Source organism: Amorphus sp. 3PC139-8 (assembly GCF_040750475.1).
Taxonomy (GTDB): Bacteria; Pseudomonadota; Alphaproteobacteria; order Rhizobiales; family Amorphaceae; genus Amorphus.
In genome coordinates this window covers 1-57076 of the sequence record NZ_JABJVY010000013.1, presented here as the reverse complement: position 1 = coordinate 57076, position 57076 = coordinate 1, and the positions used below count along the sequence as shown (strand labels likewise).

Sequence of the window (57076 nt, the reverse complement as noted above, 5' to 3'; positions counted from 1 at the left end):
CTGGTCGAGGCCCATCATGGCGCCGAATGCCAGCGTTTCAGCCGTCGCCGCGATATTGGCGGCAACCAGCATGTTCGCGCAGAGCTTCGCCTTGAAGGCCGCTCCGAACGGCCCCATGAAGAAAAGCTTCTCCGTAAGCGCTTCCAGAACGGGCTTCGTCTTCGCGTAGGCGGCTTCGTCGCCACTCAGCATGAAAACGGCGGTGCGCGCCGCCACCATCGGCGGCAATCCGCTGATCGCCCCGTCCAGCATGATCCCGCCCTTGGCAGCGAGCGCCGCAGCTTGCTCGGATTTAACCTCGGACGACAATGTCGAGAGCTCGGCCAGGACCGTACCTGTACAGTCTCCCGTCGCAATGCCCTGCGGACCGCTGACGACATCCTGCAGCGCGTCGTCTCCAGGGATGCAGCACAGGACGATTTCCGCCTCCTCGGCAACCGCGCGAGGCGAAGCCGCAAGTTTGCCGCCGATTTCCTCGAAATCCGAAGCATCGCTGCGCCGGAACCCCAGCACGCCATATCCGGCATCGATCAAGTTCTTGGCCATGGGTATTCCCATATTGCCAAGGCCGATCAGTCCAACTGTCGTCATGTGTTTCCGTCTCCCCGAAACTTTTATCTATTCAGAAGCGCGGTTTGTTTTGGCGCCGACCGGTTCAAGCGATGATCCGCTTCGACCGCTTCGGTCTTTGTTCCGCACAGCTCTCGTTCGATGGTCGAACCGATGCGTTTGACGCCGCCATTCTCGGTTCCAAGCGCAGCTCGTTCGGCAAGCAGCAGCAACCGGCGTCGCCTCGTCTCGGAGCGGTCGGTCTCCGCCCACCGATCCGTTGTGTCAGAGCCTCTTGAGCCAGGCCGGCCAGAGCCTTCCAATCGATCTGTTGACGGATGCCGCTGGCATGCTCCGATCTCTCTGAGCCCTCCCCTATCCGCCCGCAGTATCCGACCGCGAGCAGGAAATTTTCCAAACAATCTCTTTAATTCCAAAATCATGGATCAGTTCGAAATCGTCAAGTACATTCAGGCCCGGCGTGCCCACTGTGACGAGCGGGCAAAAACCGATCACGGTCCGCCCCGACGATCCCGTTGACCAGCAAGAGGATTGAACGAGATGACGAACCCAGCCGCACCCGCCGCTCTTCGCCCAGTCCGGACGATCGTCTTTCCCGGGGGGTTCAATTGGCCGATCTTCGTCGCGCAGAAGCACGGACTGTTCGCCGCGCAGGGTTTGGAGGTCACCGTCACCCCCACGACCAATTCCAAGCAGCAGATGGCGGGGCTGATCGACGGCGAGTACGACATCGCCATGACTGCGATCGACAACGTTTTTGCCTACAATGCCGGACAGGGCGAGGCGCCCACCAAGGCCACGTCCGACCTGATTGCCGTCATGGGCGCTGATTCCGGATTTCTGCATCTCGTCGGCATTCCCGGCACCGGGTCTATCGGCGCGCTCAGAGGCCGGCCAGTTGGGGTGGATGCGCTGACGACCGGCTACGCCTTCGTGCTGCTGCGCATGCTGGAGTTGGCGGGCCTGTCGCGGGATGATGTCGAATTCGTCGAGTCCGGCGGCGTGTTGGCGCGCTTCGAAGCCCTGCTGCAACAGACGTTCGACGCGACGTTGCTGGTGTCCCCCTTCGATGCAGCGGCCGAAAAGAAGGGCTTCGTGCGCCTCGGCAGCGGGCTCGACATGCTGGGCACCTATCAAGGTGTGGTCGCCGCCGTCCGCAGGGACTGGGCTTCGGAAAACCGCGCGGTTGTCACCGGCTACATCGCCGCGTGGCGCAAGGCGCTCGACTGGCTGTTCGACCCGGCCAACAAACAAGCGGCGATCGCGCTGCTTCTGGAGCAGCTTCCGAACATGGAGCCCACGCTCGCGCAAGCCTCCTACGATATCCTGCTCGACCCGCAAACCGGCTTCTACCGCGATGCGGCGCTCAATATCGAGGGTGCGAAAACGGTCTTGGACCTGCGCCGCGATTACGGAGCTCCAGGCGCTAACCTCGGGGCAATCGAAGACCACATCGACACCAGCTACCATCAAGAGGCCGAGTGAGCTCGCCGAGAAACGCTCGATTTTTACAGGGATGGCAGAACGACCTGACTCATCGTTCTGCCGCTGCGCCCTATGGGACGTTGTCGTCTTCGATGCTCGTCGCGGCTCAGAGCAGAAGCCGTGAAACGGACGGGACGGCGGCAACCAGGGCCAAAACGACCACCATGGCGATAAAGAAAGGAAACGAGCCGACGAAGATGTCGCGGATCGTCACGTCGTCGCGGTTGAGCGTGGCCTTCACCACGAAACAGGACAGCCCCAACGGCGGCGTCAGAAGACCGATTTCGACGGCGATGATGGAGATCACGCCGAACCAGATGAGGTCCATATTGAAGCCCGTGGCGAAATGCAGCGCGAAGGGAACGACGATCAGCAGGATCGACATGGAGTCCAGAAAGGTCCCCAGAAGGATCAGGAGCGCCAGGTAGAGGACAAGGAACCCGACCAGTCCGAGCCCACTCGCCTCCATCCAATCGTTCAAAACCATCGGGAGCCCGGAGAGCGTGAGCATCTGCGAATAGATCTGCGCGGCCATCAACAGAAAGACGATCGAGGCCGTCACCCGCCCCGTCTCCAGTACGACGTTCCAGATTTTCTTAAGCGTCAGCTCGCGCCGGACCAGGCCGATTACGATGGCAGCAAGCGCGCCCACGCCACCGGCTTCCGTCGGTGTGAAGAACCCGCCGTAGATTCCGCCCAGGACGACGAAGACCAAAATGCCGACGGGAACCAGCGGTTTGACCACCTGCCACAGCCGTACGACAGCGGATGGGTGATCGCCGTCACTGTCGTCGATAACTGGAGCGCCGCCGTGTCCGCCCACATGGGAGAAGACAAAGTCGGGCCGGAATGCCGCCAACAGAGAAATCGTCGCGCAAAACGCCACGGCCATCAGCGCGCCGGGAACGATGGCCGCGATGAACAAGGCACCGATCGAAATATTGGCGATAACGCCAAATACGATGAACAAGAGGCTCGGCGGAATGAGCATACCGAGGATCGAGCTGCCGGCCACGACCCCCACGGAGAAGCGCGTCGTGTGCCCCTGCCGCTCCATCTCCGGAACGGCGATCCGCGTGAACACGGACGCGGACGCGATCGAGGTGCCCGTGCAGGCGGCGAAGACGGCGTTGGCGATGACGGTCGCCATGCCGAGCCCGCCGCGCACGCGCTTGAGTATTCGGCCCGCCGCGTCGAACAGATCGTGCCCGAGACTGGTGACCGACACCACCAACCCCATCAGCACGAACAGCGGTATGACGCCGAAAAGATAGCTCGAGATCGAGGAAATCGACGATGACGCGAGCATGCGTCCGGCCGGCTCGATGCCGATGACCATGGTGACGCCAAACAAGGACAGCAGCATCAGCGCGACGGCGATGTGCATGCCCGCCTGCACCAGCACGAGGCACCCGACGATGCAGCCGAGCCCAATCCAAGCTTCCATACCCATGCCTAACGAGCATCCTCCGTGTCCGGCCAGTAGCCGAAGGCCCGACAGGCCGAGCTCGCCGCCAGGACCAGAAACTGCAGCATGGTCATCGCCGCACCCAGGACGACCACGGACAGCACCGGCCACGTGGGCAGAGTGAACACCCCGGGCGTGCCGACATAGTAGGAGCTCTGATAGGCGGTGGTCGCGATCGGGATAGCGAACCAGACGATGAACGCCATCAGTACGCCGCCGGTGAGGTGGTAGACCGCCTCGAGCGCCTGACCGATGCGCGGTCGCGTCATCTTCATTCTGTTGAGAAACATATCGCTGCGGATATGACGTCCCGATCGCAGCGTTTCGGCGAGCTGCAGAAACACGATGCCGGCGATCGACACGCCAACCGCTTCCTTTACCCCCACGATGGGACGCCCAACCACGTTCAAGCTGAACACGTCGAGATTGATCATGATCAGCAGGACGACGATCCACGCCGTCGCCACGAGATTGAGCGCCATCGTGATGAAGTGGAGCCAGCCGACCGGACGGCGCCAAAAATCAGCCAGCGCCACGGTTTTATTCCTTATCCCACGCGCGCTCACAGGTAACGCCAGCGGCCCGCAGGGCATCCATGTAGCCGTTCAGGACCTCGGTTCCGGGTAGCCCCGCCTTGTCCTGGGCTGCGGCCCACTCCTTGGCGAGATTGTCCATGTCCTGCGCCCATTGCCGGCGATCTTCGTCCGGATAGGCGATGCGCTCGGTACCATCCATTTTGGCGAGGACGTCGAACGCCTTCTCACCGGCCGTCTCATAGGCTTTGTCGGCGACCTTGCCGTAGTCCTGCCCCACCTCGAGGATGATTTTCTGAACCTCTTCCGGCAGACGCGCCAACGCGTTCTTGTTGATGGTCAGGACGGCCGCGTACATCGCGCCGAATTTGACCTCGGTCACGTAGGGGGCGACCTCGGCATAGCGCATGCCGGGCATCGTCGACGGCATAATAATGAAGGCGTCGTACACGCCGCTCTGAGTGGAGTTGTAATACTCCATCATGTTGCTCTGGACCGGGACCACATCGATGCCCTTCATCCAGGCCGTCGCGGCGCCCGCGGTCCCGATCTTGGTTCCGCGCAGGTCTTCGAACGAGCGGATCGGCTCGCTGCTGAGCAGCTCGTAGGAATCGACGCCCGTGCCGGCCAACCGGATCTGATTGAACTTGTCGTACTGCCCGGCCATGGCCGGGATGTCCTCGTAGAGCTTGCCCATCGCGCCCGTGACCGCGGCCACATCTGTGGTACAGAAGGGCGTCACGAAGCTCACCTGCTCAAGCGGCAGCTTGTCGGGATGGAAGATGGAGGGGACGTAGCCGATATCGGCGATACCGTCGGCAACACCCTGAAGCACCGTGCCCGCCTTCAACAGCGACCCGGCATAGGCCTCCTGAAAGACGACCTTGTGCTCGCTGCCGGACTCCTCCAGGCGGCGCTTCACCTCGGGCACGAAAAAGTCCTGGACGGCAGCCAGCGAGGGCAGAGCCTGCGGGGTCTGGCCAGCGGCCACCGTCAGCCGGAACGTGTCCGCCACCGCCGGGTTCGCGCCGACTCCGGCGAGCAACGCACTCGCCAGCAAGATCTTGCTGATGCGCATGGATTTCCTCCCTTTTCCGGGCGCGCGCACCATCAAATGCGCGTCCGAATTCTTGAACTTGATTGGTTCGGCTCTTTCAGCGGCCGGTGACGCACACTCTATGGACCGGCTTGACGGCGAGCAAGTGATTTTGGAAAAAAATGATAATATTCCAATATCCATGGACGAACGTTTCCGCCGACGGGCTGACCGGAAAATCGTAAATATCTGTTTTATAAAATGAATTTACCAAAACACCCCTTCGTCAACCGACACGAGAGGAACTCCCGCAGCAGAGAATGCGTACACGCCCAAGGTGCATAGATTCCTCGAATGCACCTTCCCCCGGACGCAATCGCCAATTGACAAGCGGCGCGCGGAGCTATCTTTTGGAAAAATAATTGTATTTTCCAAAATAACAGGATGCATGCTAGTCTTCGCCAACATGACGGCAAACACTGACCCGAACGGGAAGCGGCCGCTTGCCTCATCCGCGTCGCTTGCCGACAGCATCCGCAATCGCAATGAGTGAAAGCGAAGATGACCGAAGTTGACCTGCACCTCCGAATAAACGGAAATCCGGTCAACGTGCGGGCCCCCGAGGATGCGATGCTTCTCGAAGTCCTGCGCGAGCGTCTTCATCTGCCGGGAACGCGGTTCGGGTGCGGTCAGGAAAAATGCGGCGCCTGCATGGTGCTGATCGACGGCAAGCCAGAGTTTTCGTGCGCGCGGGCCGCGTCCACCGCAACGGATCGGGACATCGAGACCGTGGACGGTCTGCCGAAGGACGATCCCCTGCTCGTTTCGCTTTTGAAGCATCAGGCGGCGCAATGCGCGTTCTGCCTGCCCGGCATCATCATGTCGGCGAAGGCGCTTCTGAAGCGGAGCTCGCGGCCCGACCGCAGCGAGGTTCTGAGCGCCCTGGAGCCGCACCTTTGCCGCTGCGGCGCGCATCAGCGCATCGTCAAAGCCATCATGTCGGTGGAAGCGTCATGAAGTCCCCCTCCCTCGCCGCGGCGCCGCTGGTCGCGGACTGGCTCGATCTCTCCGAAGCCGGCACGGTCTCGATCCGAACCGGCAAGGTCGAGCTGGGTCAGGGTGTCTTGACCGCCCTTGTCCAGGTGGCCTCGCGCAGCCTGGGCATCGACCCAAGCCGCATCAAAGTCGTGTCCGGCATCACCGGTGCCACTCCCAACGAAGGCTACACCGCCGGCAGCTTGAGCATTCCGCACTCCGCCACGGCGTTGGAGGCCGCCTGCGACACCTGCATTTCCGTCTTTCGCGCGGACGTGGCCAAGCGGTTCGGTCTCGATCCGGATGCGGTCGGCCTTATTAACGGGACTTTCAACGGTCCGGACCTGCCGGACGGTCTCTCGATCTGGTCGATCGCTGCCGACATCGGGCTTGGGTTCGAGGTCGGGGACGCCTTCGACAGGCCGCTGGAGAACCGGCCGGGCGCCTCGCTGCCGCGCATCGATCTGCCGCTCAAGATCGCCGGCGGCGGCATGATCCAGGATATCGCCGTCGACGATGTGCTGCATGCGCGCGTCCTGCGCCCACCTCGGCTCGGCGCCCGAGTGAACACCGACGGTCTCTCGGAAAGCGACCGCGCCGATTGTGTCATCGAGGGAAGCTTCGTGGCGGTGGTCGATGACGATTTCCTGGCGCTCGCCCGCAAGGCCGAGCGCCTGGCGAACCGCCTCACCTGGAGCGGCGGTATCGAACTGACGTCCGACATGCTGCGTCCGGAAACGCTCCGCAACTTTCCCCACAAGCTGGTGGAGGTCGGAGAAGAGGCAGCAGACGCCCCCGCAGGCGAGGAGGTGACCGCCGTCTATCGCCGGCCCTATCTCATGCACGCCTCGATCGGCTGCGTCACAGCACTCGCGCGATGGACGGACGAAGGCAACCTCGCCGTCATCAGCCAGACCCAAGGTCCCTATCAATTGCGCAGTGCGCTCGCCGCCCTTTTCGAGATCGAGGAAAGCGCCGTCGACGTCACCCATGCGCCGGGCGCGGGCTGCTACGGCCACAATGGCGCCGATGACGTGGCCGGAGACGCCGCCCTGATCGCGCGGCATTTTCCCGGACGCACCGTGCGCGTGAGCTGGTCGCGCGCGGAGGAATTGGCGAGCGCGCCTCTCTCCTCGGCCGGAGAGGTGGAGATCAGCGCGAAACTGGACCCAAACGGGCGCCCCATGGCGATGAGCCTGGACATTGTCAGCGCCACCCACGCTCGCAGGCCGGGAACCGCCCCCTCCGGCACGCTGCTCGCCGAATTGCAGAAGGACGCCGTTTCACAGCTTTCCGAACCGATCGAACTGCCCGCGCTGCATGGATTCGGCGGTCTGCGCAACGCGATGTCGCCCTACGCCATCCCTGCGCAATACGCCAAATTGCGCCTCGTCGACCCGCCGGGATTGCGGACATCGGCCATGCGCGGCCTGGGCACGCATCTCAACGTGTTCGCAATCGAATCCTTCATCGACGAGCTGGCGGCGCGGGCCGGCACCGATCCTCTCTCGTACCGGCTGGAGCTGTTGGAAGATCCGCGCGCGCGCCACGTACTTTCGCGCGTCGCAGAGACGGCAGCATGGGCCAATCGGCCCGAGGGTGGCACTGGCGAAGGCTGGGGCATCGCCTACAGCCGTTACAAGGGCCGTGCCGCCTATGTGGCGACGGTTGCACAGGTCACGGTCGACGAGGCGGTGCGCGTGGACAGGATCTGGAGCTGCGCGGACGCCGGCCGCGTCATCAACATGGACGGCCTGCGCAACCAGATCGAGGGCGGCATCGTCCAGTCGGCGAGTTGGGCCCTTTTCGAGGAAGTCCGCCTGACCGATGAGAGAACCCTGCCACAAGCGTGGGACGACTACCCGATCCTGCGATTTTCCGACCTCCCGGAGATTTCGCTGGAGATTCTCGAGGCAACCGATCCGCTACCGCTCGGAGCCGGCGAAGTCGCCGTGGGGCCGACGACTGCTGCAATCTCGAATGCCGTGGCCCATGCTTTGGGCGTGCGGTTGCGAAGCTTGCCTTTCTCCCGGGATAAGATCATGACCGCCCTGCTTCAGGTATGATCGCGATATCCGGCGCCCCTCTGGAGAAAGCAGTCGATCACCAGCGCGCTATCGCCTTCAGCCCCCATTCTGGATCCAATCGATCGATGATTTCTGTTTCGACGCCAAAAGACCAAGGACCTCTCCCAAATCGGAAATGCCCGCCGAAGGTCTCATATGACGCTACCCTCGTGAGGACATGAAATGACGCGCGTGGCGGCCACGTCCGAATTCGGAGCAGAAGACGCCCCGAAAACAATAGCAGAATCGGTCTATCGCAGGCTCCGATCCGATATCATCTGGGGTGTTCTTCCCCCAGGGGCGCCTCTTCGGTCGGACGACTTGCGAAAGCGGTATGACGCCGGCATCAGCCCGTTGCGGGAGGCCTTGTCGCGCCTGGCGAGCGAACGCCTCGTGACGTCGTCCGGCCAGCGCGGCTTTCGCGTCGCCACGATCGGGGCCGACAGCGTCGTGGACATTATGGAGACCCGGCTGGTCATCGAATGCGCCGCGCTCAAGCGGTCCATCGAGATCGGGGATGTCGCGTGGGAGACCCGAATCGTCGCCGCGCACCATGCGCTGTCGCGCATTCCGTTTCCGACGAGCCAGGGCGTGGAGGCGGAGGTCTGGACCGCTCACCACAAGACCTTTCACATGGCGTTGCTTTCAGCCTGCCAGTCCGAATGGCAAATTTATCTGGCGAGCCTGTTGTTCGACCAAGCCGAGCGATTTCGTGTTCTGCGCGCGGTCAAGACCGCGACCTCGGGCAGTTCACGCGATCCGGCAAAAGAACATCAACAGATCGTGGATGCTGTTTTGAATCGAGACGTGGAGAATTCGATCGCCGCCCTCCAGATGCACTATCGCGCCACCATGGATATGGCGCTGGAGGCTTTGCAACCCGAAGGCGAGGACACGTGATGAACCGCGATGACTCCTTGAGCGCCCAGGAGCTTTTGGGACGGATGATGGCGAAGGAATTCTACGTCATCGAAAACCGGCTAAAAACCAAGCCGGAAGATCTCCAGGAGAAGCTCAAGGAGCATCTGCTCTACATGATCGACCTGGAGAAATCCGGGACGCTGTTCCTGTCGGGCCCTCTTTTCGACGAGGCGGGAAGCATGACCGGCGAAGGCATTACCATCGTCCGTGCCACCTCCTTCGAGGAAGCCAGGAAGATCGCGGCAAAAGATCCGTTCGTCGTGGCGGGCTACCGCGAGCCGAAGATCCGCCGATGGGTCGTCAACGAAGGCCGCATCGGCCTTCACCTCGACCTCTCCGATAAGACAGTCGATCTCTCCTAGATCGCCTGCAGGCCAAGTGGACACCGGTTGGCCGTTCGGAAGCACGTCGAAACGATAGCTTAGACCCGCTCCGTGAGTCCGAGAAAAGCGGAACGGGCTTAACCGACATGCTCCAGCGCGTTCCAACCATCCCGCCCGCCTACCTTCGGGTGACGAACAGCCAGATCGTCAGCGGGCAGCCGATCAGCGTCGCGACCAGCCCCGCAGGTATCTGATAGGGGAAGGCGAGTGTTCTTCCCAACCAATCGGCAACGACCATCATCAAAGCGCCGAAGATCGCGGCGCCCGCCAGTTGTTCGCCCGCGCGGCGACATCCGGCCAGGCGCGCCGCATGTGGCCCAACCAAGCCCACGAAGCTCAGAGGGCCGACGACCAGCGTCGCGGCCGCGACCATGGCAGATGCGACCAAGATCATCGTAAGTCGGCTGCGCTTGACGACGACGCCGAGCGATTGCGCGACCGCATCGCCGAGCGGATGGATCTCCAGCCATCGCGCAAGAAGAAAGGCGAGCGGAAGCGTCGCGCTCGCCACCGCCAGGACTGCGATCGCATCCTGAAAGCCGACACGATAGGTCGAGCCCGTCAGGAAGGTCAGAAGCGTCATCAAACGCGGCGGACCCGCCGCCATTACGATGGCGACGAGGGTGGTGAAAATCGTCCCGACGGCAACGCCGCACAGAAGCAAGGCGTCGGGCGCAAAACCGAGCCGCGCGCTGGTGCGCAACATGATCACCAGCACCGTCGCCGCCCCGCCGCCTGCGGCGAACATGAGGGTCCATTTGTCCGCCACGGGGAAAGCGACGACCAGGACGATCGCACCGAGGGCCGCACCCGACGATATGCCCAATATCTCCGGCGAGGCGAGCGGATTCCCGGACATCCGCTGCAGGATCACGCCCGCACCCGCCATCATGGCGCCCGCAGCCAGAGCCGCAACCGTTCTCGGAAGCCGCCATGGGAGCTGGGAGGAGAGCTCCGCCCATGGCGTCAGACCGATCCCGCTTTCGCCGGCACCAACGACAAGGGCCCCGACCGTGGCAAGGACGAGGAGCAACATGGCGCTGCCGATCATGAGCCCGCTGCGCTGGACACGCACGGCACCCCGCGGGGAAGCCTCTCCCGAAAGGGCGACCATGCGGACGCGGGGCAAGAGATAGAGCAGGATCGGAGCGCCAAAGAGCGCCGTTGCCGCACCGGCTGGAATCGCCAGCCCATATCCGGCGAGCGGCTGCAGCGCGAGATCGGTCGCAAGCAGAAGCGACGCCCCGATCAGAGGCGCGCAGACAAGCTGCTCCCTAATCCGGCTGCCCCCGAAAAGACGCGCGATGGCAGGAGCGGCAAGCCCAACGAACCCGATCACTCCGACCGCGCTGACGATCACCGCCGCGAGAGCAACGGCCAAAGTAAGCACTCCGAGCCGGAGTGGGACGGCCGGCACGCCAAGCCCACGCGCCGTTTCGTCGCCGAGCGCCAGGAGTTGCAACGGCCGCGACAGAAGCAACGCGGCCGCCCACGCCAATGCGACCGCGGGAAAGACGATGGACGCCTCGCCCCAGCCATTTTGAACCAACGAGCCAGCACCCCAGAGATAGAGCCCCTGGGCGACCTTCTCGTGGAACAAAACGATTGCGGTGGAGAAGGCGGCACATAGCAGCGTCACCAGAAGTCCAGCCGTCACGACGCGGAGCGGCGCCAGCCCTCCTCGCCACGAAAGCGCGAGCACGACCGCCGTCGCCGCGAATGCACCGGCAAAGGCCGGACCAACTCGGGCCGCCGGCAGCAGCGCCGGCGCAACCACGGCAGCAATCGTGAGGGCGAGCTGGGCTCCGGACGCAGCACCAAGTGTCGCCGGCTCCGCGAGCGCATTGCGCAATGCCGCCTGCATCAGGGTTCCGGCAAGCGCCAGTCCTCCCCCCGCCAGAACCGCCACAACGACCCGCGGCAGGACCGTGTAGCGAAAAAGCACCAGATCGACGGCCCCGCCGCCAGAGAAGAAGACTGCGTCAGACCACGCGCCGGGTGGCAGGTCTCTACCGAGCATCGCAAAGGCGAACGCCAGCGCTGCCACCGCCACAACAATCGTCGGCCCTACGGGTCCGCGCCAGTGCCGTCCGTTTTCCGACGGGGGACCCGCCACCCCCCTATCCATCGACATGTCGGGGAAGGCCGCGCAACTCGCCGGCCGGACAATCAACACAGAAGCCGCATTCGGCCAACTCGAAGCAGAGGCAACAAACCCGGCGGCGCCGTCGAAGCCCGTCATCGGTTCGAACGTTGTCCACAAAGTCCGCGATCGACCGCGGTCCGCGCCACTCCGCGTGCCCGAGCTGCGCAACCTGCGCACAGACATCCCGTCGCGTTCCGCCTCGATCGGGCTGTCGGCGAGCCACACCAAGACAGTGGTCGACGAGATTGGCCGCGTTGCTCCAGACGACCTGCCGCGGCGTACCGGCAGCGGTTTGGATCACGGCGGCGAGCGGGGCCACGTGCAGCTCCAGAAGGTCTCGGACGATCTTCTCGGCGGCATCCGGGCACACATTCCTCCCTTCGAACGGAAGAATGAGACGCATCGGCGCGCCGGAGGGGTCGATCTTCACCCGCATCGTGGTCGGATCGAGCGGATACGACCAATTCACCAGCAGCGGCCCCAGCAGCGCTGGCGGGATCAAAAGCGCCAGAAAGCGGCAACTCCACAACGACCCAATCGCTCTGAGTTCAGCGTTCCCTTGGCCCTCGGCGAAGAGACGCAGCACGACGGCAAACGCGCTGGAGCCTGATCGATAGAGATCGCTGACAAGAATGCCGTCATCCGGCCCGCCGCCGACGTCGAACCGCCGTCGCAGAAGAGGCCGCACGGCCCCCGATCGCCACACGGTGTCGAGCGGATCGTGGCCACGTCTCGGCTCGTGAGGATCGAGCCTTATAAATCTATCGGCCATGGAGCTCGAAACGGCAAAGAGATATCAAGAGAGCCGCGACGGGTGGAGCCATTCTCCTGGCCGAGAGGGCCGTCGAAAAATTGCAGCAGCAGGTCCGCAAATCGGTGCGCCGAAGGAGCACCTCCGAACGGCAACACTGGAGGGATCTCGACCACGCGCCCCGGATCGGAAAACCCGAGCGCGGCCCACACGGGATCTTGCGCCAGGGCCCGCTTCAGCGGACCTCCGAAACGCCCGATATGGAGAAGCCACGCATCCGGCACGTCGGCGAGATCCTGGATCCCGACGATAGCGAAGCCCCAGGAGTTGGTCGGACGGGTCCAGGCATTCGCGAAGCCGCAGCCGGTCCAGACCTCTCCGAACAGGCTGCGATCGCCGTAGACGTAGAGATGAAGCCCGTCGATAAACGTCACGAGGAAGGTCGGACGCCGATCGACGTCCGCCTTCGCCAGCGCGTGCATTGCTCTCGAGCGGGCGGCGACCACCGCGCGGGCCGTTGCCCCTCGCCCGAGCCTGGTGCCAAGCTCGATCAATCCCTGATCCGCAGCGGCAAGCGCCGACTTCTCATTTGAGAAGATCCGCACCGTCAACGTGGGCGCGATGCGCGCGAGGACATCCTGGTTCCAGAGATCGCCGTCGGCAACCAAGATCAAATCCGGCGCCAGGGCCTGAAGGAGCTCCAGATTCGGCTCGGTCCGTAGACCGACGTCCGTCACCGTTGCCGACAGCACCGGATAGCCGCCCCATTCGGCATAGCCTTCGGGATTGGTCGCGGCCACCGGTGTCAGCCCCAAGGTCATCAGCGACTGGGCGGCCTCATAGCCGATGGCGGCAATCCTTCGGCTCGTTTCGGCGGAGGGACGACCGAGAGCCGGCTGCGCCAGAGCACAGGCGACGCCAGCCAGAAATGTCCGCCGAGCAACGAGCCCCATGGCGCCGCCTTTCGCCTACCAGCGATAGCTGAGCCGGGCGCTCAGAAGGCGGCGTTGCCCGTAGTAGCAGGTGTTGATGTTCTGACAGCCGCTGACATAGACCTCGTCGAGCAGGTTCTTTCCGTTGAGGGAGAGCTCCAGGCCGTCGAGCGCCGCAACCTTCGCGCCAACGTCGTAGCGCAGCGACGCGTCGAGCAGCGTGTAAGCCGGCACCACCAACGTGTTGGCCGCGTCGCCATAGCTCTCGCCCACATAGCGAACGCCCACTCCAACGCCGAGGCCATCGAGCGGGCCGGATGCGAATTGATAGTCGAGCCAGGCCGAGGCCATGTTCTTCGGCTGATAGACCGGGGCGAACCCTTCCAGACCGTCGTTCGATTTGGTGATTTCGGCATCGAGATAGGCGTAGGTCGCGATCAGATGCAGCCCGTCGGTCAGCTCGACATTGGCTTCCAACTCGACGCCGCGCGACACCACCTCGCCGCTTTGGACCTGGGCAAATGGGTCAATCGCCAGGTGCGCGGGATCGGGATCTGCTGTCGGAACGTTCTGCTGATGGATCTCGTAGAGCGAGGCCCCGAAGAAGCTGTTCGTACCGGGGCGCTGATATTTGAGACCTGCCTCGTACTGTTGACCCGTGGTCGGGTCGAACGGCGTCCCGTCGAAGGTCGTCCCAACCTCGGGTTCGAAGGATTCCGAGTAGCTGACATAGGGCGCGATGCCGCTGTCGAAAGTGTAGATCAGCCCTGCCCGGCCGGTAAAGGCTGCGTCGTCCTGCTTCGTCTCGCTGCCGTAGAGATAATCGAGCGTATCGGACCATGCCCAATCGTGACGACCGCCGACGACCAAGGACAAATTGCCGAAATCGATCTGATCCTGCAGATAGATACCGATCTGCTCGTTCTTCTGATTGTTGTCCAGAAACGCGACTGTCGCCGGTATCGTCTGATTGTAGATCGGGTTGAGATAGTCGATCGGCGGCGCGCTGCCGAAACCATCGACGCGGTCGCTGTTCAAGAGCTGGTAGTCGACACCGCCAAGGATCGTGTGCTCGAACGGGCCGGTCGATAGTTTGCCCTGAAGGTTGGTATCGACGGAAAATGTGTTGGTCGATTCAACCGCGGTATAGGCGGAGCGGTCGATCGTGTGCTGGTCGGCCTGCAGATTGCCGACCACGAGAATGGCGTAGTCGCCTTCGACCCGCGTAAACCGTCCGTTCTGGCGGAATTTGAGGGCATCGGAGAAACGATGCTCGAAATTGTAGCCGGCCGAATACTGGGTTCGCTCCTGCCGGTCGAAACTTGGATCGCCCGAGCGGAAGCTGGTGGGGATCCGGCCATTGGGATTGGGCAGGAGCGTGCCAACGGCGGGGAGCTTGTAGTAGAGCCCGACGTCCGGATCGCGCATATACTGGGTCAGAATGTCGAGGGTGGTGTCTTCGGTCGGGCGCCAGGTCAACGCCGGAGCGACGAAGTAGCGCTGTTCTTCCACGCCATCGACTTGGGTGTCCGCATCGCGGACGAGACCCGTGAGCCGGTAGAGGAGGCGTCCGTCGGCGTCGAGCGGACCGGAGAGATCGATGGTGCCCCGGAAGCTTTCATAGTTGCCCGCCTCGACCGACACCTCACGATAAGGCTCCGCCGTCGGGCGCTTGGAAATGAGGCTCGCAACGCCGCCCGGCGAGCCCTGGCCGTACAGAACAGATGCCGGCCCCTTCATCACGTCGATGCGCTCAAGGCCGAAGGCTTCGACCTTCGGCGTCGTCCACACGCCCGGCACGATCCTGGTTCCGTCGAGATATTCGTCGATCTCGAACCCGCGCGAATAGATGAAGTCGGTCCGCTCGTCCGCGCCATTGCGTTCGGTCAGAATACCAGGCGTGTAGCGCAATGCCTGGGGAACGGTCTCCGCATCCTGGACGTCCATCTGCTCGCGGCCGACCACATAGACCGACTGCGGCGTCTCTAGGATCGGCGTATCGGTCTTGGTCGCCGCGAGGCTCTCTTCAGCGACGAACCCCTCAACCGGCTCCCAGCCACTGCGAACGCGTCCGGTGACGTCGATCCTGGAAAGCTGAATCGAGCCGTCCGCCTGTGTCACGGTGTCGACGGCACGCGTACCGGGATCGACCAGCGCCGCCGATCCGGCACCGCCGACCCTCATCTCCAAGCCGGTGCCGACAATGAGTGCGCGCAGCGCTGCCTCGGGAGAGAGCCTTCCCTCAACCGAATTCGACCGCTTTCCGCGCACAAGCTCGGACGAATAGCTGATCTGCCAGCCGGTCGCGCGGATGAAGGCATCGATCGCGCCGGAGAGCGGCTGGGAGGGAATGGCGAAGGTGACCGCCTCGGACACCGCAACCGGTCTTGTCGCTTGGGCGAACGCCCCTCCCGCCAGCGGCCCTGCCATGGCGCCGAGAACCACAGTCGTCGCCATCAGCCCGCCCCATCGCTTGCCGACGAAACGTCCCTGTCGTCGCGGCCCTCTCTGCGCGCCGTACCCCGCCGCTCGTCCCATATGCCAATGCCCCTTTTTTTGACGCCTCTTTCACCCGACGCGCGCAGGACGCGACGGGCTCCATCTCCCCTGACGGACGGGGAAGCGAGATCCGGCAAAAAAAGTGGACCAATCAAAGAAGGATTATGATTCCGCCCGGAAGACGGTTGATGCTCAGCCCCGCAGCATCGGCCAGGCTGCGGACGGCGCCGTCGATATCGTCGAGCCGATAGTTGCCGGTGATCGTGAGCTGATCAGCGCGTTGGTCGGCGACGATGATCCGACCGTCGAGATAGCGGTCGAGCTCCCGAACCACGTCGGCGAAACGACGATTTTCGAACACGACGCGGCCGTCTCGCCAGGCGAGAAGCCGTGTCGGGTCGGCCTCGACGGGATCGGAGAGCGCTCCGGCCCGGGCGAGGATCATCTCGCCGGGATCGAGATCGACCCGGTCGGCCCGATCATCGAGACGGGCGACCTCGACGTGTCCGCTTTCCAAGACGATGCGATCGTCGTCGGCCTCGAGCCGCACCGAAAACGCGGTCCCGGTCACCGTCACTTCTGAGAATTTGCCGGCGACGCGGAAGGGATGCTCGGTGTCGTGGCGGACATCGAAAAAGGCCTCTCCGGAGAGAAGGCGCACGCTACGGCGACCTTCGGCGAAATCGATTGCCGCCGCGGACGCGGTATCCAGCACCATTGTCGAGCCATCGGGAAGCGAAACGGCCTGCCGGTCGCCAACGTCGGTCACGAAATCGGCACGCCAATAAAGCAGCATACCCGGAAGGCTCCACGCGCCGACGAGGCACACGAGGATCGCCGCAGCCATGGCGGCGATCGGCAATGCCCGGCGCGACCGCCATGACCGCGCAGGCGGTGCCGGCGCCGTCGCGTCTTCCCGCCTTTCGCGCGCAACCGGCAGTGTTCGAACCGCCGCCTCGAACTCCGGTGCCCCCCAAATCCGCTGAAGCTGTCGATATTCCTCTTCGTGGCGCGGATCTTGAGAAAGCCAGGCCCGGAACGCCTCCTGGACGGCGATATCGCTCGGGTTGTCCTTCACACGAACGAACCAGCCGAACGCCTCCTCGGCGATCGGATCCTCCTCCGCCGGCACACCGTTCCCGTCGTGATCGTCAGTCCCGCCGTTCACCTTGGCCGTCCCACAGAATGGATCCTATTCATTAGACGTTCTTTGGACTGGTTTCGGCAAACGGCGTTTGGCGGGCTGTGACACCGAATGGTCAATCTCGGTCGCGTCGCTGCATCGCCTCGCGACAATGGGTCATGGCGAGCTTCAGGTCGTTGAACACGGTGCGTTGCGACACGCCGAGCACCTCCGCAATGTGGGCGTTGGTCCATCCTTCCAGGCGGCTGAGCACAAGCACGTTCTGAGCACGCTCGGGAAGCCGCGCCAGCTCGTCCTGAAACAGGCGCAACCTCTCGCGATCGATCGCGACAGCCTCCGGATCGGGCGTATCGGCAGCCACCGAAGAGGTCAGCCGATCGTCGGCGTCCACCACTTCGAAGCGGGCCCGGCTCCGGGTGCGGCGCAGATAGTCGAGCGCGAGATTGCGAGCCGTCTGGTGCAAAAAAGCTTCGAGATGCTCGATCGGACCCGCTTCGAGCGCGTGACAAGCCCGCAGATAGGCTTCCTGTGCAAGGTCCTCCGCCGTCTGGCGATCGCGAACGATCCTCATGACGCGTCCCGTCAGTTGATTGCGCTGACTGAGATAGACGTCGGTGAGAAGACGCGACATTTGAGGTCCATCTGGCGGTGCATCGACACGAGCCGACCGCCGAGTTTTCCGAGGAGCGCTGAACATGACCGGCCCGCGGCGGACGATCCGACCGCCACTCCGGTTTCGAACGCGACCGCACTTTTGTCGCTGGCGTTTGTAGCGAAGCGACGTTTCTCCATCAACATCAATAAGTTAGAGGAGATACAGACTACGCTTTCGCGCCGGTTGGCTTACGCCAGCGGCGTTGTCGCCGTAAAGGATGATGTATCTGAAGATCATGCTTGCTTCTCCAGCGAAGTAGGTTCGGAGTGCCTTCTGAGCCCGAGAGCATCTTGTGTCTTGAAGGATCGCGACATGCATCACCTTCCGCTCGAAAGAGCATTCACCCTGATCGAGCCCGGACCTGTTGTGCTGGTGACCACAAACGATGGCACCAAAAACAATGTCATGACCATCACATGGACAATGGTCCTAGGGTTTTCGGCGGAATTCGCCATCACGACAGGCCCCTGGAACCACTCCTACGCCGCTCTCGAATCCTCGAGAGAATGCGTCATTTCAGTGCCGACCATCGACATGCTCGACATCGTCGTCGGAATTGGAACATGCTCCGGGCAAGACACCGACAAGTTCCAGAAATTCGCGCTCACTGCCGAACCTGGAAAGCACGTACGCGCGCCACTGATCAAAGAATGTCTCGCGAATATAGAATGCCGTGTCACAGATATTGTCGACCGGCACAGCATCATCGTGCTTGAGGGCGTAGCGGCCTATTGCGACGACAAGCGCAAAGAGAAGCGCATGCTGCATGCCATTGGTGATGGTACTTTTGTGGCCGACGGTGACACGTTCGACCGCAAGGAGATGATGCGCTCCAAACTTCCCATAGGTGTCTAGTCCCATTCAACTTGAACCAACTTAAATGGGAAGGATTTCCTCAACCTATTGAATCTGGTGCCATTTCTGGGCGCACAGATGGTTCCATCTGAGCGGAAATGACTCAAGGAGGCCGTCGACTATCGAACCGCGCCGGGCTCGTCCTCCTCGACCGAGTAAGAGATCTGGAACTGCTCGCGGAATGTGGCGGTGCCGCAAACCAGGGCCTGGCCCGCGGCGTCTCGCAGGACATACTCCCGGACGAGAATCGGCGTCCCGGCGGGAATGGCCAGATGGCGCGCGCTCGCTTCCACAGCGCCTGCAGCCCGGATGACGCCATCGATCCGCGCGACTGGACGGCCGACCTCGGTGGCAAGAATTGCGTACATCGACTGGCTGGAGATCGCGTCGACGCTCATGCGAGCGCCGACGTCGAGCGGCATATACCGATTTTCGAGCACCGCCGGCACGTCCTGCACCAGACGAAGGCGCACGAGATTGTAAATCTCCGTGCCTTCGTCGAGTCCAAGCTGCGCCGCAATGTCTTTTGGTGCCGGAATCCGAGTGAAACTGACAAGCCGATGTTCGACGGAAGCACCGAGCTCCTCGACCTGCTCTTCGAAGGAGCGGATGCGGGAGGGCTCCTGACGCACCTTCAAGACCCGCGGAGCCACGAAGCTGCCGCGTCCCGCCTCCTTTACGATGGTGCCATCGAACGTCAGTTGTTGGAGCGCCTTGACGACGGTCGAGCGGGTCGTGTCGAACCGGCGGGCGAGCTCCATCTCGGACGGGAGCTTGTCGCCCGGCTCGTAAGTGCCGGCTTTGATGCCTTCGCGGATTGAGGCCTGGATACGCGCATAAAGGGGCTCCGGTGCCCGGCCCATGCCCTCGCGGCCCGCGTTTTTCACCATGCCCCCAACTCCGGTCTGCTTCCCACGATCAAAAGATCGCACCCCGCGCGTCGACGGGCCACACGGTTTCGACCCGCCCCTCACGGATGCCAACATACCAGTCGTGGAGATTGATCGTCGGGTCGCAATGACCTGGAATGAGAGTCAGGCAATCGCCGAGCGCAACCTCCATTCCGGGCGGTATCGCAACGCGGCCGTGCTCATCGGAGGCGCCGAGATAAGAAGCACCCGCCGGCTCAACGAGCTCAGGCGGACCGGAATCGGGGCTGAGCGCCTTCAGGCCCGCATCGATGATGGCAAGACCCGGTTCTGGCGTGCTCATGACCGTGGAGCGAACAAAGAGCGACGGATCGAAGACGGTGGTCGGCCGGCCACCCTCGTCGCGAATACGGCGATAGCTCGCGTCCATGAAGATGTACGAGCCGACCTGCAGCTCCGTGTAGACGTGGCTGGCTGCCTCGAAGGGGAACGACCCCGTTCCTGCGCCGGTGACCACGTCGGCCTTCAGCCCGGCTGCGGTCAGCGCCCGCAGCGTCTCCTCCACCAACCGGACCGCGCCCGTTATCGCCGTCTGGCGGGCGCTCCAATCTTCGATGTGCTGGGCTGATCCGAAATAGGCGTGCAAACCCATTAAACGCAGGTGCCCGGCGGCATCGACGATACCTGCGAGATCGGCCGCGGCTTGCGCCGATCGGACGCCACAGCGGTGGGCCCCAACGTCGAGCTCGACCAGCACATCGATTTGCGCGCCCGCTCGAGCTGCCGCCTCAGACAACGCCTGCACGTTGGCCGGATGGTCGACCGCCACGGAGATCGTGGCCTGCGTCGCAAGTGACGCGAGACGCGCCAGCTTGGCAGGGCCTACGATCTCGTTCGAGACGAAGACGTCGGCAATGCCCCCCCTGACCATCGCTTCGGCTTCGGAGACCTTCTGGCAACACACGCCCACCGCCCCCGCCTCGACCTGCCGATGGGCAATCGCGGCACTCTTGTGCGTCTTGGCATGCGGGCGCAAGGCAACGCCCGCCTTCGCGGCGAACGCTGCCATACGGACGAGATTGGCCTCAAAGCGAGGCAGATCGATCAACAGCGCCGGCGTGTCGATCGTCTCAATCGCGTCTCCAACCTTGGCCGGCGGTTGCTGCATCAAACGCTCTCCCGAAAACGTCTCGGCCTATCGATAGAAGGAGTTCACCAAAAACATCGGAACGGCTGGGACATAGGTGCAAAGCAGCAGGATCGCCGCGAGCACGCCGACGAACCAGACGTTCACCCGCGAAACCTCCCAAACGTTCGCCTTCGCGATCGCGCACGTCGCCATCAACACGCTCGCGACCGGCGGTGTCTGCTGGCCGATGCCGATATTGATCGCAAGCACGATGCCGAGATGAACGGGATCGATTCCGACAGAGTGAACAAGCGGCATGACGATCGGCACGATCATGATGACCGCGGCCGCGGAGTGAAGAAATAGGCCGAGAACCAGGAAAACCAGGTTCAGAAGCGCAAGCACGGCCCATTTGTTGCTCGTCAGCGACATGATGCCCTCGGCGAAAGCCTGGGGGGCGCGCATTTCCGTCAGCCAGATCCCGATCAGCGAGGATGCCGCCACGAGCAGCATGACCACCGCGGTCTGGATGCCGCCCTCGATCAACGCTTCGCGCAGATTGGCGAGATTGAACTCGCGATAGACGACGACGCCGATGAAGAGGGCGGCGACGACGGCGATCGCCGCGCCTTCGGTCGCCGTGACGATTCCACCGAAAATCGTCCCGAGGATGATGATCGGCAGGCAGAGCGCCCACGCGGCTTCTTTCAGTGTGCGGAGGACCTCGCCGAATTCGAAGCGACTTTCGACCGGCAGGTCATAGCGGCGGGCGAAGACGTAGGAGAGAAGCGCGAAGCCGAGAGCGCCGAGCAGACCCGGTATGATACCCGCAACGAAGATCTGCACCACCGAGGAACCGGACATCACGGCGTAGAGGATCATGGGTATGGACGGCGGGATGATGATCGCGAGCGTTGCCGACGAGGAGATCACGGCGGCCGCGAATGCCTTCGGATAGCCGCGCCGTCGCATAGCCGGAATGAGGATCGACCCCAGGGCGGCCACATCGGCGACAGCCGAGCCCGAGATTTCGGCAAAAAATAGCGAGGTGCCCACCGAGACCATCGCCAATGCTCCCCGGACGAAGCCGACGAGCGCGACGGCGAGCGCCACCAGGCGTTGGGAAATCCCAGAGGCGTTCATGATCGCCCCGGCAAGGATGAACAACGGAATCGCGATCAACGGAAAGTTCGTCGCGCCGCTATAAAGGCTGATCGGTACGCTCACGAGAGCGTTTGTTCCCTGGGTGAGGAAGATCGCGCCGCAGGCGACGATGCCGAGGCTTACGCCGATCGGCACGTTGATGAGAACGATGGCGACGAGCGCCACGAAGGCGAGCAGAGTGGCCATGGGTCAAACGCTGTCCGGTGCGAGTTCGTCGATATGGGGGGCGGCAGGCTTTGCAAGGGCGCGCCAGCCCTCCGGAATGCTCAGCAGCTCCGCAAGGATGAAGAGAGCCGCGCCGATCGGCACCACCGACTGGACGAAGCGCTCGGGCATCCACGGCAGGCTGACGAGCATCACGCCCTCGAGCGCGCCGTAGAGGCGCATGCTCATCCAGATGACGACGACGAAGAAGCCGATGATCAGACACTCGCCGATCGCATAGAGGAAGGCGCGCGGGATCGTTGGGATCTTATGCATAATCTCGCCGACCCCGATGTGCGCGCGCTTGAGCGCCGCCAATGCCGCCCCATAGTAGGTGAGCCAGGCGAGCAGGATCGAGGCGACTTCGTCGTACCAGTGTAGCGCCGCGCCGGCCGCCCGGAAGGCGATACCCGCCGTTACGGTGATCGCGAGGATCACCATCAGCGCGATGACAATCCATTCTAGGAGCAATTCGAGCCCCCGCTTGATTGAGGTCATGGAAGCCTCGTCGGGCGGCTGCTCGGGTTCGACCATCGGAATCGGAAGGGGCCCGAAGGGTCACCGTGCAGCATGCGGCGTGTGACGGTTAGGTCGGCGGTCGAACCGGCCGGCAGCCCGGAATAGGCGGCCGGTCGGCGGGTTTGCTATCGCGCGTCCCGAGTCGGTCCGCGCGAGGGCGGCCTACTCCTGGCCGAGTTCAAGCGCCTTCTGGACCAGAGGAGCCGCATCCGGCACTTCGGTCTCGAATTCCTCGTAGATCGTGCCGCTGGCGGCAATGAAGGCGTCCTTGTCGACCTCGTTCACCTCCATTCCCTCGTCGGCGAGCTTTTTGACCAAAGCCGCGTCGTCGGTTGCGGCCGTCTCGTAGACAAAGGCCTGGGTTTCGCGCGCCGCCTCGGTCAGGATCTTCTGCGTCTCTTCCGGGAGCTGGTTGTAGCGGTTGAGGCCCATCGTGACATAGGCCGGCGCGTAGACGTGGCCGCTCAGCGAAAGGTAATCCTGCACTTCCTGAAACTTCGAGCTGTCGATGTAGGTGAGCGGGTTTTCCTGCCCGTCCATGACGCCCGTCTGCAACGCGACGAAGAGCTCGGAGAATTTCATCGGGCTTGGGTTCGCGCCGTAGGCCTCGAACATCTTGAGCCGCCACTTGCCCGGCGGCACCCTCAATTTGATGCCATCGAGATCCTCCGGCTTCACGATCGGGCGCACGCTGTTGGTGAGATTGCGGAAGCCATTCTCCCAGACCGCCAGGATCTTGTAGCCACGCTCCTCGGCCGCCGGAGCCAGCACCGGCCAAACGATCTCTTCTTCGATGCGCTTCATATGCTCCCGGTCGCGCACGAGATAGGGCATCTCGAACATGCCGAAGAGGTCGATCTCGCTCGACATGATGGAAGACGGTAGAGAGAAATCGAGCACGCCCAGCTTCAGCTTCGAGAGCATATCGCGGTCGCTTCCGAGCTGCGCGGATCCGAAGCTCTGGATTTCGATCTCACCGTTCGACTTCTCGCTCACCAGCTCGGCGAAGTGATTGATCGCCTTGTCGGACAGCGATCCCGGCGCACCGAGACTGCCGAATTTCAAGGTGGTCGTCGCAGAGGCCGTCCCGGCTCCGAGCAAGAGCCCGGCGATCGCCAGACTTCCGAAGAGGGTACGCATCCGCGTCCTCGTTTGCTGCTTCATTGTGTTCCTCTCTGTGTTCCCGTTGCGCCAATTCATCGGCACGCGAACCTCGGCTCGAAGAGCGGTGCCCCTTCGCATTTGTCACCGTGACGCCCTGCTCGGATCAGCAAGACCGGGCAATCCTCAGATTGAGTACTCAGGTTGTCAAGCCAGAAAAATGGTCATTTTTGACCTTTCTTGCGAAATCATTACGCAGGCTCTGCACACATTGACCAATCCTGACTAGTCCGATATCGAAAGCTCAGTTTTGTGTTTGGAGAGGATGGTCGTATGCGCATCGGGATCGATGTTGGCGGGACCTTCACCGACGTGGTCGCCTCGGTGCCGCGGCGCGGGGTGGTCTTCGTAAAGACCAGTTCAACCCCTGACGACCCGTCCCGCGGGGTGGCCAACGGATTGAAGCTGCTCGCCGCAGAACTCGACATGTCGTTCGAGGCGCTGCTCGGCGAATTAGAGATGCTGGTGCACGGCACCACGGTCGCCACGAACATTCTCGTCGAGCGCAAGGGCGCCAAGGTCGGCCTGATCACGACGAAAGGCTTTGGCGACCTTCTCGTCATGCGCGAGGGTACCAAGGCCAAGCGCTACTCGCTGCGCGACCCTTTTCCCGCTCCGCTGGTACCAAAGTCTCTGCGCAAGGAGATCACCGAACGGCTGCGCGCCGACGGCAGCATCGAAACAGCGCCCGATCCGACGGAAATCGACCAGGTCATCGCCGAGCTTCGCGAAGCGGGCGTCGAAGCGGTGGCCGTGTGTCTGCTTCACGCCCATCGCAATCCGGTACATGAGCGGCTGGTCGCCGAGCGCATCGCGGCGTCCGGCTGGCCGGTCTACACGTCCCTCGCCAGCGACATCCTGGCCAAGGAAGGCGAATACGACCGACTTTCGACCACCGTGGTCAATGCCTATGTCGGGCCGGGTCTAAGCCGCTACCTCGAGCGGCTTTCAAACAACCTCAAGGCAAGCGGCGCGAAGGCGCCCATCCTCGTCATGCAATCGAGCGGCGGGGTTCTTCCCATCGCAGAGGCCGGGCAACGGGCCGTCGGCGCCGTAACCAGCGGACCGGCCGGCGGTGCGCGCGCCGCCGCATTGTTCGCCCAATCAATGCAGCTCGACAACGTGGTGAGCTACGACACCGGTGGCACCAGCAGCGACGTCTGCATCGTGGAGAACCACGTGCCCATCGAGCAGCCAACCAAGGTGCTCGCCGATGCCAAGATCGCCGTGAGCGCTATCGAGATCAATCCGATCGCGCTCGGCGGCGGCTCGATCGCGGCGCTCGATGCCGCCGGGATTCTCACCGTCGGCCCGCAGAGCGCCGGCGCATCGCCCGGCCCTGTCGCCTTCCAGCGAGGTGGCACAAAGACGACGCTTGCAGACGCGAACCTGGTGCTCGGTTGCATCTCCCCCGCCACTTTCCTGGGCGGCCGGTTGGAGATGGCGCCCGAGCTTGCCCGAGCCGCGCTCGCTCGCGATATCGCCGATCCTCTCGGCATCGGCGTCGAGGAGGCGGCCTATGCCATTCAGCAGCTCGCCGTCTCCAAGATCACCGAAGGCATTCGCCTGGCGACAGTACGTCGGGGCGCCGATCCACGCGAGTTCGCACTCATGTCCTTCGGCGGTGCCGGCGGACTTCATGCCGACCAGGTGGCGCGCGAACTGGAGATCCCCCGCGCGATCGTACCGCGCCAAGCCTCGGTCCTGTCGGCGCTCGGCTTTCTCGCGACCGAGGTCCGCCACGATTTCAGTCAGAGTGTCGGAGTTTCCGTGGAGGAGCTCTCGCCCGCCGACCTGCGCGCGATCTTCGAGAAGCTCATCCAAGAAGGCCGGACCGCTCTCCTTGAGGACGGCTTCGAGGACGCGCGCCAAGCGATGCGCCTAACCGTCGAATGTCGTTATCGCCGACAGATCGAGAGCATCGATGTCGGCCTTGTCGAAGCCGATCTTGCCGGTGACGGCCCCGCACGGGTTCAGGAAAAATTTTCCGAGACCTATCGAGGCCTCTTCCACCACGTCCACGACGAGCCCGCCTTCATTGACACCTGCCGCGTCTCAGCCCTCGGCCAAATTCCGCTGCTGACGCTTCCGGCGATCGCACCTGCGGCGGAGAAGGTCGCGACGCCGGTCGGATCGCGCCCGGCCTATCTCGGCGAATGGACCGAGTGTCCGACCTATTGGTTCGACGACCTCGGCGCGGGCGCGACCTTCGAAGGTCCGGGCCTCGTCGATTCCGCCTCGACGACGGTCCTCGTCCTGCCCGGCAGCCGCGCGAGCGTCGACGCGAACGGCAGCCTCGAAATCGTTCCCGGAGTCCGCTGACCATGACCGACACCGTCCCGGCGTCGAAGCCGTCTATCGACCCGCTGACCCTCGCCGTCGTCCAGCACAAGCTGCGCGCCATCGCCGAAGAGATGGTCGAGGCGATGACGCGCACCTGCTTCTCGCCGATCCTCAACCAAAGCCGCGATTTCTCCAGCGTGGTGCTCGACGGTCGGGCCCGAACCCTTGCCCAGGCCGAGCGCGTGCCGATCCACATGGGCGCTATTCCCTTCGCTATCGAGGCGATGGCCGAGGTTTTTGAGGGGGATCTCCAACAAGGCGACGTGCTGATCGCCAACGATCCCTATCTCGGGGGCAGTCACCTCCCTGACGTCACCATGGCGATGCCGGTCTTCGGCGAGGGCGAAATCCGTTTCTGGGTGGCGCTGCGCGCTCACCAAGGCGACATAGGCGGCCTTTCGCCGGGCAGCTACAGTCCCGGCGCCACGGAGATCTGGCACGAAGGCCTGCGCATTCCGCCGATGAAACTGGTCGAGCGGGGACGGCTGCGCACCGACGTTCTGGAGCTCATGGCACTCAATTCGCGCAAAGGCGATGACCTGAAAGGCGACATCCACGCCCAGATCGCCGCCCTCTATACCGGCCGCGATCGGATGGAGCAGCTCATCGCGCGCTACGGATCGCAGATCGCCACGACCTGCGCCGAGGCGGTACTCGCGTCCGGCGACGCGCACATGCGCCAGTTTCTAAAGCGCTATACCCCCGGCCACTACGAAAGCACCAGTCATCTGGAAGGCGCTCCCGACGAGCCTTTGATTCCGATCACGGCGAAAATCGACATCTTGTCCGACAGGATCGTTGTCGATCTCAGCGACTGTCCGGACCAGCTACCGACCTTCCTCAACAGTCCCATTGCCAACACCCGGGCGGCCGTCATCGTTGCCCTACTCTATCTGAGCGACAACGAGGGGACGCTCAACGACGGCGCCAGTCGCTGCGTCGACATCGTCACGCGACCGGGTTCGATCGTCGATCCGCGCGAGCCGGCCCCGGTGGCCGCCTGCACCTCGCTGACGGCCAGCGCGATCATCGAGGCGGTGCTGAAAGCGATGGCGGATGCGCTCCCCGAAGCCGCGATCGCCGGATTTGCCCGCCGCTTCCGCTTTGCCATTGCCGGCCGAGGCACGTCCGGCGAGGCCTTCATCTGGCACTCGTTTTTCAATCGCGGCGGCGCTGGGGCCAACGCCCACCACGACGGCTGGCCCAACCTCGGCGGCATCCACAATCCCGGCGGCACCCCTTCGCCGAGCATCGAACGCACCGAGGCCTCCTATCCGCTGGTCGTCGAGGAATATTCCTTGCGCGAAGGCTCCGGCGGCGCCGGCCTGAAGCGCGGCGGTCCCGGCGGCGTCTTTCGAATGCGCTATGAAGGAGAAGGTGTCGCGACCATCGCTACAAGCGGCGATGGGCTGCGCGTACCGCCCTACGGCCTGGCCGGCGGCGCTGACGGCGAAGGCCACGCCTACCACATCGAGCGCGCGACCGGCGATGTCGTCCCGCTCGGCCCCCGCGAGAGCCGCACCGAGCTCAGAAAAGGCGATCGCATCGTTTGCCTGTCGGCCGGCGGCGGCGGATACGGAAAAATCGATGGATCAGATCTCAGTCGAGAGGTCTGAAAAAGCAGACTGTAGTCGCCGTCCAGATCAGCGACCAAGCGGCCCGACAAGCACGCGCGGCACGTCGCGAACCGAACGACGAAGGCGAACCCATGACCCACAAGAAAAGCCCCAGGGCCGTAGTGGCCACTAAACGCCGGCGAGTGCGATGATCGCCTTCGCCAACGCGCCGTCGGGCTCAGCGATCGCGTCGAGAACTGTGAAATGGGTCCGTCCGTCCGGTTCCATGAGGTGCGCTTCGGCGCCGCGCGCACGCCAGCCCTCCACGAGTTCCGCCGACCAGGCGCGAAAGCCGCGCGTCTCTTCGCTGCCGACGGCAGCCAAAAGCGGCACCAAAGGAGCGGTCGACGGCAGAGTGCCGAGCCGGACGAGCGGGCTTTGTCTTGCCGCTTCCTCTTCCGTCAAACGGAGGTCCACGTTGATCGACGTGCGCAGAAGCGGTCTTAGATCGTAGGCGCCGCTCACCCCGACGAGCCCGGAGATTGGACCCCCGCCGCGCTCCGCATCGTCTAGGGCCAGCATGGCCGCTAGCTGGCCACCAGCAGAGTGCCCGCCGACAACGACGGAGGATGGCGCCAGATTCTCGACCACGTAAGCAAGCGCCAACCGCAACTCGTCTACAATGCTTCCGACCGGAACGTCGGGAACGAGATCGTAGGTCGGCAAGACCACCGTGATGCCCGCGGCGACGAAGGGAGGCACCAGGAATGATACGTAGGACTTGTCTAGGGCACGCCAGTAGCCCCCGTGCACGAAGAAGAGCACCGGCCCTCCGGCCGGCCCCGCCGGAAACACATCGAGCAGGCAGCGCGGGCCGGCGCCGTAACGCACATCGAGCTGCCAGCGTCCGTCAGCCCTGACCGCAGCGCTTTTGCGGCGATGGAGATCGTAAACCTCGCTGCGCTCCGGGTGACGCCGACGCAACGCGTACTCGGCCTCGAGCTGAGCGTCGACGGCAGATGGTAAATTCAGCATGATGGGATTTTTCAAAGACCAAGATAGGCGGAGCGGACGGAGTGATCGTCGAGCAATTGGCTGCTTTCGGCGACCCGAACGATCTCGCCTTCAGCGATAACGTAGCCAAGGGTCGCGCTTTTGAGCGCCATGTTGGCGTTTTGCTCGGCGAGCAGGATCGACATGCCGTCGCGGTTCAGACGGCGGATCGTGGCGAAGATATCCTGGACGACGCGGGGGGCCAGCCCCATCGACGGCTCGTCGAGCAGCAGGAGCCGTGGTCGGCTCATGAGTGCGCGGCCGATTGCCAGCATTTGCTGCTCTCCGCCCGATAGCAGACCCGCGGCCTGATGTTGACGCTCGGCCAAGCGTGGGAACAGCTCGAAAACCGTGTCCAGATCGTCCGAAACGGTTCGGTCGCGCCGCCAGATCAACCGACGAAATGCCCCCATCTCCAGGTTTTCCCGCACGGTCATCGGCGCGAACACGCGCCGACCTTCCGGAACCATGGCAACGCCGTAGCTGAGCCTGGCGGACGCAGAGCCGCCGGTCCGATCGCGCCCGGCAATCTCGATGCGCCCACGGCTTGGGCGCAGGAGGCCTGCAACGCAGCGCAGGAGCGTCGACTTGCCAGCGCCATTCGCCCCGATCAGGCAGACACACTCCCCTTCCGGGACGTTGAGCGAAATGCCGTGCAGCACATCGGACGCGCCGTAACCGGCAGCAAGGTCGGTGATCTCAAGCATCTTCGCTCTCGCCGAGATAGGCGGCCAGGACTTCCGGGTGCTGACGCACGGTGTCGGCATCGCCTTCGGCAATGCGCCGTCCGTTGTTGAGGACAAGAATGTCGTGGGACAAAGACATGACCATGCGCATGTTGTGCTCCACTAAAAGGACCGTCATGCCATTGCGGTTGAGGTCGACGATGATCTCGCCCATGCGGTCCGCCTCCCCGTGGGGCAGGCCAGCGGCCGGCTCGTCGAGCAGAAGCAGGCTGGGATCGGAGGCGAGCGCGCGCGCAAGCTCCAACACCTTCATCTGGCCGAAGGACAGGGCGCCAGCCTTAAGCTGCGCCTTGTCGGCAAGCCCGAACCGCGTCAGGAGCGCATGGGCGGTCTCTGTCAGGTCCCGCTCCTCCGCCTGTTGGCGGAGGGTGGCAAATATGGCGGACATCGTCCCGGCCCGGCCGGTCGTGTGAGCACCGACCATCACATTTTCAAGGACGGTCATCTCCTGGAAGACTTGAAGGTTTTGAAACGTCCGGGCGATGCCGAGCCGTGCCCGACGAAATGTCGGCAGCGCGTCAATGCGCGACCCGTCGAAGCTGATCGTCCCGGTGGTCGGCCGGGTGACGCCGGCGATCATGTTGAAGAGTGTGCTTTTGCCGGCGCCATTCGGACCGATCACGGCCTTGATCTGGCCGCGGTCGACCGTGAAGGACAGATCATCGACCGCGGTTACACCGGCGAATTGGCAGGTAAGGTCTGAAACGTCCAGGATCGGCGTCATGCGCGCCTCCCCACCCATCTGGCGACCGCAGTCGGCAAGCTTGCCAGCCCGCCCGGGAAGGCGACCAGGACCACGATCATTCCCGCTCCGAAGATCAGCAGCTCAGCATCTTCGAAACCCGCCAAAAACTGAGGCAGTAGGACATATATCGCCGTGCCGAGGACGGGGCCCCAGAAGGTTCCCGCACCACCGATCGCGACCATGACGATGAGCAAGATCGATGTCGCGATCGAGAACGTCTCCGGCGACGCGTACATGTTCACGTGCACGTAGAGCGAGCCGGCAATTCCCGCCAGTGCAGCAGAGAGGCTGAACGCGACCAGCTTGATGCGGAAGCTGTCGATACCGACCGCATCGGCGCCGAGCTCGTTGGTGGCGACGGCGCGCAGCGCCCGCCCAGAACGCGAACGCAAGAAGTTCAAGATCACCAACATGACAAGGAAGGAGGTCGCCCAAACCAGCGGAAACACCCGCGGCTCCCGGTCGAGTGCGTAGCCGAAGATCGAGAACGGCTCGACCCCCAGAAGACCGTTGGGACCGCCGGTGAGATCGATGAACTGGACGAAAAAAACGATCAGGATGGCGTTCCAGCCAAGCGTGGCCATGGCCAGATAGTGGCCTTTGAGCCTCAGCGCCGGGATGCCGACAAGCGCCGCCGCTCCACCGGCGACAAGAGCCGCCGCAGGCAGCCCGAGCCAAGGGGTGACGTCGAGCTCGACATTCAGGACCCCGCTCGTATAGGCGCCGAGCCCGAAAAAGCCCGCCTGGCTGAGCGAAATCTGCCCACCGTAGCCCATCAACAAGTTGAGCCCGGCGATCAGTATCAGATTGATAAAGGCGAGGTTGGCGAGCGACAGGAGGTAGTTGTTCGGCAGAACGAACGGCAGGACAATCAGCGCCAACCAAACCGCGACCAGGCGTATGTGCTGGGAGGCGGCAAGCGCGACCCAACCACCGGGAGCGGGACGGCCGGTAGCGGTCAGGGCCGCCGACTGGGACGAGGACGTGCTCATCGTCACACCTTCACGATCTCGGCACGACCGAGAAGGCCGGACGGGCGCGCGAACAGGATGGCAAGGAGGATTGCGAATGCGATCGCGTCCTTGAAATGCGATGAAATGTAGTAGCTGCCAAAAGCTTCCAGGAGGCCGAGTACGATACCGCCGACCACCGCGCCTTGAAGGCTCCCGACCCCGCCCAGCATCGCTGCACTGAAGCCCTTGAAGCCGAACATCGCGCCCTGATCGTAGGACGCGAGAGTGAGCGGCGTGATGATCGCGCCGGCAAGCCCTCCCACCAAAGCGGCGATGCCGAACGAGAGGAGCACCGTCGAGCCCACATTCACACCGACGATCGACGCCGCTTCACGGTCCGCGGCAGCCGCCCGAAGCGCCTTACCGAGCATCGTGCGCTCGAAAAAGAGATGCATGATGACCAGGAAGATCAGTGTGATCGCGATGATCCAAAGCGTCTGGAAGGGAATCGCAACGCCTGCGACGGAGAGCGTGGCGCCGCCTGAGAAGCCGGGATAGCCGACAGGCGTTTTGCCGAGGATCAGCATCACGAGGCTGCGCGAACAGATCGCAAGTCCGATCGTGATCAGCGTAATCAGGAGCGGCGTCGGCCGCCTGAGCGGAGCGATAACGGCTCGCTCCGATAGGAGCCCCACGGCACCGACAAGCACGACCGCGACCAGGCAAGCCAGGGCTACGGATCCAAAGGCGCCGAGCAGGAGGGCGGAAATCATTCCACCCATCACAACCCATTCGCCCTGGGCGAAGTTCATCGCTCCGGTGCTCTTGAAGACGACGTTAAACCCGAGCGCGATGAGCGCGTAGATCGCGCCCGTCCCAATTCCGGCGACCAGGATCTGTAGGAAAGCCGAGCCATTCTCCATGATGACGCCTCAGAACGCGCGCATGCGGTTCGTCTCGAACACCGGCAACTTGATGCCGAGCTCGGCGAGCTTCTGACGCGCGTTCGCAACATAGCTCACGATCACGTCCTCCTCCTCTGACCGGCCGGTGGCGCCGAGGCCGTTGGCAGCCAGAACAGCCTCCGCCTCGGCTTCCGCCCCGGCGTGCTCCGGAGCAAGCCAGGGACAATGGTAGCCTTGGAGCTCGACCTCGTTGACGTGACGCACGAGTTCCTCGGAAATCAGCTTTCGTTCTGTTTCGCTCCAGTGTGGCGCGCGGATGCCGAGATAAAGCCAGCCAAAGGCGGCATGACGCTCTTTGTCGGAGATGATGTGATCGAGAACGCTCGCGATCACCGGATTCTTCGCCGCGCGCCGCCAAGCTCGGTAGAGCTCAAGCTCCAGCCCGTCCTCGAAGGCTGCGTGGACGGCGACATATGCGTCGAGATGCTGGTCGGCATTGAGCACCCGACGCGGAAGGTTCTGATTGAACACCGCCTCATAAGCCTTAGAGCCCGGCCGCACGATGCGCCCACCGAACGCCTCGGCAAGGCGGTCGAAGCATTCGACATGCCAGGCTTCTTCCGTGTTGCGCACCGTGAGATAGAATTTTGGGTCGATCTCGCGATGCGCCTCCATGCAGAAGCGCATGAGGAGCGCCGGGGTCTCGGTGAGGCCGGTGGCCTCCACCCAGACCCGCCGGCTCCAGGCGCGCCGGGCCGCCTCACGCACCGGCGGGTCGTAGTCGTCAACTCCGAGCGCGTCCCAGGAGATGTCGCGGAGCGGGTTCCATCGTCCCGCTTTGCCGGATTCGTAGAGCGCGCGGATCTCAGGCAACGTCACATTCATTTCGAGAGGAAAGCGACGCTCTACGAATAGCTTCAGCGGAGAAGGCCGTGTCTGGACCGCCGTATCCATCTCAAATCGTCCCGAGCTTGGGATGGCTGAAGGGTGGCAAGTTGATCCCGAGCGGGCGCATCTGGTCGCGAATGCGCTGCACAGTGGCGATGAAGACCGGCTTTTCGGCCTCCTCCACGGTGGCGCCAAGGCCTGCCTCATAGGTGATCCGGTCGGCCTCGACCTCGGCATTTGATGCCGGATTGGGCGGAGCGAGCCAGGCGCTGTGGTAGCCGTTAAGTTCAACCTTCTCCATCATAGTAACGACGGAGTCCTCAATCATCTTCTTCTGCTCGTTATCGAGCGTGTCGCAAATCGCTTCGAGGAAATACCAGCCGAAGGCACAGTGGCGGGATTCGTCGCGCATGATAAAACGCACGATCTGCTTCGCCACGGGATCCCGGGTGACTCGGTCGAGATGCTTGAAGACGTCGAACGCGATCTCTTCCGCCGTGCAGACGAGCGCGGCGATGATGCCTTCCAGCGGGATGTCGGCACTCAGTGCGGCGCGACGCACGCCGTGCGTCGAGACCGAACCTTGGAACAGCTCCTCGACCGGCTTCTCAACGTAGCCGCCGAGCCGTTCAGCCATTGCATGGCACACCTCGGCGTGCCGCGCCTCCTCTTGCGAGCGGATGGTGAAGAAGAGCTGCATGTCGGACGGCCGCTTCTCCACGCCGAAGCGAACCTGCAGCGCCGGGCTTTCGGAGATCGCCCCATATTCCGACCACGCTCGCCGGCTCCAGTAGAGACGCGCGGCATCGCGCTGCTCTTGAGTGTAAGCGTCGGGATCGAGCTTGTCCCAGTCGATGTCCTTCTGCGGATCCCACTGGCTGCGCGTGGCGGTGTGGAACAGCTCGCGGATGCGCGGGAGATCGGAGTTAAAGGACAGCGGGAACCGGCTTTCTGGACCGTCGAGAAGGGTCTCCACCATCTCCACGGCCTGCTCCATCGACATGTCGCGCGATAGGGCCATAGTGTCTTGCCTCCTGGAGGATTGTATTTGCTATTGGTCAGGCATAGTCGGCGAGATGGAAGCGACCATCGCGCCAGTTGATCAGGACGATGTCGTCCTTCGACAGGCCGGAGTGGCGTTCGGGGGAGAAGTTGAACACTCCGCTGAGACCCGCGTAGCCGGTCACGCTTTCAAGCCCTTCGGGCAGGCGATGCGGGTCGGCGTCGACCTTAATGAGGGCCTGGTCCGCGAGCATCGCTGCGTCATAGGACTCCGCCGCATAAAGGCTCGGCGGATGGCCGAAGCGGGCTTCGTAATCGCGATAGAATTTCAGAATTCCGGCCTTCAGCGGGTCGCTGTTGGGAAGCTGATCTCCGACAGGCATCTTCAAGCTAGCAAGCAAAAGCGGCTCAGCCGCAGCACCGGCAAGCTCCATATACTTAGCGGAGACGAAGCCATAGCTGTGGATTAGCGTGCGCTTGTCGAGGCCAAGCTGCATGGCCTGCTTGAGGAACACAACGCCGGCGGGCGTAACCGTCCAGCAGATGATCGCGTCGGCTCCGCTGTCGCGAATGCGGGTGAGCTGCGCCATCATGTCGGTATCGGACGGGGCGAAGGACTCGTAAACCACCTCAAGGCCGCGTTGCGGCGCGACGATCTCCATTTGCGTTTTCGCACCCTGTCCGAACCCGCTGGTATCGGACAGAAAGGCAACCTTTTTGATGCCCTTCTTTTCGCAGTAGTCGGCGATGCGCTGAAGAACATCGGAATCGTCGACAGTCGCCTTGAAAACCCATTTGCGCTCGTCGACGGGGTTTACGATTGCCATCGCGCCCTCGCTGGAGACGAAGGGCACTTTCGCGGCCTCTGCCAGAGGCGCCATGGCGAGTGCGATCCCGCTCATGTTGCCGCCGCTGACGATCACATCGACTTCGTCCTGACTAATAAGACGGCGCGTGGCGGAAATCGCCTTCTGGGTCTGGCTTTCCGCGTCATAGAAGGTCCACTCGACCGGCCGTCCGGCCATCCCGCCCTTGGCGTTGAGCTCCTCGATCGCGAGTTCCAAGCCGGCTTTCATATCCTCGCCGAGGAAGGCCGCGGGGCCGGTGACCGAAAGGATCGATCCCACCTTGATCGGCTTGCCGGTTGCGGCGAAGGCTGGACGGGCAGCCGCGAGCGCCAACGCGGCCCCCGAAGCGAGTTGGAGAAATTCGCGTCGTGCGATGGTCATATCGCCTCCTTTCGAAGGAGCCCCCTCCGGCTCCTCGGGCTGGTGGTTCAATGTCAAGGCTCGCCGCACCAGTCCGGCGGCCGGGACGCCGTCCAACTCCTGGATCCGGAAGTTTCTTTATATTCCAGAGAGTTGGATCAGAACGTAGACGGAAGGCCTGTTCCCTTTTGTCAGTATTTCGTCTTAGTCTCGATGCACGGTGCTGGTGTTGATGCCTCCGAAGCCGCGATCGCGGGACAGCGGAATAGTGAGCGTGTACCGGGCCATATCGGCGCGATGGACGGTGTGGCCGGCCATGGCGAGCCGCCCTTCGCTGGAGCGATAGCGCAAGGTGCGGATGAGGACGGGCGCGCCGATCGGAAGCTGGAGATATTCCGCCTCCTCCGCCCCGGCGATGCCCGCATCGATGGCGAAATCACCGTTCTTCAAATCGACTTGCTGCCACAGCAGATGCAACGGAGAGCCCTCTGCGCTGGCTTCCGTCCAATCGGCCGTCAGATCATCCGGGAGGTAGCGATAGTCGAGGGCGACCGGCACGTTCGCCGCTGAACGCACGCGCTTGATGAACAGGATCGGTGCGCCGGGCTCGATCTCAAGCTGCGCTGCAACGGTCGCGTCGGCGCCAACCCGCTCGAAAACCAAAAGGGTCGACTGCATCGGCGTCCCGTGGTCGGCCCACTGGCGCAGGAAATCCATCTCGGGATCGAACCGCTCCTCGACCTTCGGCGCGGCGACGAAGGTGCCGAGTCCGCGCGAACGCGTCAGCAGCCCCTCTTGCACAAGTTCCGAAACCGCCTGTCGGACCGTGTCGCGACTGACACCGAACATCTCGCAGAGCTGCTCATCAGAAAAGAAGCGCCCGTCGGGCCGGTCGAACGTCAGCAGCATGGCGACGAGGCGCTGTTTGATCTGCGCGTAGAGCGGCAGAGGCGAGGAACGATCGAGCGGCCGACTGTTCCAGTCTCCAGCATAGTCGAGAGGGCTTGGCAGCGCCGTGGTCATCGATCCCGCCTGCATCTTCATATGTATGATAGTCCATACATTCCTATATATAGGCAAGACTAAATTTTACGCAGCGCGTTTTCGTTTCCAGGAGGGGCCCATAGAATGGGTGCTGTGTCGGGAAGACAGAGCCCACCGCAACGCTTGGCCGAGGCCCTTTGCGGGCTTGGAAGTCCCATCGCGCTCGCACGTTGACCGCGCGAGAACAGCCACGACGAGGCCGCAGGCGAATAGGCCCTGAACTCTTCCAACCTATTGAAGTGACAACACTTTCGTGATTCACGGTCGAAGTGGATCACAATGAGGCATGGGCGGCGATCTCGCCCCACGTGCGGAAGAGCCGGCCCTGAGCACGGAGGGCCGGAAACCCGCGCATGATCTTGGGCTTCATTCACATGCTGAGTGTGGTGGCCGTCGGGTGGACTGGAAAAATATCGCGCGCGTCTTTGCGGCCTTCCGAGAGCGAGCGTCCCATCCTGTATCCGACGAATGCCATTGAGGCGCTGTAATCCAAGCTACGACGGGCGATGCGAATGCACGGCTAGGTTCATCCGCCTCGCCAGATCGCCCAAAGCAGCCAAACTCCGCCGAGCACTGCAGCAAAAAAGCCAAGCAACGCAAAAATCGAAATCCCGATGGAGAGTTCGTCGCCGGAAACCGCCATCACGATGGATGATCCAATAGTCAGTGCCGCGATCACGATCCCCATCGTCAGTCGTGCCATCAGACGGTCGAGTCGCCGAAGATACCGCTCCCCCTGATCAAGCTCGATATGCAGCTTCAGTCGACCAGTCTGCGCACCATCGAGCAGCTTACGCAAATCTCCTGGCAGATCCGCCATCAGGCCAAATCCATCTGTGAGCCCCTCACGCGCCCGGCGCGCCAGTTCGCGCGGTGAATGGCGCTGCCAGACAAGATCTTCCAAAAATGGCTGTGCAGCACCGACCATATCGAACGTCGGATCAAGCTCGCGCCCCATGCCTTCAAGCGAGATAAATGCCTTGATCAGCATCGTCAGATCATACGGCAAGGCCAAGCGATGCTCACGCATTACCGCGATTAAGTCAGCGATTATTTCCGACAGATGCAACTGCCCAAGCGGCACGCCATGCACTCTGTCAATAAATCTTTCGACTTCGGCAGCTAGTCGTACATTGTCTCCATTCTCAGTTCCGGCCCAGCGCAACAGAATATCCGCTACCTTGTCGGCACGCTTACCAACCACACCGAACAACAGATCGACCACTTCGTCCCGGCGCTGCTGTGTCAACTGACCGACCATACCGAAATCAATGAAAGCGATTTCGCTGGCCGTAAGGTAAATGACATTACCCGGATGAGGATCAGCGTGATAGAAACGGTCGATGAACATCATCTTCAGCACTGCATCGGCTCCTCGCCGCGCCAACACCTTCTGGTCCAACCCCGCAGCCCGAACCTCCACCAAGTTGCTGCCTGGGATGCCGATTATATATTCTTGGACGTTCATGTTCTCGCGGCTCCACTGCCAATGGACAGTGGGAATGCGAATGTAAGGGTCGTCGGCAAAATTCGCCGCTACCCGGTCGGCATTCCGACATTCGTTGGCCAGATCAAGTTCGCTGCGCAGAGAACGGTCGAATTCGGTGGCGATTTCGACTGGCCGGAACCGGCCCAGCCCCTTCGCCTCGGCCAGCACGGCCAGCCGCCTGATCAGGCGCAGGTCGGCCTCGATCACCGGGACAATGCCGGGACGGCGAATCTTTAACACCACCTCTTCACCGGTTTTCAGTCTTGCCCGGTGCACCTGTGCGATCGATCCGGCGGCCACCGGTGTCGTGTCAACCGCATCAAATTCCTCAGCCAGAGAGCCGCCAAACGCGGCTTCTACCTCAACGGTCAACTCTGTCCACTCGAGCGTGTGTACCTTGTCCCGAAGATTGCCAAGTTCCGCAATATAGGCTGGGGACAGCATATCAGCGCGTGTGGACAGGATCTGACCCAATTTGACGAAGGTTGGACCCAACTCTTCGAGCGCGAGGCGCAGACGCTCTTCCGGGGCCAGGCTATGATCCACAACGCCCTGATTTTGATGCGTCGCCTTTCTGATGCCGCCGACCAGCTTGTCGACCCCAAGTTGGCGTACCAGATCGCCGAAACCGTGCGCGATCAGGATACCCGCAATTTCGGTCAGCCGCCGTAAATCATGAGCCGCAAAGGAGAGACCCACCGACATCAGGTGTCCTTTTTCGTTTCATCGGGACTCGATGATTGTTCTCTAGGCATGATCCCTCCAGCGAACGTATGCATCATCTCGATATAGAGCCGGTCAAGCGCCGGCACATCACCTGTTGCGCGGTTCAAATCGTTCTCTGGAAACACAACGCCTCAACCGGTCCCCCCGATCGCCAGCTGCAAAGCCTCAGCAACATGCTCCATTGCATCCTCGATTTCTGGACCGGCCTTACGCATCGCTGCAGTGCCGATCCGGCACCGTTACGGATCTCACAGCGAATGTTACCGCCGGTTCCATAGCGGTCCGCCGGGCATGGCTGATCTCAAAACCATTCGTGTCGCCTCCGGTGATCGTTTTTCACTCTGCGTCACGTTAAATCTGAAGGTCCTCTTCCGGACAGCTCGTACGACGTAAGTCAAGCCGAGGCGCGCGAAGGCGAACTTCGAGGTCCTGTCGATGGCGAGGAAGAGCTACAGCTTTCCCTCGACGGTCCGGACCTGGGCAATGTCAATGTGGAAATAGCCGATCGGATAGGCCTTGAACGTTTTCTTCGCTTCCTTGTCGCCTGCAAGGTCGGGCAGCCGTCTGATGCCATGCCGTTGCAGACAGCGATGCAAGGAAGACCGCGTCATGTGCGGGATCGTCGGCTGGAGTGCGTAGAAACAGTCCTCGAGCGGCAGCAACGTGTGTTTTCGGAAGGCGACGACGATCGCCTCTTCCTCCACAGACAACACGCTCGAACAGGCTTCCTTCGGCCCAGTCGGTAGATCGGCAACCGAGGTCCACTTCTTCCACTTTGCGACCGTCTTCTGGTTGATGCCGCAGCGCTTCGAAAGCGCCCTCAGATGCTCTTCACTATTCTGTATTGCTCGACGGACCGCCTCTGTCGTCGTGGCGCACCCGTGCAGAACCTGTCCCAGTGCATCCCCCACTCTCGCGAGAAGACGGCACCATCAAAACCCGAGATCAAACACCTAGTCTCAGGACCTATTAGTTTGGATTGAGAGAGGAGCGGACCGATGGACATCGTCGTACTCGGGATCGATTTGGGCAAGAACTCGTGCAGCCTGGTTGGGTTTGATGCGACTGGCGGAGTGATTCTTCGGCGGCGTATGCGTCGCGACGCGGTGCCTGCTTTTGTCGAGGCATTGCCGATCTGCATCGTCGCGATGGAGGCGTGCTGCGGAGCTCACCATCTGGGTCGACTGTTCTCGGCGTGCGGCCACGAGGTCCGGCTGATGTCTCCGGAATATGTCCGCCCCTACGTGAAGGCCAACAAGAACGACGACCGTGATGCCGAGGCGATCGCTGAAGCCGCGACGCGGCCGACGATGCGGTTCGTGCCGGTCAAGAGCGAGGCGCAATCGGACATCCAGGCGCTGCATCGGGGGCGCTCGCGCCTGGTGACGGAACGCACGGCGCTGATCAATCACCTCCGCGCATTGTTGCTGGAGCGCGGGATTGTAGCCCCAAAGGGAAGGAAGCAGTTGGAGGCGCAGCTGACGGTGTTTGCCGACGAGGATGATCCCCGATTGTCACCGCGCATGCGCCTGTTGATCGAAGACTTGCGGGCGGAGTGGCGCCTGGAAACCTGGACCATTGAACGGTCGATTGAGACCGGTGTGATTATGAGGACCGGGCTGCGCGGATCTCCATCTTGGCCGGGGCACGATCCCGAGACCGGATACGTTGACGCAGACTGAACAGAGCAATCTTCAGATACCCCTTTGCAGACGGGGCGGGCCATACGTTCACGGTCTTCGATAGAGGAGATGGTGATGGGTGATTTGTTTCTGTTGAGCGAGCGCCAGATGGCGCGGATATCGCCGCATTTTCCGCTGGCACACGGGGTGCCTCGGATTGACGACCGGCGCGTGGTGAGCGGCATCGTCTACGTGATCCGCAACGGCCTGCAGTGGAAGGACGCACCGTCCGGCTACGGCCCGCACAAGACGCTTTACAACCGGTTCATCCGATGGAGCAGGATGGGCGTCTTCGATCGCATCTTCGCTGCTCTCGCCGGCGAAGGGCCCAAGCCGGAGCGCATCATGATCGATGCGACGCATCTGAAGGGCCCACCGCACCGCGGCGAGCCTGCTTAAAAAGAGGATGTTCCCCGTCGTATCGGGCGAACGAAAGGCGGGCTGAACTCCAAGCTCCATGCCGTCTGTGACGGCGAGGGCCGGCCGATCATCCTGCTGTTGTCGGAAGGCCAGATGAGCAACCATAAGGGCGCGCGCCTCGTGCTCGCCGCCTTGCCGCCGGCCTCTCACCTGATCGCCGATCGCGGCTACGACAGCACCTGGTTCCGCACCGAACTCCAGGCCCGAGGCATCGAGCCCTGCATCCCGTCAAGCCGAAGCCGCAACATCCCCTACGCTCACGACGCCACCCTCTACCGGCAACGCCACAAGGTCGAGAACCAGTTCGCCAAGCTCAAGGACTGGCGGCGCATCGCAACCCGCTACGACCGCTGCGCCCACACCTTCTTCTCAGCAATCTGCATCGCAGCTGCCCTCATCTTCTGGCTCTGATCAATGAGTCCTGAGCCTATGAAACGATCTAACGTCGGATTTCGGTCGGATTTCCGAAAGCCAACGCGCGACCGCGCGCCGGCGGTCAGTCCGCCTCCGCAGAGTCATTCGCGAAGCGAGCTTGGCGTGAGCGATAAATTCTCCCCCTCAGAACCTCGGATCGATCGGGGTGTCCATCGGGCAGTTGGCCTCGATGATCTCCGCCACGCCCAGCGCCAGATCCTCCCGGAAGCGCGGCGCCATGACCAGTACGCCCGTCGGCAGGCCGTCCTCTACCCCGGTCGGCACCGACACGCCCGGCAGTCCGATAAGCGCGAAGGCCGTCAACGTCGACTGCACGCGGTAGGACAGATCGTTAGCCTCCTGGCTCCAGATGTCCTCGCCGTGGATGAACTGCGCGCGGGTCGAAACCGGCGTGATCAGGATCGGATACTCCGCCAGGAACATCGACCATTGCCGCATCAAGGTCGCGCGCTTGGTGTAGAGCGCGTGATACTCGCCGGGCTCGAACGACGGCATGCGGGCCATCATGAAGCCCATCGCCTCCTTCATCGGCTGGTCGGCGAGCTTGGACACCATCTCCGCAAACACCATTCCGCCTTCGCCCTGGCAGATCTCGTCCCAGAGTTCCGCCGCCTCTACGATGTCCGGCATCTTCGGGGTGGCGACCTGGAAGCCGGCATCGGTGAGGATCTCCGCCGTCCGCTCCAGCGCCTTGGCGACCGACGGCTCCACCCCGTCCCCGGTCGGATCGAGCGAGATCGCGACCTTCAGCGGCCGCGGCGGCGGCGCATTGCTCACCGGCATCGGAATGTGGAATGGGTCGCGCGGATCGGGCGCGACCATCGCCTCGAAGCCGATGCGCAGGTCCGCCACCCGGCGCGCGAGCGGTCCGGGCACTGCGATCAACTGCATGGAAAGCGGCCGCTCGAACTGGGACGGGTTGTAGTAGGGGATCCGCCCCGGCGTCGGCCGCAGTCCGGTCACACCGGTGCAGAAGGCCGGATAGCGCACCGAGCCGCCATTGTCGCTCCCCTGGGCGATCGCGCCCATGCCGGCGGCAAGCGCCGATGAGCCGCCGCCGGTCGATCCGCCCGGAACATGCTCCTTAGACCAGGGATTGTAGGTCCGGCCGTAGACGTCGTTCTCCGTCATCCAACGCAGGCAGAAGGGCGGTGTGTTGGTGCGTCCGACGATGATGGCGCCGGCGCGCCGTAGGTTCTCGATCGCCGGATTGTCGGCATCGGCGATCCGATCCTTAAAGGCCTCCACGCCGCTGGAGTTGGAGGTGCCGGCCTGGTCGGCGTTGAGCTTGGTGGTGACCGGTACGCCGTGCATGACGCCGAGCGGCTGGCCGGAGCGCACCGCCCGATCGGCCGCATCGGCGGCGGCGAGCGCCTCTTCGGTCAAGACATCCACGACCGCGTTCAGCTTCGGATTGACCGCCTCGATGCGGGCAAGCACCGCCTCAGTCACCTCGCGCGCGGAAACCGTACCTGCGCGGACACCGGCGGCCACGTCGACCGCGTCCCACTTCCAGAGTTCCGTGGGCAGACTGCTCATGGGCACGCGCCTTTGTTCTTGGGTGTGAAATTGGGAGGCAGGATCGCCGAGGATCAGCGGACGGTGAGCCGCTCCATCACGGAGATCACCTGGTAGGCGATCACCGCGACCAGCACGCTTGCGACCGCCCCGCACCAGACCATTCCGTAGTCGAGATTGGCGCGAGAGAAGTCGAGCAGGTTGCCGAGCCCGGTCCCGGTGAGCAGCCATTCGGCCACCATCACGCCCAAGAGTGCACGCGGGGCCACCAGCTTGGCGGCAGCGAACAAGTAGCTGGTCGAATAGGGGATGGAGATGAAGACGAGCCGCTTCAGCCGGCCGCCACCATAGGCCTCCACCACCTCCAGCGCCGCCTTCGGCACCAGCGCGAAGCCTTGCGACAGGAGCACGAACGCCGGGAAGAACACCACCAGCACCGCCATGGTCACCGCGGCGGCGAGATCGCGACCGAAGATCAGGAGCAGGATCGGAGCGAGCGCCACCAGCGGCGTGCTCTGCAATAGGAGCGCCACCGGCATCAGCGCCTTCGACGTGCGCGGCACCAGCACCGTCAGCGAGGCGAGCACGAAGGCCGCCCCCAGCCCGGCAGCGAAGCCGAGCGCTGCGATCGGAACCGTGCTGGCCAGCGCCTCCAGCAGCGTGTCCCGGGCCCAGTCTGCCTGCGGCCCCAGGAACATGTAGTGGAAGGATTCGATCGGGCCGGGCGCGATGATCGGGTTCAGCCCGGTCGCCATCAGGATCACGCTCCACAGCACGAACGGCAGCGCGATCGCTGCGGCGACCAGCGCCAGGCGCTGCGCCAGCGGGCGCGGCTCGCGGGAGAGATGATCCGGCAGCCGGCTCGCCGCCACCGTCACCGGTGCCGAGCCGCCCAGGATGCGGGCGCCGATCAGCGACAGGAGGCCGTAGCCGAGCATGGCGAGCCCGGCGGCACACACGGCAATGCCCCACAGCCGGGCCGCATTGGCCTGGCCTAGCGAGCCGAGCAGGAAGGTGCCCAGCCCCCAGCGCTCGCCGGACCCGAACTCGCCCAGGATCGCGCCCAGGACCGACAGCGAGGCCGCGACCTTCAAGCCGGCGAACAGGCTCGGCAGCGAGCCGCGCAGCCGCACGAAGCGCAGGATGGTGCCCTCCCCGCCGCCATAGGCGCAGATCAGGTCGCGCAGGCGCGGATCGACATCACGCAGGCCCACCAGCATGGACGCCATGGTCGGGAAATAGACGATCAGCGCGGACAGCACGATCTGCGGCATGCCGGCATCGAGCACCAGCACCAGCACCGGACCCACCACGATCATCGGCACCGCGAACAGCGTGACGTTGACGCCGTGAAACAGGCCTTCGACCAGCGGAAAGCGGGCGAACACGATCGCAGCGACGATCGCGACCGAATTGCCGACCGTAAACCCAATCGCCGCATTCTGCAGCGTCATCAGGATGTGGCTGAGATAGAGGTCCCAGTTGGCGATCATGTCGGCAACGATCGCCGTCGGCGCGGGAAAGATCCGCACGCCGTCGACCGGAAGCCGGCCGACGAACTCCCAGACGCCGAGCACCAGGACTGCGATCGCCAGGCTGCGCAGATGGCGGCTCATGCGTCCCCCGCATCGCCGTAGAGGATCGCACCGAGCCGGTCGCACAACGCGTGGAACTCCGGCGTCGACATCAGCGCGGGATCGCGCGGACGCGCAAACGGAACCGGCACGATCTCCGCGATCCGGCCGGGCTTTGCCTGCATCACGACCACCTCGTCGGCGAGGAAGACCGCCTCGTCGATGCCATGGGTGACGAGCAGCGTGGTGGTCTGGCGCTGCATCCAGATACGCTGCAGCTCCAAATTCATGGCGCGGCGCAGTATCTGGTCGAGCGCGCCGAACGGCTCGTCCAGGAGCAGGACGGAGGGATCGGTCATCAGCGAACGCGCGATCGCCACGCGCTGGCGCATGCCACCGGAGAGCTGACCGGGCAGCGAGTCGCGATGGCCGGCGAGCCCGACTAGCTCGATCAGCTCGTCGATGGTGTCCGTCTGGTCGCGCACCGAGCGGCCGAGCACCTGCAGCGGCAGCGCGATGTTCTTGAACACCGAGCGCCAGGGCAGGAGCGCGGGGTCCTGGAACGCGATGCCGAGCTCGCCCTTGGCGCGGAAGTCCTTCGGGTCGCCGCCGCGGACATAGACCGCGCCGAGGGTCGGGTCCTCGAGCCCGGCGACAAGGCGCAACAAGGTCGACTTGCCGCATCCCGACGGGCCGATGATCGCCGTAAACGCGCCACGCTGGACCTTGAGCGAGACGGCATCGAGCGCCGTCAGCTTGCCTTGGGCGCCGTCGAAAATCTTACTGATGTGGTCGACGGCCACGTCCGCCGGCTCAGGAGCGGAACTCCCGAGCCGGACGGCGGCCGCCTGGGGCATATCCAGGCTGTTCATGACGCTTAAAGTTCTTTGAGCACCGAGGTGTCGAACAGGTCCGGGCTGGCATCGACCCCCAGGAGCGCGAGTGACTTGATGTTCCGCTCGATGCCCTCTTCGGTCATCGTGTAGAGCCCGTCCGGATGCATCATCAGGTCTTCCTGCACCTTGTTGAAGTAGAGCTCCGCCTCGATCGTGCTACCGGTGCCCTTGAACCAGGTGTCGTGGTAGGCCTTCACGTACTTTTCCGGATCCTTGAAGTTCTCCGCCCAGCCCTCCTTACTCGCCTTCAGGAAGGCGATGAGATCATCGCGGCGGTTGGCCAGCGTCTCCTCGGAGACGGTAATCAGGTCGATGTAGAACTCCAGCCCGTAGTCGTAGAGCAGAAAGTAGGCGGCCTTCTTGCCCGACGCCTGTTCGACCAGAAACGGGGTCTGGGTCACGAAGTCGACCACCGCGTCGACCTCGCCGTTGATCAGCGCCGACGGGTTGAAGGTGTAGGGAACGATCTTGACCTCGTCCTTGCTGATCTCGTTCAGCTTCAGGAAGGCGGCGACGGAGGAGCTCGCCAGGGTGGAGACGGCCAGCGTCTTGCCGACCAGGTCCTTCGGACCCTTGATGCCGGTCCCTTCCAGGCTGATGAAGCCCATCGGGCTCTTCTGGTACTGGGTGCCGATCACCTTGAACGGCGCGCCCTTCTCCACAACGGCCTTGCCGACCGACAGCATGTTGGTAAGCGCGATGTCGGACTTGCCCGACAAGAGTGATCCGACCGGGACCAGGTTCGGCCCGCCGGGGAGATAGTTTACCTTGAGCCCGGCCTTCTCGTAGAGGCCGTTCTCGATCGCGATCATGTAGCCCAGGAATTCCGGGTCGTTGAGCCAGATCGCCTGGAAGGTCAGCTCGCTCATGGCCCGGGCGGGCCTCGGGAAGCCCAACGTCCCGGCGGTCGCTGCGGCCGCGCCTGCGCCCATTAGTCCGAGGTTGAACGCACGCCGGGTCAAGGAAGTCGTCATCGTCAGGCTCCTCTTGCGATCGGAGACAAAAGATCGGGTCGCACCAGACCGGGAGCCGGTCCGGGCGAAGCGGGACTGGGAAATGGGGGAGGCGCATCCGGCCGGGCGCGCGGCGCAACCGGTTTGGAGCGGGAAACGGACGGAAAATCAGGGTCCATGTTTCCGAAAATCTGCTCCAGACCACGCGGTGCGATGGATCGCCCTCGATCGGTCCGACAGATGCCGGGCGAGAGCTGCCAGATGTCCCCGAGGCCGACCCGATTTTACGGTTCATCGTCGCCGAGGAAGTTCAAAGCAAAGTCCGTGCCAGACGTGTTCGCTCAGATTTCGGTCATGGCAGAACGTCAGGCTGTCCTTCTGGTGGGCAGATGCCTCCAGCATGCGCCGTCGTTTTCATCACAAAAAGCAATGATCTAGAGCCGTTTCGCTTTTCGTCGAAGCGCCAAACGGCTCTAACCGCTTGTTTTGACGCATTTCCGGACGGCGAATCGGTTTCCACTTCGCCTGAAAATGCTCTAGACCGCTTTCAGGAACTGGCGGGCCGCCGCCCCGTGCTCGGCGCGCAGGCGCGCCACGTCCACCGTCACCGGTCGGCCGTCCACCACCCTCCAGGCGCCGGCGATCATGACCCGGTCGGCGGCATGGGCACCGCACAAGACCAAGGCAGCGAGCGGATCGCCCGCCCCGGAAAAGCGCAGCTCGTCGAGGGTGAAGAGCGCCAGGTCCGCTTGCATCCCGACGGCGATGCGGCCGATGTCGCTGCGCCCCAGGCAGCGCGCGGAGCCTTCGCTCGCCCAGCGTAGCGCATCGAAATGGGTCACTGCGGCGGCGCCGTAGGTCAGCCGCCCCAGCATCAGGGCATGGCGCACGCTTTCCATCAGGTTGGAGTTGTCGTTGGAGGCCGAGCCGTCCACGCCGAGCCCGACCACCGCACCGGCGGCCTCCAGCTCCTTGGTCCGGCACTGGCCGGAGGCGAGCACCATGTTGGAGGTCGGGCAGTGGCAGATCCCGATGCCGTGCTTACCGATGCGCGCGATCTCGCCGTCGTCGAAATGGATGCCGTGGGCGAGCCAGACCCGGTCGCTCATCCAGCCCACCTCTTCCAGATAGTCCAGCGGGCGGCAGCCGAAATGGGCCAGGCAGAAGGCGTCCTCGTCGTGGGTCTCGCCCAGATGGGTGTGCAGCCGGCAGTCATGACGCGCGGCCAGCTCCGCCGTCGCCGCCATAATCTCCTTGGTGACGTTGAACGGCGCGCACGGGGCGAGCGCGATCGTGCTGAACGAACCCTCGGAGGGGTCATGGTAGCGCGCCAGCACCCGTTCGCAGTCGGCGAGCACCGCGTCGTCGTCCTGCATCAGCCGCTCGTCGGCAATGCCGCCGCTCTGGGTGCCGAGATTGATCACCCCGCGAGTGAGGCCGATCCGGATCCCCAGCGCCGCCGCCTCCTCCGCCTCGATGTCGACGGCGTCCGGCATGTCGGAGGGAAACACGAACAGATGATCCGACGCCGTGGTGCAGCCCGACATCAGGAGCTCGGTCAGCGCCAGCCGCACGGCGAGGCGGAAGTTGTCCCGGTTCAGGTTGCTCGCCCAGATCGGATAGAGCGATTTCAACCAGGGAAACAGCTCCTTGTTGATCGCGTTGGGATGGGCGCGGGTCAGCGTTTGGAAGAAGTGATGGTGGGTGTTGACGAGCCCCGGCAGGATCACGTGCCGGCTGGCGTCGAACACGGTCTCGCACGGCGCAGCCGGCCCGTCGGGACCGACCAGTTCGGCGATCATGCCGTCCTCCACCACGATCCCGTTGGGGGCGTCGTCGGCCAAGATCGCGATCGGATCGCGCAGCCAGGTTCGCATGGGATTGATCCTCGAAATGCCGGCGGTACGGTCAGGTGTCGAGCATGTCGGCGCTGAACAGGTCCTCGACCGAGAACGCGATTTCGATCAGGCCGTCGGCGCGCATGTAGCGGATCGCGGCCTCCAGCATCGGCCGGTTCTTCGACACGCCCACCGGCCAGTAGTCCTTGCCCAGCACGGCTTCGGCGGTGCGCAGGCTCTCCAGTTGCCAGGGCAACATGGTGGCGAGCGCGGCCGCGTCGGCGAGGTTCGCCCGCGCGATCGACTGGGCCTTGGCGAAAGCGACGAACAGGGAGCGGACCACGCCGGGATTCGCCTCCGCGATCGGCCGTTTGATCGCCAGCACGTGCATGGCCGGAAAGATGCCGGTCTTGCGGTAGTAGGCCTGCTCCACCGGCATCGGATGGGGAAACAGCCGCTCCACTGCGACGCCGTCCCAGGTGCTGGGGGCGCGCGCGGTATAGAGCGCATCGATCGCGCCCTCGGCCAGAAGCTCGGCCAGCCCCTTGTCGGTGCGCTCCTCGTGGCGGAAGCGGTCGGGATAGAACTGCGGGTGCTCGTCGCCGGTGCGGGCCTCCTCCAGTCCGCCGGCGACATAGATCGGCGCGGTGCGCGGCAGCTCGTGGAAATCCTCGAAGATGCCGCGCAGCCAGACCGCCGCGGCCATATCGAACACCGGAATCCCGATCCGCCTGCCGGCGAGATCGGCCGGCCGGGAAATCCCTTTGCCGGTATTCACGAACACGCTGGAGAAGCGGAAGTGGCGGGAGGGAAAGATCGGGATCGCCAGATAGGGCCGGTCCGCCCGCTCCAGCGTGCGCAGATAGGTCCCGAGCGGAAACTCGCAGCAGTCGAAGGTGTGCTCGGAAAGCTGCTTGTTGAACAGCGCCTGCACGCCCATGAAGGTGACCGTCGCATCGACGTCGGCGATCGCCACCTCGCCGGTCGCAAGCGGGCGGGTGCGATCGGTGTCGCTGACGCCGATGGAAAGCGGAAGCGGAGCCATAATTTTCTTCTCAATCAGCGTTTGATGCGGGCGACGAGCACGTCAAGGAGTTCCGGCAGCGCCAGCGGCGTGGCGTTGGCCCCGCCCCGGGCATAGACGGCGGTGGCGTGCTCGATGTCGGAGCCGAGGCGGGTGGCAAGCCGCTCGATCGCGTCGCGGCACTGCTCCAGCGTCGGCAGGCACTCGATCGCCCCGTCAGGGCCGAGCGTGTCGTTGGCCCCGGCGAGTGCCAGGAACTCGTCGCCCACCTTGCGGCGCGCGGCGACCTTGTTGGCCGACCGCTCGCCCTTCGCGAGCACGAACGAGCGATGGGTCAGGCCCGGCGCCACCCAGGAGACGATGTCGGTGTAGCGTTCGCCGATGCGGCCGACGACCTTGGCGATGCCCTCCGCCATGGCGTTGTGCATGGCGACATAGGCGCGCTTTTCCTCCGGGCCCCAGCGCCAGCGGCTGGCGGAGATCTGCTCGGCGGTGGAATCGGCGCGCCACGGCGACACCGCGTTGCCGCGATTTTCAAACAGGCCGGGATCGTCGTAGGCAGTCGCGGGCGAGGCTTTGCCGTTGAAGCTCACGATGTGCTCGTAGGGCACCACCGCCATCGGCTCGGAAATGATCATCCGGTGGATGATGGTGCCCTTGCCGTCGGAGAGGATGGCCAGGTTCAGGACGTCCTTCGGCATGTCGTCGCCGAGCCGGTCGACCAGTTCAGGCGGCAACGACAGCTCGCCGGTCGGTCGAAAGCCTTCCGCCAGAAGCCGCTTGTTGATCGCCTGGTGCTCGGAGGAGAACGGATAGGGCTTGGTCTTGGTGCACGGCAGGAACAGCAGCACCCGGCGCTCCGCCTCCGGCAGGTCCGGCTCGTACTTTGTTTCGACGAACTCCAGCCACTCGGCGATCCGCGGATGGGCGAGCGAATCCACGTTGTCCTGGGGGCTGTAGAGGCACAGCGTTTCGTCCAGCTCGAACGGCTTCTGGATCTTGTGCGCGGATTCGCGGATGCGCCGGGCGCGATCGTCGACGGTGATCATGGGCTACCTTCAGCTGTCGGAAAGTGCATCGGCGGGTACGACCCGCCGGTAGGCGGCGGCCACATCGAGTTCCGGCTCGTCGTAGGCCAGCAGCGCGGCCAGATGGGCGTCGGCGTCCTCCACGAAGAGATTGCGGGTGACGCCAAAGGTCAGCCGCTCCGAGCCGAATTTCAGCGCGGAGATGCCGGCGGACCCCGCCAGGCTCGGCATGGCGGCAAAGGTGTAGGAGAAGACGTTCTTCAGGAATGGCGCTGAGCCGGGCTCCTTCTCGGTGAACTGAAAGCGGTCGCCGAGATAGGGAAAGCCCGACAGCACGGCATGCGCCTCGCCTGCCGGCGGCTGATACTTGTCACGCCAGAGCGCGATCTCCCCGGCAAAACGGGCAAGCTCCGGCCGGCGCGCCAGGTCGACGGCAAAGCCGGTTCCGACGATCAGGAAATCCACGTCATGGGTGGCGCCCGGCACGGTCAGGCGCACCCCACCCCCCGCGTTCGGCGCGACCTCCTCAAGCGGCGCCCCGAGATGCAGCGCGAAATCGGCGAACCAGGCACAGCGCTCGAAGGTGTCCTGGGGCGGCGGCTGGTTGACGTCGAAGATGCGCTTCATGAAGCGCCATTTGCGGCCATCGTCCAGATCGCCGAAATGGCGCAGGAAGCCCGCAAATTCCATCCAGCGGTTGGGGTTCGCCGTCGGCATCTCCCGGCGCCGGGCGAACAGGTCCACCGAGGCGGCCCCGGCCTCCAGCGCCATTGCCGCGTTGTCGAACGCTGACGCACCCGCACCCAGCACCGCGACGCGTTTGCCGGCAAGGGCGGCAAAATCGATCGCGTCTGCGGTGTGTGCATAGGATGCGCGCGGCAGGGCGTCGGCGATCATCGGCGGAACGCTCCAGGTGCCGCAGCCTTCGATCCCCGTCGCGAGCACGACGTTGCGGGCGATCAGCGTTTCGCCGCGCCCGTCGATCGTCGCACCGACGGCGAACAGCCCGTTTTCGAGCGGCTCAATGTCGGTGACCTCGGCCTTGTTGGTGAGATTGATGCCGGCCACACGCCGCACCCACATCAGATAGTCGTGCCAAGCTTCGCGCGGGATCTTGCCGAGTTCGTCCCAAGAGCGGGCGCCGTGCTGCGCCTCCCACCAGGCCCGGACGGTCAGGCTGGCAACGCCGAGGTCCGGGCCGGTCACCGTTTTCGGCGTGCGCAGGGTGTGCATCCGGGCAAACGTTACCCACGGCCCTTCCAGACCGGCGGGGTTGCGGTCCAGCACCCGGACGTTGGCGACACCCTCGCGCTTCAGGCGGAAGGCGATCGTCACCCCGCTCTGGCCGCCGCCGACGACGACGGCATCGTGGACCGGCGCGCCCTGATAGGTACGCGGCGGCACCCAGTCGCGCGCCGGATAGGCGAGACAGTCGAGTTCGAAGCGGGCGCGCTGTTCCAGCGCGGCCAGGCCGCGCGGACGGTCCGCAGGCGACGGGATCGGGACGCTCATGCGCTCAGCACCTCCAATTGCGCCGCCGCCTCGGTCCCCGACAGCCCCATGAAGGCGGCAAAGGAGCGCGCAAGACGGTCTGCGTCGATCCCGCGGGCGATCACCGCGAGTTCGGCGCCGGAAAGATCGTCGGCCACGCCCGCCCGCAGATGCTCGGGCGGGTAGACCAGATGGCGCACCGCCTGGACCACGACCGGTTCGGCCGCCGCTTCTCCGGCGACCCGGATCAGCCCTTTCAGGCGCAGGATCTTGTCGCCGTGGCGGTGCAGAAGCAGCGACAGCCAGGTCGAAAACGTCGCCCAGTCCACCGGGTCCGGCCAGCGCACGACAAAGGCGGTCAGGCTGTGGCGGTGGCTATGGGCGTGCGGTTTCCCGGCGGCCGCGTGGTGGTGTGCCATGCCCTGCCAGGGATCGGCAGGCGGTTGCTTGGGATCGACCGCTAGGATGGGGACGAACGGATTGACCGCCGCGATCGTCGCGCAGGCCCTGTCGATAACGTCAGGCCCGGCGAGATCGGCCTTGGTCAGAAGGATGCGGTCGGCGGCGATAAGCTGGTCCAGCGCCTCCGCTTCGGTATCGAGCGTGTCGGCCAGGTTCAAGCCGTCGGCGAGGGCGACCACCGAGCCGAACCGGAAGCGCGGCTTGAGAACGGGGTCGGCCTCGATGGTCGCCCCGATCGGGGTCGGGTCGGCCATGCCGGAGGTCTCCACCACCACCCGGTCGAACGCCGGCAGCGTGCCCGCCCCTCGGGCGCTCACAAGCGCCATCAGCCCCTCGCGCAGCTCACTGTCGACGGCGCAGCACACGCAACGCCCGGCCAGCGCATCCACCGCACCGGCGGCCACGCCCGCTTCGCCGGCAATCGCGCCGATCAGCCGCTCGTCGAGCGGAAAGTCCGCCGCCTCGTTGACCAGGAACACGGTGTTCGGCAGCGCACCGGCCGCAATCAGCCGGCGCAACAGGCTGGTCTTGCCGGCCCCCAGGAAGCCGGTCAGCACATCGACGCGGACGGGCGCGCGCAGACCGGTCATGGCCTGGCCTTCCCGGTCTCGCCGGCAAGCCGGGTCAGCAAGGCCTCGTCCAGCGGATCGATCGCCGTGCCGAGACGGTCGGCGGCGCGCCAGGCCTCGGCGAGATCCAACGCCAGCTCGCGGCGTCCGGTGCGGCCGGCGACCTGGAACCCCTCGCCCCAGGCCGACAGCCGGACACCGGCGAGCGCGGCCACCTGCCCCGCCCTAGCGGCGAGGCGAACGCGGGCCCGTGTCGGGCGATCACCCGACACGGCCGCACCGCTCCAATGATGCTGGCCGGAGAAAGATCCGCAAAAGCCGCACATGGTCGTGACCTGCCTGCCTGTCCGCCGATCAGGGCCTGGGCCCGGCACTTCCCTTTGGGAAGCGGGTCAGGAAGTCCTGGGCCATCTCTTCGCAGGTGACGAATTTCACGCCGGGGTGGCGCGCCATATGCTCGAACAGGCGCTCGTGCATGGCGAGCACCTGGGGCCGGCCGGAGACGTCGGGATGGATGGTGATCGGGAAGACGGCGTAGTCGTATTCCCGGTAGACCCAGTCGAACTGGTCGCGCCACAGCTCCTCGATGTCGCGCGGATTGACGAAGCCGTGGCTGTTCGGCGAGGCCTTCATGAACATCATCGGCGGCAGGTCATCGAGATACCAGGAGGCCGGGATCTCCACGAGATCGCTCTCGGCCCCGTGGACGAGCGGCTTCATCCAGCTCTCGGCCGTCTGGCCGTAGTCGACCTTGGTCCAGCTCTCCCCCTTGGGCACGTAGTAGGGGAAGAAGTCGTTGTGCATCTGGCTATGGTCGTAGACGATCCCGCGCTCAATCAGGAGATCGACGGTGTCGGCGCTGAACTCCCACCAAGGCGCGACATAGCCCACCGGCGGCTTTCCCTGAAGCGCCGTGATCAGCTCGATCGACTTGTCGAGCACCGCCGTTTCCTGCTCCGGCGTCATGATCATCGGATTTTCGTGGGAGTAGCCGTGCATGCCGATCTCGTGACCGGCCTCGGCGACGGCCTTCATCTCCTCGGGAAAGGTCTCGATGGAGTGGCCCGGGATGAACCAGGTGGTCTTGATCCCGAAGCGCTCGAACATCCGCAACAGGCGCGGCGAGCCGACCCGGCCGGCGAACACGCCGCGGGAGATGTCGCAGGGGCTGTCCTCGCCGCCATAGGTGCCGATCCAGCCGGCAACCGCGTCGACGTCGATGCCGTAGGCAACAAAGAACTCCTTGGCCATGCCGGCCCTCCTCTTGCTCGCCGAAGTCGCGCTTACGCGCCCGAAAGCACCCGGCCCCAGCCGGGAATCCGCACCTCGACCCCTACCTCCCGCAGCGTCTGCCACAGCGTGACGGCGATGGAGTCCACGATCGGAACGCCGAGCTCCGCCTCCATCTCGTCGACCAACTCGGTGGCGTTGAAGTTGGTGCAGACGACCGCGATGCAGTCCGGATTGCCCGCAGCCGCGCGGCGCAGGACGTCGCGGATCGCTTCCGGGTCGGCGGCGCCGATGTCGCGATTTTCCCGCAGGCCCAGGCAGGCATTAGCGGTGACGGTGTAGCCCCGGCGGACATATTCGGCTTCGATCTCGGCCGAAACGTCCGCCGTATAGGGCAGCGCCAGGCCGATCCGGCTCCAACCGAAGGCCTGGAAGGCGGCGTAGAAGCCGATGGTAGAGGTGGTGGCCGGGACCCCAGTCTCCTTGGTGATCGCCGCGCACAGCGCCTCGTCGTTGGCCAGCCCGCGCCAGCTTGCCGAGGTGCCGTTCCAGACCAGGAGGTCGAGTGGGGCGTCGGCGAGCAGCCGGGCGGCCGCCAGCATCGGCTCGATCTGGAACTGCGCCTCGGAGCTTTGCGCAAGCGCGAGGTGCGTCACGCCGGTGCGCGAAAAATGGTGGCTCACCTTGCTGTCGTACGGCCGGTTCATCTGATAGGTCAGCGGCTCGAGCGCAGTGTTGGAGGACGGCGTGATGTGGCCGATGCGGATCATCTTGGTCATTTGGCTCCAACAGGCTCGAGATGGCTGAGGCCGGTGGCGAACCGGCCGGCGACGAACACCAACGGCTCGCCGCCGAAAACGGCGAGATCCGTGACTTCTCCGACCAGGATCTGGTGGTCGCCGCCGTCGTGGATCCTCCGGGTTTCGCAGACGAGATGGGCGAGCGCGCCGGAGATCAGCGGCAGTCCGGAGGACGTTTCGATGGCGACGCCTTCGAACGGATCGTCGTGGCTGCCGGCGAAACGGCGGGCGAGATCGATCTGCGGCGCGGCGAGAATCGAGATGGAAAACCCGTCTGCGCGCGCAAACGCGGTGCGCGAGTGCGCAGAATTGCGCAGGCTCCACAGCACCAGCGGCGGCTCCAGCGAGACCGAGGCGAAGGAGTTGATGGTCATGCCAATCGGCCGCCCGCCGGAGCGGGTGGCGACGACGGCGACGCCGGTCGCGAACTGGCCGCAGGCGCGGCGGAGATCGACCGGGTCGAGACGGGTGTCGGTCGCGCTCATGCCGTGCCTCCGAAACTCTGGTTGCCGGCGCCCTCGACGATGAAGCGCTCGATCGGCAGCGGTACACTTGCCTTCCCCTCGGCAAAGGCCACCACGTGCGGCTCCAGCCGCGCCGCCAGCGCCTTGGCCGATGCAAGGGCCGGGCCGAGCCGGCCAATTGCCGCGTCGAGCCGGTCCGCCAAGTCGGAGGTGTCGACGGTCAGCACCCGGCCGTCGCTGACCGCGATCCGGCCGTCGGCGATCACCATCCGAATGGAGGCGGAATCGGCCGCCGTGACGAGTTGGTTGACCGGATCGGTGAGCGGCAGGAAATCGACATGGTCGAGGTCGAACAGCACAAGGTCCGCCGGGGCACCGGGCCGGATCCGGGCGCCCGCAATGCCCATCAGATCCGCCCCGCCCGCGGTTGCAAGCCGCAGCACCTCCGCCGCGCTCGGCCAGTCGTCGCGGGAGCCGGCGAACAGGCGCGCGCCATAGGAGGCGAGCCGCACCGCCATCGGCATGGAGAGCGCGTCGGAGGAGTTGGAGCCGTCGGTCGCAAGCCCGACCGTGATGCCGCGCTCCAGCATCGGCCTCAGCCGGGCGAAGCCGGAGCCGAGCCGGAGGTTGCTCGCCGGAATGTGCGCGATGGCGCAGCCATGGGCAGCGAGCTGGTCGAGATCGGCCTCGTCCAGCCAGACGCCGTGGGCGGCGGTGAAGCCGGGCCTGAGCACGCCGAGGCGCTCCAGATAGGCCACCGGCGACGACCCGTAGAGCTCGTAGGCCGCGACGACCTGCAGGCGCGACTCCGCGACATGCATGTGCAGCGGCAGGCCGTTATCCTCCGCGATCGCCACGCATGCCATCAGGAAACGTTCCGAGCAATGGTGCGGGATCGTCGGCGCGACCGCGAACGAAATGCCGACCGGCAGGCTGTCCTTGCCGGACACCACGTCGCGCACGGCCGCAATCACCGCGTCCCCGTCGAGTGCGGCGCCGGAGACCTCGGCCCGAAGCTCCGACGGCAGGGCCTCCATCAGCCCCGGGATCGCCTGATAGAGGCTCCTGTCGGCGACCATCGGCGCCAGCACCGCCTTAATGCCGGCATCGGTATAGGCCTGGGCGACCGCCGCGAAGCCTTCCGGTGTCGGGCTCGGGAACTGGTAGACCAGGTCGTAGCAGGCGGTGCAGCCCTTGGAGAGGAGGTCGACGGCGGTCAGGAGCGTGGAGAGATAGATCGTTTCGGGATCGCGCGCGCCGCCGAGCCAGGGCCCGTTGGTCAGCGAGGCTTCCAGCGTCCACCGGTCCGCCGCCCCTTTCATCAGGCTGGCATGGCCATGGGTGTGGCTGTTGACGAAGGCGGGCAGGACCAGCCGCCGGGCGGCATCGATCACCTCGGCCTGAGGCGCGGAAAACGTTCCGGGCGCGCCGACGGAGGCGATTTTCCCGTCGGACAGCAGCAGGTCGCGGCGCTCCGCCGTGCCGCTCTCCGGGTCGACGACCAGGCCATCGCGGAGAAGAAGGTCCAGGCCCACGGTCATGCGCCGCCTCCCGCGCTGAGGAAGGCCGGATGGGTGGCGATCCAGTGGCGGGCGACCTCGGAGCGGCCGGCGCACCAGACGTCGTCGTGGGCGGCGACCAGATCGAGGAAACGCTGCAGCCCTTCGAAGCGGGCCGGCTGGCCGGAGACGCGGGCGTGCAGGCTGACGGTCATCATTCGCGGCCGGCGCGCGCCCTCGGCATGGAGCACCCGGAAGGCAGCCGCCAGATGTTCGAACCAGTCGACGCCGGTGCCGAGCTTGGCGCTCGCGAGCCGGTTGTCGTTGTTGGTGAAGGAGTGCGGCACGACCAGATGCGGCGCGCCTTCGACCGACACCCAGAACGGCAGGTCGTCGGCGTAGCTGTCGGAATCGTAGAGAAAGCCGCCATGCTCGGCGAGCAGCGCCCGGGTGCGCGCGCTCGGCGTGTAGCGGCTCTGCCAACCGACCGGGCGCCGGCCGACGGCGGACTCGATGCCGGCCACCGCCCGGGCAATCGCCGCCCATTCCTCCGCCTCGTCCAGAAGCGCGTGGCGCTCGAACCGGTCGCCATGGCAGCAGAGATCCATATCGGATTCGTGGATTGCTGCCGCGATCGCCGGATTGCGGGCAAGCGCCTGGGCGCAAACGTTCGCCGTCAGCGGCACGCCGCGCTCCGAAAACAGCTCCGCGATCCGCCAGAACCCGACCCGGGAGCCGTACTCGAACAGGCTTTCGGCCACGAAATCGCGGGTTCCGGGTGCAACCTCACCGGCGACCCCGTCGGTGAGTGCGATCTCGGTCACCGAATCGCCGTCGGGAATCGAGGGCTCGGCCCCCTCCTCCACGTTGAGGACGATCACCAGTGCCAGCCGCGCGCCACCCGGCCAGTGCGGGTCCGGCGGCGTCGGCCCGTAGCCAACGAAATCGCGGACGCCGTCTGCGACCGGTCTCATGAGGCCGCCGTCAAAGGTCCAAGCGCCTCGGCAACG

At 64.2% G+C, this 57076-nt stretch carries 50 protein-coding genes and 3 pseudogenes (1 of these 53 cut by a window edge); 11 read left to right on the top strand and 42 right to left on the bottom strand.

The genetic code is table 11. The features are described 5' to 3' along the window. Positions 1–591 carry the 5' portion of an NAD(P)-dependent oxidoreductase gene (locus tag HNS03_RS13670; RefSeq protein ID WP_367196057.1) on the bottom strand. The gene continues 297 nt to the left of window position 1, outside the view, so 591 of the gene's 888 nt are visible here — the first part of the coding sequence; its start codon is at positions 589–591; the stop codon falls past the left edge of the window. A 23-nt stretch (positions 592–614) separates the two neighbouring features. After that, entirely contained in the window at positions 615–782 is a 168-nt protein-coding gene (locus HNS03_RS13665; RefSeq protein ID WP_367196056.1) for a hypothetical protein, read from the bottom strand. Between the two features lie 328 nt (positions 783–1110). Here HNS03_RS13665 and HNS03_RS13660 point away from each other — a divergent pair, with 328 nt between their 5' ends. Further along, on the top strand, positions 1111–2055 hold the full coding sequence (locus HNS03_RS13660) for an ABC transporter substrate-binding protein (protein WP_367196055.1): 945 nt from the start codon (positions 1111–1113) through the stop codon (positions 2053–2055). Between the two features lie 106 nt (positions 2056–2161). Here HNS03_RS13660 and HNS03_RS13655 read toward each other — a convergent pair whose 3' ends face one another. The 3 genes from HNS03_RS13655 to HNS03_RS13645 are packed head-to-tail and all read right to left on the bottom strand — an operon-like array spanning position 2162 to position 5134. Then, a complete protein-coding gene (locus tag HNS03_RS13655) occupies positions 2162–3508 on the bottom strand; it encodes a TRAP transporter large permease (RefSeq protein WP_367196054.1) in 1347 nt (448 codons plus the stop codon). A 2-nt stretch (positions 3509–3510) separates the two neighbouring features. Then, entirely contained in the window at positions 3511–4059 is a 549-nt protein-coding gene (locus tag HNS03_RS13650; RefSeq protein WP_367196053.1) for a TRAP transporter small permease subunit, read from the bottom strand. Between the two features lie 4 nt (positions 4060–4063). Beyond that, a complete protein-coding gene (locus tag HNS03_RS13645) occupies positions 4064–5134 on the bottom strand; it encodes a C4-dicarboxylate TRAP transporter substrate-binding protein (RefSeq protein WP_367196052.1) in 1071 nt (356 codons plus the stop codon). On the opposite strand from HNS03_RS13645, the gene HNS03_RS13640 reads away from it, so the two are divergent. The 5 genes from HNS03_RS13640 to HNS03_RS13620 all read left to right on the top strand — a co-directional run bounded on the left by HNS03_RS13640 (position 5127) and on the right by HNS03_RS13620 (position 9476). After that, on the top strand, positions 5127–5357 hold the full coding sequence (locus HNS03_RS13640) for a hypothetical protein (protein ID WP_367196051.1): 231 nt from the start codon (positions 5127–5129) through the stop codon (positions 5355–5357). The two genes, HNS03_RS13645 and HNS03_RS13640, sit on opposite strands and share 8 nt — an antisense overlap. Positions 5358–5653: 296 nt before the next feature. After that, on the top strand, positions 5654–6109 hold the full coding sequence (locus HNS03_RS13635) for a (2Fe-2S)-binding protein (RefSeq protein ID WP_367196050.1): 456 nt from the start codon (positions 5654–5656) through the stop codon (positions 6107–6109). After that, positions 6106–8193: a molybdopterin cofactor-binding domain-containing protein gene (locus tag HNS03_RS13630; RefSeq protein WP_367196049.1), complete on the top strand. Its 2088-nt coding sequence runs from the start codon at positions 6106–6108 to the stop codon at positions 8191–8193. Before HNS03_RS13635 ends, HNS03_RS13630 begins: the two co-directional genes overlap by 4 nt. 183 nt (positions 8194–8376) lie before the next feature. Then, positions 8377–9093 (top strand): FCD domain-containing protein, encoded by a 717-nt coding sequence (locus HNS03_RS13625; RefSeq protein WP_367196048.1) that lies wholly within the window; start codon positions 8377–8379, stop codon positions 9091–9093. Continuing rightward, positions 9093–9476, top strand: a complete 384-nt coding sequence (locus HNS03_RS13620) for a YciI family protein (RefSeq protein ID WP_367196047.1) — start codon at positions 9093–9095, stop codon at positions 9474–9476. The genes HNS03_RS13625 and HNS03_RS13620 overlap by 1 nt, the downstream gene beginning before the upstream one ends. Before the next feature lie 139 nt (positions 9477–9615). Here HNS03_RS13620 and fhuB read toward each other — a convergent pair whose 3' ends face one another. The 6 genes from fhuB to HNS03_RS13590 form a co-directional block, all read right to left on the bottom strand. Then, complete coding sequence (gene fhuB / locus HNS03_RS13615; RefSeq protein WP_367196046.1) at positions 9616–11613, bottom strand: Fe(3+)-hydroxamate ABC transporter permease FhuB; 1998 nt, start codon at positions 11611–11613, stop codon at positions 9616–9618. Positions 11614–11617: 4 nt separating this feature from the next. Further along, complete coding sequence (gene fhuF, locus HNS03_RS13610; RefSeq protein WP_367196045.1) at positions 11618–12415, bottom strand: siderophore-iron reductase FhuF; 798 nt, start codon at positions 12413–12415, stop codon at positions 11618–11620. Beyond that, positions 12397–13347 (bottom strand): ABC transporter substrate-binding protein, encoded by a 951-nt coding sequence (locus tag HNS03_RS13605; protein WP_367196044.1) that lies wholly within the window; start codon positions 13345–13347, stop codon positions 12397–12399. Before HNS03_RS13605 ends, fhuF begins: the two co-directional genes overlap by 19 nt. Positions 13348–13362: 15 nt before the next feature. Then, positions 13363–15783, bottom strand: coding sequence for a TonB-dependent siderophore receptor (locus tag HNS03_RS13600; RefSeq protein ID WP_367196043.1), 2421 nt, complete (start codon positions 15781–15783; stop codon positions 13363–13365). 193 nt (positions 15784–15976) lie between these two features. Beyond that, entirely contained in the window at positions 15977–16993 is a 1017-nt protein-coding gene (locus HNS03_RS13595) for a FecR domain-containing protein (protein ID WP_367196042.1), read from the bottom strand. 91 nt (positions 16994–17084) lie between these two features. After that, positions 17085–17600 carry an RNA polymerase sigma factor gene (locus HNS03_RS13590; RefSeq protein ID WP_367196041.1) on the bottom strand — a complete coding sequence of 172 codons (516 nt, stop codon included), beginning with the start codon at positions 17598–17600 and terminating at the stop codon, positions 17085–17087. Positions 17601–17936: 336 nt separating this feature from the next. Here HNS03_RS13590 and HNS03_RS13585 point away from each other — a divergent pair, with 336 nt between their 5' ends. Further along, positions 17937–18479: a flavin reductase family protein gene (locus tag HNS03_RS13585; protein WP_367196040.1), complete on the top strand. Its 543-nt coding sequence runs from the start codon at positions 17937–17939 to the stop codon at positions 18477–18479. 119 nt (positions 18480–18598) lie between these two features. On the opposite strand, the gene HNS03_RS13580 is transcribed toward HNS03_RS13585, so the two are convergent. The 5 genes from HNS03_RS13580 to HNS03_RS13560 all read right to left on the bottom strand — a co-directional run bounded on the left by HNS03_RS13580 (position 18599) and on the right by HNS03_RS13560 (position 23504). Further along, positions 18599–19369, bottom strand: a complete 771-nt coding sequence (locus tag HNS03_RS13580; RefSeq protein WP_367196039.1) for a GntR family transcriptional regulator — start codon at positions 19367–19369, stop codon at positions 18599–18601. Positions 19370–19397: 28 nt separating this feature from the next. Next, the gene (locus HNS03_RS13575; RefSeq protein ID WP_367196038.1) at positions 19398–20516 is read right to left on the bottom strand and encodes a DSD1 family PLP-dependent enzyme; all 1119 of its coding nucleotides are present in this window, start codon (positions 20514–20516) and stop codon (positions 19398–19400) included. Positions 20517–20543: 27 nt separating this feature from the next. Further along, positions 20544–21827, bottom strand: a complete 1284-nt coding sequence (locus HNS03_RS13570) for a TRAP transporter large permease (protein ID WP_367196037.1) — start codon at positions 21825–21827, stop codon at positions 20544–20546. A 3-nt stretch (positions 21828–21830) separates the two neighbouring features. Beyond that, on the bottom strand, positions 21831–22343 hold the full coding sequence (locus tag HNS03_RS13565) for a TRAP transporter small permease (RefSeq protein WP_367196036.1): 513 nt from the start codon (positions 22341–22343) through the stop codon (positions 21831–21833). Between the two features lie 183 nt (positions 22344–22526). Beyond that, entirely contained in the window at positions 22527–23504 is a 978-nt protein-coding gene (locus HNS03_RS13560; protein ID WP_367196035.1) for a TRAP transporter substrate-binding protein, read from the bottom strand. 294 nt (positions 23505–23798) lie between these two features. Between HNS03_RS13560 and HNS03_RS13555 the strand changes: the two genes are divergently transcribed. Then, positions 23799–25847 (top strand): hydantoinase/oxoprolinase family protein, encoded by a 2049-nt coding sequence (locus tag HNS03_RS13555; protein WP_367196034.1) that lies wholly within the window; start codon positions 23799–23801, stop codon positions 25845–25847. Positions 25848–25849: 2 nt separating this feature from the next. Beyond that, positions 25850–27484 (top strand): hydantoinase B/oxoprolinase family protein, encoded by a 1635-nt coding sequence (locus tag HNS03_RS13550; RefSeq protein WP_367196033.1) that lies wholly within the window; start codon positions 25850–25852, stop codon positions 27482–27484. Between the two features lie 129 nt (positions 27485–27613). Here the strand turns inward: HNS03_RS13550 and HNS03_RS13545 are convergent, their stop codons facing one another. The 11 genes and pseudogenes from HNS03_RS13545 to HNS03_RS13495 all read right to left on the bottom strand — a co-directional run. Next, positions 27614–28459, bottom strand: coding sequence for an alpha/beta hydrolase (locus HNS03_RS13545; RefSeq protein WP_367196032.1), 846 nt, complete (start codon positions 28457–28459; stop codon positions 27614–27616). 11 nt (positions 28460–28470) lie between these two features. Further along, positions 28471–29184: an ABC transporter ATP-binding protein gene (locus HNS03_RS13540; protein ID WP_367196031.1), complete on the bottom strand. Its 714-nt coding sequence runs from the start codon at positions 29182–29184 to the stop codon at positions 28471–28473. Continuing rightward, entirely contained in the window at positions 29177–29947 is a 771-nt protein-coding gene (locus HNS03_RS13535; protein ID WP_367196030.1) for an ABC transporter ATP-binding protein, read from the bottom strand. Before HNS03_RS13535 ends, HNS03_RS13540 begins: the two co-directional genes overlap by 8 nt. Then, on the bottom strand, positions 29944–30960 hold the full coding sequence (locus tag HNS03_RS13530) for a branched-chain amino acid ABC transporter permease (protein ID WP_367196029.1): 1017 nt from the start codon (positions 30958–30960) through the stop codon (positions 29944–29946). The genes HNS03_RS13535 and HNS03_RS13530 overlap by 4 nt, the downstream gene beginning before the upstream one ends. A gap of 2 nt (positions 30961–30962) precedes the next feature. Then, positions 30963–31844, bottom strand: coding sequence for a branched-chain amino acid ABC transporter permease (locus tag HNS03_RS13525; RefSeq protein WP_367196028.1), 882 nt, complete (start codon positions 31842–31844; stop codon positions 30963–30965). A 9-nt stretch (positions 31845–31853) separates the two neighbouring features. Further along, positions 31854–32699: a ferritin-like domain-containing protein gene (locus HNS03_RS13520; protein ID WP_367196027.1), complete on the bottom strand. Its 846-nt coding sequence runs from the start codon at positions 32697–32699 to the stop codon at positions 31854–31856. A gap of 82 nt (positions 32700–32781) precedes the next feature. Further along, the gene (locus HNS03_RS13515; RefSeq protein WP_367196026.1) at positions 32782–33735 is read right to left on the bottom strand and encodes a hypothetical protein; all 954 of its coding nucleotides are present in this window, start codon (positions 33733–33735) and stop codon (positions 32782–32784) included. A 37-nt stretch (positions 33736–33772) separates the two neighbouring features. Continuing rightward, positions 33773–34945: an ABC transporter substrate-binding protein gene (locus HNS03_RS13510; protein ID WP_367196025.1), complete on the bottom strand. Its 1173-nt coding sequence runs from the start codon at positions 34943–34945 to the stop codon at positions 33773–33775. A 183-nt stretch (positions 34946–35128) separates the two neighbouring features. After that, the gene (locus HNS03_RS13505) at positions 35129–35947 is read right to left on the bottom strand and encodes a GntR family transcriptional regulator (RefSeq protein WP_367196024.1); all 819 of its coding nucleotides are present in this window, start codon (positions 35945–35947) and stop codon (positions 35129–35131) included. Positions 35948–36494: 547 nt separating this feature from the next. Beyond that, positions 36495–38162 carry an ABC1 kinase family protein gene (locus tag HNS03_RS13500; protein ID WP_367196023.1) on the bottom strand — a complete coding sequence of 556 codons (1668 nt, stop codon included), beginning with the start codon at positions 38160–38162 and terminating at the stop codon, positions 36495–36497. Positions 38163–38635: 473 nt separating this feature from the next. Further along, a pseudogene (locus HNS03_RS13495) lies at positions 38636–39082 on the bottom strand (IS481 family transposase); the annotation flags it as partial. A gap of 99 nt (positions 39083–39181) precedes the next feature. Between HNS03_RS13495 and HNS03_RS13490 the strand changes: the two are divergent. Further along, positions 39182–39745, top strand: a pseudogene (locus HNS03_RS13490) (IS110 family transposase); the annotation flags it as partial. A 195-nt stretch (positions 39746–39940) separates the two neighbouring features. Further along, positions 39941–40696 (top strand): annotated as a pseudogene (locus HNS03_RS13485) (IS5 family transposase). A 147-nt stretch (positions 40697–40843) separates the two neighbouring features. Here the strand turns inward: HNS03_RS13485 and HNS03_RS13480 are convergent. The 15 genes from HNS03_RS13480 to HNS03_RS13410 form a co-directional block, all read right to left on the bottom strand. After that, positions 40844–42259: an amidase gene (locus HNS03_RS13480; RefSeq protein ID WP_367196022.1), complete on the bottom strand. Its 1416-nt coding sequence runs from the start codon at positions 42257–42259 to the stop codon at positions 40844–40846. Positions 42260–42312: 53 nt separating this feature from the next. Continuing rightward, complete coding sequence (locus HNS03_RS13475; RefSeq protein WP_367196021.1) at positions 42313–43854, bottom strand: ABC transporter permease; 1542 nt, start codon at positions 43852–43854, stop codon at positions 42313–42315. Then, entirely contained in the window at positions 43851–44684 is an 834-nt protein-coding gene (locus HNS03_RS13470) for an ABC transporter ATP-binding protein (protein ID WP_367196020.1), read from the bottom strand. Before HNS03_RS13470 ends, HNS03_RS13475 begins: the two co-directional genes overlap by 4 nt. A 5-nt stretch (positions 44685–44689) precedes the next feature. Next, positions 44690–45682 carry an ABC transporter substrate-binding protein gene (locus HNS03_RS13465; protein WP_367196019.1) on the bottom strand — a complete coding sequence of 331 codons (993 nt, stop codon included), beginning with the start codon at positions 45680–45682 and terminating at the stop codon, positions 44690–44692. 515 nt (positions 45683–46197) lie between these two features. After that, positions 46198–47538, bottom strand: a complete 1341-nt coding sequence (locus HNS03_RS13460; protein WP_367196018.1) for an 8-oxoguanine deaminase — start codon at positions 47536–47538, stop codon at positions 46198–46200. Between the two features lie 31 nt (positions 47539–47569). Continuing rightward, a complete protein-coding gene (locus HNS03_RS13455; protein WP_367196017.1) occupies positions 47570–48544 on the bottom strand; it encodes a hypothetical protein in 975 nt (324 codons plus the stop codon). 14 nt (positions 48545–48558) lie between these two features. Next, complete coding sequence (locus HNS03_RS13450) at positions 48559–49572, bottom strand: hypothetical protein (RefSeq protein ID WP_367196016.1); 1014 nt, start codon at positions 49570–49572, stop codon at positions 48559–48561. 9 nt (positions 49573–49581) lie between these two features. Further along, on the bottom strand, positions 49582–51063 hold the full coding sequence (locus tag HNS03_RS13445) for a SidA/IucD/PvdA family monooxygenase (protein WP_367196015.1): 1482 nt from the start codon (positions 51061–51063) through the stop codon (positions 49582–49584). Then, positions 51060–52094 carry a GTP-binding protein gene (locus HNS03_RS13440; protein ID WP_367196014.1) on the bottom strand — a complete coding sequence of 345 codons (1035 nt, stop codon included), beginning with the start codon at positions 52092–52094 and terminating at the stop codon, positions 51060–51062. The genes HNS03_RS13445 and HNS03_RS13440 overlap by 4 nt, the downstream gene beginning before the upstream one ends. Continuing rightward, the gene (locus HNS03_RS13435) at positions 52091–52345 is read right to left on the bottom strand and encodes a hypothetical protein (RefSeq protein WP_367196013.1); all 255 of its coding nucleotides are present in this window, start codon (positions 52343–52345) and stop codon (positions 52091–52093) included. The genes HNS03_RS13440 and HNS03_RS13435 overlap by 4 nt, the downstream gene beginning before the upstream one ends. An 82-nt stretch (positions 52346–52427) precedes the next feature. Further along, the gene (locus tag HNS03_RS13430; RefSeq protein WP_367196012.1) at positions 52428–53324 is read right to left on the bottom strand and encodes a polysaccharide deacetylase; all 897 of its coding nucleotides are present in this window, start codon (positions 53322–53324) and stop codon (positions 52428–52430) included. A 32-nt stretch (positions 53325–53356) separates the two neighbouring features. Further along, entirely contained in the window at positions 53357–54082 is a 726-nt protein-coding gene (locus tag HNS03_RS13425) for an Asp/Glu/hydantoin racemase (RefSeq protein ID WP_367196011.1), read from the bottom strand. After that, positions 54079–54588, bottom strand: a complete 510-nt coding sequence (locus HNS03_RS13420; RefSeq protein ID WP_367196010.1) for a flavin reductase family protein — start codon at positions 54586–54588, stop codon at positions 54079–54081. Before HNS03_RS13420 ends, HNS03_RS13425 begins: the two co-directional genes overlap by 4 nt. Then, positions 54585–56108, bottom strand: coding sequence for an amidohydrolase family protein (locus tag HNS03_RS13415; RefSeq protein WP_367196009.1), 1524 nt, complete (start codon positions 56106–56108; stop codon positions 54585–54587). Before HNS03_RS13415 ends, HNS03_RS13420 begins: the two co-directional genes overlap by 4 nt. Next, positions 56105–57040, bottom strand: coding sequence for a polysaccharide deacetylase family protein (locus HNS03_RS13410; protein WP_367196008.1), 936 nt, complete (start codon positions 57038–57040; stop codon positions 56105–56107). The genes HNS03_RS13415 and HNS03_RS13410 overlap by 4 nt, the downstream gene beginning before the upstream one ends. Between the last annotated feature and the right edge of the window lie 36 nt (positions 57041–57076).

What these genes read in the sequence shown, in the direction of transcription:
- HNS03_RS13580 (WP_367196039.1), bottom strand. Translation starts at nt 19,369, where the DNA reads ATGGTGAAAAACGCGGGCCGCGAGGGCATGGGCCGGGCACCGGAGCCC.
- HNS03_RS13445 (WP_367196015.1), bottom strand. Translation starts at nt 51,063, where the DNA reads ATGAGCGTCCCGATCCCGTCGCCTGCGGACCGTCCGCGCGGCCTGGCC.
- HNS03_RS13500 (WP_367196023.1), bottom strand. Translation starts at nt 38,162, where the DNA reads ATGTCGGTGGGTCTCTCCTTTGCGGCTCATGATTTACGGCGGCTGACC.
- HNS03_RS13470 (WP_367196020.1), bottom strand. Translation starts at nt 44,684, where the DNA reads ATGAACAGCCTGGATATGCCCCAGGCGGCCGCCGTCCGGCTCGGGAGT.
- HNS03_RS13420 (WP_367196010.1), bottom strand. Translation starts at nt 54,588, where the DNA reads ATGAGCGCGACCGACACCCGTCTCGACCCGGTCGATCTCCGCCGCGCC.
- HNS03_RS13565 (WP_367196036.1), bottom strand. Translation starts at nt 22,343, where the DNA reads ATGACCTCAATCAAGCGGGGGCTCGAATTGCTCCTAGAATGGATTGTC.
- HNS03_RS13465 (WP_367196019.1), bottom strand. Translation starts at nt 45,682, where the DNA reads ATGACGACTTCCTTGACCCGGCGTGCGTTCAACCTCGGACTAATGGGC.
- HNS03_RS13505 (WP_367196024.1), bottom strand. Translation starts at nt 35,947, where the DNA reads ATGACCACGGCGCTGCCAAGCCCTCTCGACTATGCTGGAGACTGGAAC.
- HNS03_RS13440 (WP_367196014.1), bottom strand. Translation starts at nt 52,094, where the DNA reads ATGACCGGTCTGCGCGCGCCCGTCCGCGTCGATGTGCTGACCGGCTTC.
- HNS03_RS13555 (WP_367196034.1), top strand. Translation starts at nt 23,799, where the DNA reads ATGCGCATCGGGATCGATGTTGGCGGGACCTTCACCGACGTGGTCGCC.
- fhuF (WP_367196045.1), bottom strand. Translation starts at nt 12,415, where the DNA reads ATGGCCGATAGATTTATAAGGCTCGATCCTCACGAGCCGAGACGTGGC.
- HNS03_RS13540 (WP_367196031.1), bottom strand. Translation starts at nt 29,184, where the DNA reads ATGCTTGAGATCACCGACCTTGCTGCCGGTTACGGCGCGTCCGATGTG.
- HNS03_RS13570 (WP_367196037.1), bottom strand. Translation starts at nt 21,827, where the DNA reads ATGGCCACTCTGCTCGCCTTCGTGGCGCTCGTCGCCATCGTTCTCATC.
- HNS03_RS13560 (WP_367196035.1), bottom strand. Translation starts at nt 23,504, where the DNA reads ATGCGTACCCTCTTCGGAAGTCTGGCGATCGCCGGGCTCTTGCTCGGA.
- HNS03_RS13605 (WP_367196044.1), bottom strand. Translation starts at nt 13,347, where the DNA reads ATGGGGCTCGTTGCTCGGCGGACATTTCTGGCTGGCGTCGCCTGTGCT.
- HNS03_RS13550 (WP_367196033.1), top strand. Translation starts at nt 25,850, where the DNA reads ATGACCGACACCGTCCCGGCGTCGAAGCCGTCTATCGACCCGCTGACC.
- HNS03_RS13475 (WP_367196021.1), bottom strand. Translation starts at nt 43,854, where the DNA reads ATGAGCCGCCATCTGCGCAGCCTGGCGATCGCAGTCCTGGTGCTCGGC.
- HNS03_RS13530 (WP_367196029.1), bottom strand. Translation starts at nt 30,960, where the DNA reads ATGAGCACGTCCTCGTCCCAGTCGGCGGCCCTGACCGCTACCGGCCGT.
- HNS03_RS13620 (WP_367196047.1), top strand. Translation starts at nt 9,093, where the DNA reads ATGAACCGCGATGACTCCTTGAGCGCCCAGGAGCTTTTGGGACGGATG.
- HNS03_RS13425 (WP_367196011.1), bottom strand. Translation starts at nt 54,082, where the DNA reads ATGACCAAGATGATCCGCATCGGCCACATCACGCCGTCCTCCAACACT.
- HNS03_RS13655 (WP_367196054.1), bottom strand. Translation starts at nt 3,508, where the DNA reads ATGGGTATGGAAGCTTGGATTGGGCTCGGCTGCATCGTCGGGTGCCTC.
- HNS03_RS13480 (WP_367196022.1), bottom strand. Translation starts at nt 42,259, where the DNA reads ATGAGCAGTCTGCCCACGGAACTCTGGAAGTGGGACGCGGTCGACGTG.
- HNS03_RS13575 (WP_367196038.1), bottom strand. Translation starts at nt 20,516, where the DNA reads ATGCAGCAACCGCCGGCCAAGGTTGGAGACGCGATTGAGACGATCGAC.
- HNS03_RS13510 (WP_367196025.1), bottom strand. Translation starts at nt 34,945, where the DNA reads ATGACCATCGCACGACGCGAATTTCTCCAACTCGCTTCGGGGGCCGCG.
- HNS03_RS13455 (WP_367196017.1), bottom strand. Translation starts at nt 48,544, where the DNA reads ATGGCTCCGCTTCCGCTTTCCATCGGCGTCAGCGACACCGATCGCACC.
- HNS03_RS13545 (WP_367196032.1), bottom strand. Translation starts at nt 28,459, where the DNA reads ATGCTGAATTTACCATCTGCCGTCGACGCTCAGCTCGAGGCCGAGTAC.
- HNS03_RS13515 (WP_367196026.1), bottom strand. Translation starts at nt 33,735, where the DNA reads ATGGCCCTATCGCGCGACATGTCGATGGAGCAGGCCGTGGAGATGGTG.
- HNS03_RS13450 (WP_367196016.1), bottom strand. Translation starts at nt 49,572, where the DNA reads ATGATCACCGTCGACGATCGCGCCCGGCGCATCCGCGAATCCGCGCAC.
- HNS03_RS13635 (WP_367196050.1), top strand. Translation starts at nt 5,654, where the DNA reads ATGACCGAAGTTGACCTGCACCTCCGAATAAACGGAAATCCGGTCAAC.
- HNS03_RS13630 (WP_367196049.1), top strand. Translation starts at nt 6,106, where the DNA reads ATGAAGTCCCCCTCCCTCGCCGCGGCGCCGCTGGTCGCGGACTGGCTC.
- HNS03_RS13640 (WP_367196051.1), top strand. Translation starts at nt 5,127, where the DNA reads ATGCGCATGGATTTCCTCCCTTTTCCGGGCGCGCGCACCATCAAATGC.
- HNS03_RS13415 (WP_367196009.1), bottom strand. Translation starts at nt 56,108, where the DNA reads ATGACCGTGGGCCTGGACCTTCTTCTCCGCGATGGCCTGGTCGTCGAC.
- HNS03_RS13590 (WP_367196041.1), bottom strand. Translation starts at nt 17,600, where the DNA reads ATGTCGCGTCTTCTCACCGACGTCTATCTCAGTCAGCGCAATCAACTG.
- HNS03_RS13525 (WP_367196028.1), bottom strand. Translation starts at nt 31,844, where the DNA reads ATGGAGAATGGCTCGGCTTTCCTACAGATCCTGGTCGCCGGAATTGGG.
- HNS03_RS13460 (WP_367196018.1), bottom strand. Translation starts at nt 47,538, where the DNA reads ATGCGAACCTGGCTGCGCGATCCGATCGCGATCTTGGCCGACGACGCC.
- HNS03_RS13535 (WP_367196030.1), bottom strand. Translation starts at nt 29,947, where the DNA reads ATGACGCCGATCCTGGACGTTTCAGACCTTACCTGCCAATTCGCCGGT.
- HNS03_RS13585 (WP_367196040.1), top strand. Translation starts at nt 17,937, where the DNA reads ATGCATCACCTTCCGCTCGAAAGAGCATTCACCCTGATCGAGCCCGGA.
- HNS03_RS13410 (WP_367196008.1), bottom strand. Translation starts at nt 57,040, where the DNA reads ATGAGACCGGTCGCAGACGGCGTCCGCGATTTCGTTGGCTACGGGCCG.
- HNS03_RS13600 (WP_367196043.1), bottom strand. Translation starts at nt 15,783, where the DNA reads ATGGCGACGACTGTGGTTCTCGGCGCCATGGCAGGGCCGCTGGCGGGA.
- HNS03_RS13430 (WP_367196012.1), bottom strand. Translation starts at nt 53,324, where the DNA reads ATGGCCAAGGAGTTCTTTGTTGCCTACGGCATCGACGTCGACGCGGTT.
- HNS03_RS13625 (WP_367196048.1), top strand. Translation starts at nt 8,377, where the DNA reads ATGACGCGCGTGGCGGCCACGTCCGAATTCGGAGCAGAAGACGCCCCG.
- HNS03_RS13660 (WP_367196055.1), top strand. Translation starts at nt 1,111, where the DNA reads ATGACGAACCCAGCCGCACCCGCCGCTCTTCGCCCAGTCCGGACGATC.
- HNS03_RS13645 (WP_367196052.1), bottom strand. Translation starts at nt 5,134, where the DNA reads ATGCGCATCAGCAAGATCTTGCTGGCGAGTGCGTTGCTCGCCGGAGTC.